The organism is Clostridium porci, assembly GCF_009696375.1.
In the GTDB taxonomy this organism is placed as follows: domain Bacteria; phylum Bacillota; class Clostridia; order Lachnospirales; family Lachnospiraceae; genus Enterocloster; species Enterocloster porci.
In genome coordinates this window covers 57,672-115,342 of record NZ_VUMD01000001.1, presented here as the reverse complement: position 1 = coordinate 115,342, position 57,671 = coordinate 57,672, and the positions used below count along the sequence as shown (strand labels likewise).

At 44.6% G+C, this 57,671-nt stretch carries 57 protein-coding genes and 1 pseudogene (2 of these 58 cut by a window edge); 19 read left to right on the top strand and 39 right to left on the bottom strand.

What is annotated here, in order from left to right:
* The 15 genes from FYJ39_RS00535 to FYJ39_RS00465 all read right to left on the bottom strand — a co-directional run.
* On the bottom strand, positions 1-633 hold the 5' portion of the coding sequence (locus FYJ39_RS00535) for a hypothetical protein (RefSeq protein WP_154470520.1). The gene continues 525 nt to the left of window position 1, outside the view; only the first 633 of its 1,158 coding nucleotides appear in the window; it begins with the start codon at positions 631-633; its stop codon lies off the left edge, out of view.
* A 22-nt stretch (positions 634-655) separates the two neighbouring features.
* The gene (locus FYJ39_RS00530; protein WP_154470519.1) at positions 656-3,076 is read right to left on the bottom strand and encodes a glycosyltransferase; all 2,421 of its coding nucleotides are present in this window, start codon (positions 3,074-3,076) and stop codon (positions 656-658) included.
* Positions 3,073-3,651: a class I SAM-dependent methyltransferase gene (locus tag FYJ39_RS00525; protein WP_154470518.1), complete on the bottom strand. Its 579-nt coding sequence runs from the start codon at positions 3,649-3,651 to the stop codon at positions 3,073-3,075. The genes FYJ39_RS00530 and FYJ39_RS00525 overlap by 4 nt, the downstream gene beginning before the upstream one ends.
* A gap of 1 nt (position 3,652) precedes the next feature.
* On the bottom strand, positions 3,653-4,870 hold the full coding sequence (locus tag FYJ39_RS00520) for a glycosyltransferase (protein WP_154470517.1): 1,218 nt from the start codon (positions 4,868-4,870) through the stop codon (positions 3,653-3,655).
* 11 nt (positions 4,871-4,881) lie between these two features.
* A complete protein-coding gene (locus FYJ39_RS00515) occupies positions 4,882-5,526 on the bottom strand; it encodes a PIG-L deacetylase family protein (protein WP_154470516.1) in 645 nt (214 codons plus the stop codon).
* 11 nt (positions 5,527-5,537) lie between these two features.
* Positions 5,538-6,764, bottom strand: coding sequence for a glycosyltransferase (locus FYJ39_RS00510; RefSeq protein WP_154470515.1), 1,227 nt, complete (start codon positions 6,762-6,764; stop codon positions 5,538-5,540).
* Complete coding sequence (locus tag FYJ39_RS00505) at positions 6,745-7,266, bottom strand: hypothetical protein (RefSeq protein WP_154470514.1); 522 nt, start codon at positions 7,264-7,266, stop codon at positions 6,745-6,747. Before FYJ39_RS00505 ends, FYJ39_RS00510 begins: the two co-directional genes overlap by 20 nt.
* A gap of 88 nt (positions 7,267-7,354) precedes the next feature.
* Positions 7,355-8,593, bottom strand: coding sequence for a glycosyltransferase (locus FYJ39_RS00500; RefSeq protein ID WP_154470513.1), 1,239 nt, complete (start codon positions 8,591-8,593; stop codon positions 7,355-7,357).
* Positions 8,578-9,780: a radical SAM protein gene (locus FYJ39_RS00495; protein ID WP_154470512.1), complete on the bottom strand. Its 1,203-nt coding sequence runs from the start codon at positions 9,778-9,780 to the stop codon at positions 8,578-8,580. Before FYJ39_RS00495 ends, FYJ39_RS00500 begins: the two co-directional genes overlap by 16 nt.
* A 42-nt stretch (positions 9,781-9,822) precedes the next feature.
* Positions 9,823-10,665, bottom strand: coding sequence for a LicD family protein (locus tag FYJ39_RS00490; RefSeq protein WP_154470511.1), 843 nt, complete (start codon positions 10,663-10,665; stop codon positions 9,823-9,825).
* A gap of 1 nt (position 10,666) precedes the next feature.
* Complete coding sequence (locus tag FYJ39_RS00485) at positions 10,667-11,830, bottom strand: radical SAM protein (RefSeq protein ID WP_195840347.1); 1,164 nt, start codon at positions 11,828-11,830, stop codon at positions 10,667-10,669.
* A 33-nt stretch (positions 11,831-11,863) separates the two neighbouring features.
* Positions 11,864-13,150 (bottom strand): glycosyltransferase, encoded by a 1,287-nt coding sequence (locus tag FYJ39_RS00480; RefSeq protein WP_154470509.1) that lies wholly within the window; start codon positions 13,148-13,150, stop codon positions 11,864-11,866.
* Positions 13,140-14,189, bottom strand: a complete 1,050-nt coding sequence (locus FYJ39_RS00475; RefSeq protein ID WP_195840346.1) for a pyridoxal phosphate-dependent aminotransferase — start codon at positions 14,187-14,189, stop codon at positions 13,140-13,142. Before FYJ39_RS00475 ends, FYJ39_RS00480 begins: the two co-directional genes overlap by 11 nt.
* A gap of 10 nt (positions 14,190-14,199) precedes the next feature.
* Positions 14,200-14,925 (bottom strand): phosphocholine cytidylyltransferase family protein, encoded by a 726-nt coding sequence (locus tag FYJ39_RS00470; protein ID WP_154470507.1) that lies wholly within the window; start codon positions 14,923-14,925, stop codon positions 14,200-14,202.
* Between the two features lie 58 nt (positions 14,926-14,983).
* Positions 14,984-16,096, bottom strand: a complete 1,113-nt coding sequence (locus FYJ39_RS00465) for an FkbM family methyltransferase (protein ID WP_154470506.1) — start codon at positions 16,094-16,096, stop codon at positions 14,984-14,986.
* Between the two features lie 258 nt (positions 16,097-16,354).
* On the opposite strand from FYJ39_RS00465, the pseudogene FYJ39_RS00460 reads away from it, so the two are divergent.
* Both FYJ39_RS00460 and FYJ39_RS21430 read left to right on the top strand, forming a co-directional pair.
* Positions 16,355-17,092: pseudogene (locus tag FYJ39_RS00460) on the top strand (NYN domain-containing protein); the annotation flags it as partial.
* A 39-nt stretch (positions 17,093-17,131) separates the two neighbouring features.
* Positions 17,132-17,338 carry an OST-HTH/LOTUS domain-containing protein gene (locus FYJ39_RS21430; protein WP_407923818.1) on the top strand — a complete coding sequence of 69 codons (207 nt, stop codon included), beginning with the start codon at positions 17,132-17,134 and terminating at the stop codon, positions 17,336-17,338.
* 66 nt (positions 17,339-17,404) lie between these two features.
* Here the strand turns inward: FYJ39_RS21430 and sigE are convergent, their stop codons facing one another.
* From sigE to FYJ39_RS00440, 4 genes are all read right to left on the bottom strand, one after another.
* The gene (gene sigE / locus FYJ39_RS00455) at positions 17,405-18,145 is read right to left on the bottom strand and encodes an RNA polymerase sporulation sigma factor SigE (protein WP_154470504.1); all 741 of its coding nucleotides are present in this window, start codon (positions 18,143-18,145) and stop codon (positions 17,405-17,407) included.
* Positions 18,146-18,197: 52 nt separating this feature from the next.
* Positions 18,198-19,076 (bottom strand): sigma-E processing peptidase SpoIIGA, encoded by an 879-nt coding sequence (locus FYJ39_RS00450; protein WP_287848526.1) that lies wholly within the window; start codon positions 19,074-19,076, stop codon positions 18,198-18,200.
* A gap of 257 nt (positions 19,077-19,333) precedes the next feature.
* Positions 19,334-20,611 carry a cell division protein FtsZ gene (gene ftsZ, locus FYJ39_RS00445; protein ID WP_154470503.1) on the bottom strand — a complete coding sequence of 426 codons (1,278 nt, stop codon included), beginning with the start codon at positions 20,609-20,611 and terminating at the stop codon, positions 19,334-19,336.
* Between the two features lie 224 nt (positions 20,612-20,835).
* Positions 20,836-21,150, bottom strand: coding sequence for a hypothetical protein (locus FYJ39_RS00440; RefSeq protein WP_154470502.1), 315 nt, complete (start codon positions 21,148-21,150; stop codon positions 20,836-20,838).
* Positions 21,151-21,274: 124 nt separating this feature from the next.
* Here FYJ39_RS00440 and FYJ39_RS00435 point away from each other — a divergent pair, with 124 nt between their 5' ends.
* Together FYJ39_RS00435 and FYJ39_RS00430 are read left to right on the top strand one after the other, a co-directional pair.
* The gene (locus FYJ39_RS00435; RefSeq protein WP_154470501.1) at positions 21,275-21,547 is read left to right on the top strand and encodes a GNAT family N-acetyltransferase; all 273 of its coding nucleotides are present in this window, start codon (positions 21,275-21,277) and stop codon (positions 21,545-21,547) included.
* 50 nt (positions 21,548-21,597) lie between these two features.
* Positions 21,598-22,251 carry a CAP domain-containing protein gene (locus FYJ39_RS00430; protein ID WP_154470500.1) on the top strand — a complete coding sequence of 218 codons (654 nt, stop codon included), beginning with the start codon at positions 21,598-21,600 and terminating at the stop codon, positions 22,249-22,251.
* A 164-nt stretch (positions 22,252-22,415) separates the two neighbouring features.
* Here the strand turns inward: FYJ39_RS00430 and FYJ39_RS00425 are convergent, their stop codons facing one another.
* The 11 genes from FYJ39_RS00425 to lgt form a co-directional block, all read right to left on the bottom strand.
* On the bottom strand, positions 22,416-23,147 hold the full coding sequence (locus FYJ39_RS00425; protein ID WP_154470499.1) for a cell division protein FtsQ/DivIB: 732 nt from the start codon (positions 23,145-23,147) through the stop codon (positions 22,416-22,418).
* Between the two features lie 24 nt (positions 23,148-23,171).
* Entirely contained in the window at positions 23,172-24,452 is a 1,281-nt protein-coding gene (gene murA / locus FYJ39_RS00420) for a UDP-N-acetylglucosamine 1-carboxyvinyltransferase (protein WP_154470498.1), read from the bottom strand.
* Positions 24,453-24,604: 152 nt separating this feature from the next.
* Positions 24,605-25,825, bottom strand: coding sequence for an FtsW/RodA/SpoVE family cell cycle protein (locus tag FYJ39_RS00415; RefSeq protein ID WP_154470497.1), 1,221 nt, complete (start codon positions 25,823-25,825; stop codon positions 24,605-24,607).
* Between the two features lie 17 nt (positions 25,826-25,842).
* Positions 25,843-27,201 carry a UDP-N-acetylmuramoyl-L-alanine--D-glutamate ligase gene (gene murD, locus FYJ39_RS00410; protein WP_154470496.1) on the bottom strand — a complete coding sequence of 453 codons (1,359 nt, stop codon included), beginning with the start codon at positions 27,199-27,201 and terminating at the stop codon, positions 25,843-25,845.
* A gap of 57 nt (positions 27,202-27,258) precedes the next feature.
* Positions 27,259-28,227: a phospho-N-acetylmuramoyl-pentapeptide-transferase gene (mraY, locus tag FYJ39_RS00405; protein ID WP_154470495.1), complete on the bottom strand. Its 969-nt coding sequence runs from the start codon at positions 28,225-28,227 to the stop codon at positions 27,259-27,261.
* Between the two features lie 70 nt (positions 28,228-28,297).
* Positions 28,298-30,088: a peptidoglycan D,D-transpeptidase FtsI family protein gene (locus tag FYJ39_RS00400; RefSeq protein ID WP_154470494.1), complete on the bottom strand. Its 1,791-nt coding sequence runs from the start codon at positions 30,086-30,088 to the stop codon at positions 28,298-28,300.
* 52 nt (positions 30,089-30,140) lie between these two features.
* The gene (locus FYJ39_RS00395) at positions 30,141-32,528 is read right to left on the bottom strand and encodes a peptidoglycan D,D-transpeptidase FtsI family protein (RefSeq protein ID WP_154470493.1); all 2,388 of its coding nucleotides are present in this window, start codon (positions 32,526-32,528) and stop codon (positions 30,141-30,143) included.
* On the bottom strand, positions 32,506-33,036 hold the full coding sequence (locus FYJ39_RS00390) for a septum formation initiator family protein (protein ID WP_154470492.1): 531 nt from the start codon (positions 33,034-33,036) through the stop codon (positions 32,506-32,508). Before FYJ39_RS00390 ends, FYJ39_RS00395 begins: the two co-directional genes overlap by 23 nt.
* A gap of 105 nt (positions 33,037-33,141) precedes the next feature.
* Positions 33,142-34,095: a 16S rRNA (cytosine(1402)-N(4))-methyltransferase RsmH gene (rsmH, locus tag FYJ39_RS00385; protein WP_154470491.1), complete on the bottom strand. Its 954-nt coding sequence runs from the start codon at positions 34,093-34,095 to the stop codon at positions 33,142-33,144.
* Positions 34,095-34,520: a division/cell wall cluster transcriptional repressor MraZ gene (gene mraZ / locus FYJ39_RS00380; protein ID WP_154470490.1), complete on the bottom strand. Its 426-nt coding sequence runs from the start codon at positions 34,518-34,520 to the stop codon at positions 34,095-34,097. Before mraZ ends, rsmH begins: the two co-directional genes overlap by 1 nt.
* 338 nt (positions 34,521-34,858) lie before the next feature.
* On the bottom strand, positions 34,859-35,716 hold the full coding sequence (lgt, locus tag FYJ39_RS00375) for a prolipoprotein diacylglyceryl transferase (RefSeq protein WP_154470489.1): 858 nt from the start codon (positions 35,714-35,716) through the stop codon (positions 34,859-34,861).
* Positions 35,717-36,099: 383 nt separating this feature from the next.
* On the opposite strand from lgt, the gene FYJ39_RS00370 reads away from it, so the two are divergent.
* Both FYJ39_RS00370 and FYJ39_RS00360 read left to right on the top strand, forming a co-directional pair.
* Positions 36,100-36,228 carry a helix-turn-helix transcriptional regulator gene (locus FYJ39_RS00370; protein ID WP_154470488.1) on the top strand — a complete coding sequence of 43 codons (129 nt, stop codon included), beginning with the start codon at positions 36,100-36,102 and terminating at the stop codon, positions 36,226-36,228.
* A 239-nt stretch (positions 36,229-36,467) separates the two neighbouring features.
* The gene (locus tag FYJ39_RS00360) at positions 36,468-36,878 is read left to right on the top strand and encodes a hypothetical protein (RefSeq protein ID WP_002334817.1); all 411 of its coding nucleotides are present in this window, start codon (positions 36,468-36,470) and stop codon (positions 36,876-36,878) included.
* On the opposite strand, the gene FYJ39_RS00355 is transcribed toward FYJ39_RS00360, so the two are convergent.
* The 3 genes from FYJ39_RS00355 to FYJ39_RS00345 all read right to left on the bottom strand — a co-directional run bounded on the left by FYJ39_RS00355 (position 36,827) and on the right by FYJ39_RS00345 (position 39,246).
* Positions 36,827-37,693, bottom strand: coding sequence for an aminoglycoside 6-adenylyltransferase AadE (locus FYJ39_RS00355; protein WP_001255868.1), 867 nt, complete (start codon positions 37,691-37,693; stop codon positions 36,827-36,829). The genes FYJ39_RS00360 and FYJ39_RS00355 overlap by 52 nt on opposite strands.
* A 175-nt stretch (positions 37,694-37,868) precedes the next feature.
* Positions 37,869-38,414 (bottom strand): AAA family ATPase, encoded by a 546-nt coding sequence (locus tag FYJ39_RS00350; protein ID WP_001071501.1) that lies wholly within the window; start codon positions 38,412-38,414, stop codon positions 37,869-37,871.
* 28 nt (positions 38,415-38,442) lie between these two features.
* The gene (locus FYJ39_RS00345) at positions 38,443-39,246 is read right to left on the bottom strand and encodes a helix-turn-helix domain-containing protein (protein ID WP_002334816.1); all 804 of its coding nucleotides are present in this window, start codon (positions 39,244-39,246) and stop codon (positions 38,443-38,445) included.
* A gap of 338 nt (positions 39,247-39,584) precedes the next feature.
* On the opposite strand from FYJ39_RS00345, the gene FYJ39_RS00340 reads away from it, so the two are divergent.
* The 6 genes from FYJ39_RS00340 (at position 39,585) to FYJ39_RS00310 (ending at position 45,023) form a co-directional block, all read left to right on the top strand.
* Positions 39,585-39,998 carry a cysteine-rich VLP domain-containing protein gene (locus FYJ39_RS00340; protein WP_002588751.1) on the top strand — a complete coding sequence of 138 codons (414 nt, stop codon included), beginning with the start codon at positions 39,585-39,587 and terminating at the stop codon, positions 39,996-39,998.
* 111 nt (positions 39,999-40,109) lie between these two features.
* Entirely contained in the window at positions 40,110-40,505 is a 396-nt protein-coding gene (locus FYJ39_RS00335; RefSeq protein ID WP_002588752.1) for a replication initiator protein A, read from the top strand.
* 183 nt (positions 40,506-40,688) lie between these two features.
* Positions 40,689-41,633: a MobV family relaxase gene (gene mobV / locus FYJ39_RS00325; protein WP_002334814.1), complete on the top strand. Its 945-nt coding sequence runs from the start codon at positions 40,689-40,691 to the stop codon at positions 41,631-41,633.
* Positions 41,634-41,705: 72 nt separating this feature from the next.
* Positions 41,706-41,900: a hypothetical protein gene (locus tag FYJ39_RS00320; protein ID WP_002334813.1), complete on the top strand. Its 195-nt coding sequence runs from the start codon at positions 41,706-41,708 to the stop codon at positions 41,898-41,900.
* Between the two features lie 99 nt (positions 41,901-41,999).
* Complete coding sequence (locus tag FYJ39_RS00315) at positions 42,000-43,622, top strand: recombinase family protein (protein ID WP_002334812.1); 1,623 nt, start codon at positions 42,000-42,002, stop codon at positions 43,620-43,622.
* A gap of 327 nt (positions 43,623-43,949) precedes the next feature.
* Positions 43,950-45,023, top strand: coding sequence for a hypothetical protein (locus FYJ39_RS00310; RefSeq protein WP_154470487.1), 1,074 nt, complete (start codon positions 43,950-43,952; stop codon positions 45,021-45,023).
* Positions 45,024-45,703: 680 nt separating this feature from the next.
* On the opposite strand, the gene FYJ39_RS21425 is transcribed toward FYJ39_RS00310, so the two are convergent.
* Both FYJ39_RS21425 and FYJ39_RS00300 read right to left on the bottom strand, forming a co-directional pair.
* Positions 45,704-45,844 (bottom strand): helix-turn-helix domain-containing protein, encoded by a 141-nt coding sequence (locus FYJ39_RS21425; RefSeq protein ID WP_353847326.1) that lies wholly within the window; start codon positions 45,842-45,844, stop codon positions 45,704-45,706.
* A 276-nt stretch (positions 45,845-46,120) separates the two neighbouring features.
* Complete coding sequence (locus FYJ39_RS00300) at positions 46,121-47,032, bottom strand: helix-turn-helix domain-containing protein (RefSeq protein WP_154470486.1); 912 nt, start codon at positions 47,030-47,032, stop codon at positions 46,121-46,123.
* A gap of 273 nt (positions 47,033-47,305) precedes the next feature.
* Here FYJ39_RS00300 and FYJ39_RS00295 point away from each other — a divergent pair, with 273 nt between their 5' ends.
* From FYJ39_RS00295 to ychF, 7 genes are all read left to right on the top strand, one after another.
* Complete coding sequence (locus tag FYJ39_RS00295; RefSeq protein WP_154470485.1) at positions 47,306-48,277, top strand: ABC transporter substrate-binding protein; 972 nt, start codon at positions 47,306-47,308, stop codon at positions 48,275-48,277.
* Between the two features lie 37 nt (positions 48,278-48,314).
* Positions 48,315-49,322, top strand: a complete 1,008-nt coding sequence (locus FYJ39_RS00290) for a FecCD family ABC transporter permease (RefSeq protein ID WP_154470484.1) — start codon at positions 48,315-48,317, stop codon at positions 49,320-49,322.
* Entirely contained in the window at positions 49,319-50,317 is a 999-nt protein-coding gene (locus FYJ39_RS00285; RefSeq protein WP_154470483.1) for a FecCD family ABC transporter permease, read from the top strand. Before FYJ39_RS00290 ends, FYJ39_RS00285 begins: the two co-directional genes overlap by 4 nt.
* Positions 50,318-50,330: 13 nt before the next feature.
* The gene (locus tag FYJ39_RS00280; protein ID WP_154470482.1) at positions 50,331-51,161 is read left to right on the top strand and encodes an ABC transporter ATP-binding protein; all 831 of its coding nucleotides are present in this window, start codon (positions 50,331-50,333) and stop codon (positions 51,159-51,161) included.
* 55 nt (positions 51,162-51,216) lie between these two features.
* Positions 51,217-51,408, top strand: coding sequence for an ABC transporter ATP-binding protein (locus FYJ39_RS20390; protein WP_195840345.1), 192 nt, complete (start codon positions 51,217-51,219; stop codon positions 51,406-51,408).
* 408 nt (positions 51,409-51,816) lie between these two features.
* A complete protein-coding gene (locus tag FYJ39_RS00270; protein ID WP_154470481.1) occupies positions 51,817-51,984 on the top strand; it encodes an excisionase in 168 nt (55 codons plus the stop codon).
* A gap of 700 nt (positions 51,985-52,684) precedes the next feature.
* Positions 52,685-53,782, top strand: coding sequence for a redox-regulated ATPase YchF (gene ychF, locus FYJ39_RS00265; RefSeq protein WP_154470480.1), 1,098 nt, complete (start codon positions 52,685-52,687; stop codon positions 53,780-53,782).
* A 224-nt stretch (positions 53,783-54,006) separates the two neighbouring features.
* On the opposite strand, the gene FYJ39_RS00260 is transcribed toward ychF, so the two are convergent.
* From FYJ39_RS00260 to FYJ39_RS00245, 4 genes are all read right to left on the bottom strand, one after another.
* Positions 54,007-55,362 (bottom strand): hemolysin family protein, encoded by a 1,356-nt coding sequence (locus tag FYJ39_RS00260; protein ID WP_154470479.1) that lies wholly within the window; start codon positions 55,360-55,362, stop codon positions 54,007-54,009.
* A gap of 175 nt (positions 55,363-55,537) precedes the next feature.
* A complete protein-coding gene (locus tag FYJ39_RS00255) occupies positions 55,538-55,876 on the bottom strand; it encodes a hypothetical protein (RefSeq protein WP_154470478.1) in 339 nt (112 codons plus the stop codon).
* Positions 55,877-56,002: 126 nt separating this feature from the next.
* Entirely contained in the window at positions 56,003-57,043 is a 1,041-nt protein-coding gene (locus FYJ39_RS00250; protein WP_154470477.1) for a sensor histidine kinase, read from the bottom strand.
* Positions 57,030-57,671: the 3' portion of a response regulator transcription factor gene (locus tag FYJ39_RS00245; RefSeq protein ID WP_154470476.1), read on the bottom strand. Its footprint extends 57 nt past the window's final position; 642 of the gene's 699 nt are visible here — the last part of the coding sequence; its start codon lies off the right edge, out of view — the gene reads right to left on this strand; it ends in the stop codon at positions 57,030-57,032. Before FYJ39_RS00245 ends, FYJ39_RS00250 begins: the two co-directional genes overlap by 14 nt.

The window sequence follows — 57,671 nt, the reverse complement described above, 5'->3', positions numbered from 1 at the left end:
ATCTGAATAATTTTCCATCACATAACTTATAAATTCCTCAGTATCCTCATAAAGAAGTATGTCTCCACAAACCATTCCAAATTCTTTAATGTAATCAATCTTTGAGAAGAGAATATCTATATCCCTTTTGACATTGTCAATCGCTGTATTTTCTTTATTGTTCATATATGGGAAGGCTCCCACGCAGTGTTTACATTTTAAAGAACATTTAAAGACTCCCATAACGGAACAATCCTGTATAATACACTTATTTAATCCATATGTTGCATAAATATAAATATAATAGTTCATAAAGCTATGGATATCGAAAACATTTTCCCCATATCTTAGCCCTTGTAATTCCAATCCTTTTAGCACAATTCCCGCATTCTCCCTTCCCAACGCCAGGATTATGATACATTTCTTTTTTTTCATCTCCTCTTCCAAATCCTTATGATAAATCACCTTCACTCCTTCACATGTTCCCTTACTTTTTTTAAAATCATCTAAATAAACAAAAGGAGCCTTTATTCCCTTTAACAGCTTCCCTAATTTCATTCCATACTCGCCAGCTCCATAAATGATTATCTCTTCTACATCATGGAATCGTTTACCTATTTCATCAAACTGATGGCCTCTATTGGTCCACTTCATATTGATTTCCTCCTTTTTTGTTTTACATATACAGATTATCTAAGATATACTTCCAAATCCTATCTCCAGCAAGCATATATCCATTTTTACACGCTGAATTTTTACTTTGTTTGACCCTTTGTAAATATTTCTTAAGGCTACAGATACTTTCACTTAAAGTACTACCTGAAATTTTTTTTAATAACTGTTGGCTTTCAATATAAATTTTTTCAAAATAAACCTCATTAGTTTCAATATCAATTTTTATAATTCCATTTGCATGGTAAGGAAATAAATATATATATTTTCCAAACATCCTTATATTTTCGCTAAATAACTGCTGTTCATTTCCATCAAACCTTAGTTCAAAAATATTACTAAAATCCAATATTTTTATATTTTTCGTCGTAGGATCTATCCGCACTACATTACACTCTCTTTTAAAAAACACCCATATACTATTCCCAAAAAAATATATATCTGAAAACAGCATTGTCTTTTGGAGTTGCTCCCATCTCTCAATAGCTATGGTACAAATTATTTTATTTTCGTTAGGATCCCATTTATATATCTTGTTTCCGTACAATCCAGCACCCCAAAAATATTTTCCATCAAACGCAATCCCCCTTAAAGGTTCCTTCAAGTTTTCAATTTCAATATATTGAATCTCATTGCTGTCAAAGCATATTCTTTGCAAAAAAGCACCTATGAAGCTTATACGCCACACACTGTGCCCCAGCACAGTATTACCATAAAACAATGATTTTTCCCCTAAGTTTTTTATATTCGGAAATTGTTCCCGATAGTGAGTACTAATATACTCTACCTGCTCTGTCTCAAGATCTATAGACGCAAAATAGTCCGAATAGTAAATTGGCAATAAATATAATTTTCCACCAAAGATTACAGGATCAAAAGCTTTACCTTCATTTCTAATACTAATCAGTTTTCTATTACCATCGGAAATATCATATTTAATCACATTAAGCGCTGCACTTGGAACAAAATAGATAATATTTCTATCTTCTATAGATTGCAAATACAAAAATTTCTCACATCCCAGCGCCGTATCATCTCCTCGTTCCACCCTTACCGTCTTTGTTATTTCATCATATACAAAAATACTATTGTATTCCCAACTGTACATATATATCTTTTTATCAATAACCTCTGCACACAAGCATCTGGCATATCGTTCTTCCAGCATAAAATCCGGATTGTAATTTTCAATATAATACATAGGTTTACCGGTTGCTTCGTATAACTGACTGACAGAACTTTGCAGTTCACCAATGTACGCATCTGAAATAGCAATGGTACGATCTAGCTCCCCTGTGTCATCGTATACTCCTATTCCGCTGTTTTTAAAATCCTGGATCAAGTTTAAATAATCATTTAGTAATTCAGGCGCTGTAGCCTGAATCGTTGCAATACTGAGAGGATGGGGCCGCCAGAGTAAAGCCATATCTTTATGTTCCTTAAACACAGAAATGACATACCGGATCTTTTTAAGAAACAGATCCCCTCTGTTCATTATATCCATTAAACTTGTATTATAAAAAAACACTTTCTTATTCTTTAGTGCAGACCATTCATCTGGTATGGGCTGTTTTTTCTTTGAGAAACTAACTACCATATCAAGCTTAGGCGACCCCAACGCAACTACTTTTTCAGAAGCAATCCCACTCTCAATGTACTGTTCCCGAATCGTTTCATTCTGCGCAAAAATTCTCCAGGCATTTCTCACTCCCGGTAGCTGCATAAAATGATCGAGCGTTTTTTCCTTAGAAATATAATATGGTATATATACTAATCTTGAAGTATATTTAATTAATTGAGAGCTATAAAATGCTTCTGGAATGCGGGTGACGCGATTGTATTGATCATATGGATTATGTATAAATATTATATCCGGCTGCTCTCTTTGAAAATCATAGTTTCTGTAATCTGTAATCTTAGCATACTCCGAAATTTCTTGTCCTTCATAATGTTCTGATAGAATCTGTCCCTCCGGTCCTAACGTATAATAAGGAATCGGAACTACTTTTACATCAAATCTTAAATCTTCTTTTGCAGAAAGATAGATACTGTGAAATGTATCCCACATAGAAGCAATGTATGGGAGAAAAACAGCTTTCATACTATCGCTTGGTATAACCTTTTCTATACCGCTTCTGATTTTCTCTACCTGCATTTCAAGCTTATCTACAAGCGCTCCCCATTCTGTTCCTTCACATATGTACAGCTGGTAAACCAGCTCACAGTAATTTTCTAAATATTCAATTACCTTTCCTGGCTGAGACTCATTTTTTTCTATTATATCCCCTATCTGTGCGGCCGTTTCCTGACAGGTTAAGAACAGCTCAACAGCAGAGGCTTTATCTGTAAGCTTTTTAAAATAATTATTTGCCTCTTCCATAGAGGAAATAATACTCAATATCTTTTCTTTTAATATAATCTTCATAGATTCTCTTCTCTTTTCTTTGCGATAAATCGCTTACCTTTGTATTTCTTAGTCCAGGCATCCTCCAAAATCCATCCATCAAACATCTCTTTCGTGTAAAGAAGATGCTTTTTATCATGAGATTCTAAGGGAAGTTCTCCAATCAGTATGCCTGATCGAGTTACTCTTACTATTTCCCTTAAAACCTGCTCTGCATATTCTAACGATTCAAAATACAAAAACACCCCCCAGCAGAAAGTTTTGTCAAACCACTTATCCTTAAAGGGTATATCATTCGCTTCTCCATACAACACACTATTTCCAAAAAATTCAATATGTTTTTTAAGGAGTGAGCGGGAAAAATCAATTCCTATGTACTCACACTCCAGATATTGTGCGAGAGCACCTGCACCGCATCCTATTTCTAAAACCCTGTCATCAGGCTTTATATCCAGCTCTTTTCTTATTTTATAAGCAGTTGTTTTAATATCTGCCTTAGATTTTTCCCAACCATCATATATATACAGATCGTCTATTCCGCCCTCCATCTCTCCCTTTTGTGTCCATATTTCTCTCCATGTGCCCGAATATTCCATCTCAAATATCTCCTTGAATAAGCTGTAAAACCCTTTCCTTTATTGGGCATACCCTCCATAGTATCTCTGCCGCTTCCCCATAATCCATAACCCGAGTAAGGCCCTGGGACAGAAGTTCTTTTCTTACTTGTTCTGGCTCATCAAACGTTATAATAATAGTAGCATCAATATCTGTAAGTTCAGCTTTGCTAATACATTTTACTCCCCAAATCTCACTGCCAGTATTTGAAGGGTTAGTATCGCAGAACGCTGAGGCCTCAATACCATAGGCCCATAGTTCCTTCAAAAGCCGTCTCCCGTTTTTTCCAGCTCCATATAACACAAGCTGCCTTCCATCCCCACATAATTCGTCAGAAAGCTGCTTCCTTCCCTTTATCGCAGATATTGGCGCTTCTGATTCAATGAATCTTTGCAGCACATATAATTTATGGTTTTCCCAGCCAACCTCATGATAATATTTCATTAGTGCATAGAAACACATATACTCAGAAGAAAATTCTTTTTTGATTTCATCTATAGTGATTCTCTGCAAAATTTTCCACGCCAAATTCTGGCAATTTTTCAGGAATTCTTTATCTGACTGCGTTCCCTGAATTTCATGTATCCTATAATCTACCAGCGGTTTATCAACATAAACCGTGTCATTCATGCCAAATGTTCTGAACCACATATCATAATCCTGAGAGGTTCGCAGTGTTTCATCAAAGGTTCCAACTAATTCAAAATACCTCTTATGGAGCAAAACTGTTACCGTATTTAAAATACCAAAAAATAGAGGATACCTTCTCTTTGTCCAGCAAGACCTAGGATACCACAGCGGAATTTGAAATTGGAGCTTCTTATGGCTGGATTCTACAAATCTATTCCATCCACTCCAAGCGATGCTCATCCTATTGCCGCTCTTTTGTATTGCTTCCATTTGAATTTTAATTTTATCTGGATGGAGCAAATCATCATGAGGCAGATACTGAAAATAATCTCCTGTCATATTAGCAATACCCATATTCAACGCCGAAGAAACTCCGCCATTTTCTTTGGAAAAATATCGTATTTTATTTCCGTAGGACAAAGCAATTTTCTCAGTATTGTCCACAGATCCATCATTCACCACTATTATTTCTGTATTTTCATAGCTCTGTGCCAGTGCGCTGTCAATAGCCTCCCTCATATAATTCGCCCCATTATATACTGGAATTACAATTGATACCTTGGCTTTCATAGCCTGTCCTCCTAAAATAGTAATTTAAACGGCAAAAATCCTTCCGCATATTTTACTCCATTGGAATAGCCCCACAATTTATTTCTGCCAATATTATTTTCGAATAAAGTATCATTCTCTGCTCCAAATCTCTGATGCTCAATTCCGTATTGTTTTAACGCAGATCGTTTCATTTCAATATAATCTGTAATATCAAAAAATACAGTTGGATAAAAAGGCTTTTCGCACACATATAGATTACTTTGATAAATTAAAATGTTATCGCAATGCCTTGCAGCAGTTTTAGATATTTTTCCTGCTTCACAATGATCCTGATTCGTATCAAATTCACTGTGGACAAAGACAGTATCAATTCTTTTCTCAAGAATTACCTGCTCCACTCTCTGCATAATCTCTGTACTGTATTTTAACTGGCATACCCGCTCCTGTTGGAAGTTGCTTATCTCCTTTATCCCTAGTGCCGCACAGGCTCTAGCGCTGTCACGGATACTGTCCTCTCTTCTGGTTACTCTGTTATATACACTTTCTTTCACTTCATTATCCGTTAGAGTAAGCTTATACACTTCCTTTCCCGCCGCCGCAAGCTTGGCCGCTGTCCCTCCTGCTCCTAGCTCAGCATCATCATAATGTGCCCCTATTATTAGTATCCTTTTCATTCACTTTCCTCTCATTTTTTATATGCTTCTTTTTGTATTTTTTCATACAGCTTAAGGTGTCTGCTTACATAGGTGGTATATGAGTACGTTCTTTCAACAAACCTCTTCCCCTGTTCTTTTTTAATAATCAGTTTATTTCGATCCGTTATTAATTGCCGAATTGCTTCTCCAATTTGACGTGAAGATTTATATTCTACAGCTATTCCGTACTCGGGTGCATGCGTTATTTTTTCTAAAGCAGTTGACTTAAAACATATAACTGCTGTTTCACAGGCCATAGCCTCAATTGCCATCATTCCAAAGGATTCTGCAAGAGACGGCATCACAAAAACATCTAAACAGCGATAAAAATCGATCATATCCTCTTCCTTAAACCACACAGGGCCAGTGTAAGAATATTGTCTTCTTATTCGCTCAGGCAGAATCTGATTACCCACGGCAAATAAATGAATGGGAAGAGAATCTGACAGATTTTCAAGTGCTTCCAGAAGATAACGGCAGCCTTTAATTTCTCCCTCCTGCATTCGAAAGCCTATAACAAAACTTTCCATTGAAATTCCAAAGCGTCTCCTGCATTCTTTCTGGCTGAACGTTTCAAAATATTTCTCTTTAACTCCGAACGGAATCTGAAATATACGATTCCAGTGTGAAGTCAAAGGACTTTCTTCTATATACTTTCTCATAAAATCCGAGGCTACCACAATATAAGGATTAATCCGGGAAAAAATTTTTTGTTTCAGTTTCCACATTTGACTGGTATTATCTACACTCATCTTTCGTCCTGGCAATTCTAATTTTTCGCAATTACAGCAACCAGTTCTCCATTTTCTGCATTCGAGAGGATGAATGCAATTTCCTGTAACAGCCCACGGATCATGAATTGTCCAGACTACATTATCTCTATCCATAATTTCCGGCAAATCAAGGAGAGAAATTACGTCATTATGCAGAATATGCAGATGAACCACATCTGCTTTACGGAAAGCCTCCTCCCTCAAAAGCTGTCTTCCATAGGGAGCTAACAGCTGACTTATGGAATTCTTTTGTTCCAAATACAGCAACTCTTGATGAATGATAGGATCCGAACAGAATACCCGCACACTTTCTGTTGTACTGTCTTTATTCAGAACATATTGCAGTGCGTTTACACCCTCTATCTCATTTAATGACAAATGCAAATCATATCCATTAAAAATTCTCCCGTCCAAATCTGTAAAATTAACTTCCAAAACATTCATTGTTTGTTTCTTTCCTCTTTTGAGCCCTCATTTTTGCATCAATTAAAACTCGTTCTATTTCAGAGTTAAAGCCTTCTTTTGATTCACCTTTTTTCAACTTTACATTGTGGCAGGTCACCTGGTAGAGTTTTTCACGAAATATATTTATTTTGTTAATTGTTTCATCTGAGCATTGAATCTTCCTATATCTGACTTTCAGCTCTTTTTCTAACATCTGGCAGGAATAAACATAAATGAACCCCTCTTCTCTTAGCATTCGCATAATCTTTTCAGGATACTTTATACATACAATAATTATAGTTTTTTCTCTATTTTTCTTTCTAAATTCCTCATAAGGAATACAATAAACGTCATCTAACACAAAACCTGTTTTTTTTTCATCTGCATCCCCAAAGCAACTCACATTTATTCCGTAATCCCTCAATCTAAAATATGTTCTTATTCCATATTCCCCTAAGCAATAAATACAAAGCTCCATTCCTTCTGTCAGCAATTTCTTCATTTTATTCCCTATCACCCGCATGCTAATCCGACAATCTTTTTAAACATATATAATGGGCATCTCTTCAAATACGAATCCAAGCCGGCCCTTAATTCTCCTTTAAGACAACTTCTGCCTCAGGAGGAAAATCCATCCCAGCCTCATCAATGACTTTCTTCGTTATAAATTCCAACGTTTCATATCTGGACAGCTCCCTCACGATTTCATCTGCAACTAACGCTGCTACAATAATTAATATTTGATGTTTATTAAATATAAGCTTCTTCAATGGAATACAAAAACTGCCATCTATACACGCTCCCCACATTTGGGAATTTCCATCTATGAACCCCTCCACTAAAAATCCCCGCAATTCCAGATCCCTTTTTAGCCGCCTTCCATAATTTCCGCATCCATATATATATATCCGCTTACCTTTCTCCAGGTACGATTCCATACATCTTCTCGCTTGGGTACTTCTTTGCTCTGCGCAACCTTTTTTAGCATATCCCTTCTCTTTGAAACTTTTCAGTTTTTTCCTGCACTGCTCCAAGCTTCTCACCAAATGAGTCTGAGGCAAAATATTCAAATACATACGGTAATAATAATTGTAAACACTGCCATATGCCATTTCTCTCTCTTTATCACTAATATCATTGAGAAACATCATAAACATCTCGTCTGCATCTTTCAGTACGCTTTTGATCGTACGACTTCCCTGCCCCTTATGATATCTAATCCCATATAAAGGCTCGTCCAAATAGCAGCTTTTTTCTCTTTTAAGAACTCGAAATAAAAACTCAAAATCCTGTGTGGTTCTTAATTCTTCATTAAAAACACCATAACGGTTAAATATCTCCTTGCTAAATAGAACCCCTCCAAATTGGATCAGTCCATTTAGCACCGGAAACACTCCCTGTTCCAATCTATTTTTACTAAAATGGTCTGAAAGTCTTACTAATGACCTCCTCCCTCCGTTTCCAAATAAGTGATAGGAACAAAATACCAAAGCAGCTCCCGTTCTTTCCAGTTCTGCAAATTCCTTTTCTACCTTTTCAGGATACAAAACATCATCATGGGACAGCCATGAAAAATAACTTCCTTTCATTTCCTTTATCCCATAGTTCAATGCTTGTGCTACTCCTCCGTTAGCTTTTGAAAAATATCGTATTCTGTCTCCGTAGGAAAAAGCGATTTCTTCTGTACGGCCGTTATCACAGGAACCGTCATTTATCACAATCACTTCACAATTCCTATACGTCTGTGCCAGCGCACTGTCAATTGCCTCTTTCAAATAATCGGAACCGTTATAAACAGGTATAATAATGGATATCAAAGGTTTTCCCATTGTTCTCCCACCTCTATAAAATTGGTATTAATTTCACAAGTTCCATTGCAGCATCTGCACAATTCCAAATACCCTTTACTATTAAAGCCCAAATCAAATTCTACAATTTTCCTTCTCTCATCAAGGCTTTCTCCAATACTGCCCAAAGCCAATCGATTATCCTCATCCACCTGTTTCTGCAATGCCTTTTCTGCAAATCCGGCATTGATACAATACCAGATTTCTCCCTTTACATATCCGCGGCATTTTGTACTGCAATAATCAAAAAAAGCGCTTAGACTGCTTTCGTCCAATCCTTTATCCTCTGACTCAAAACCAAAATCAACCCACTGAGCCGTTGATAGGAAATGAAAAATAATTCCATATCTTGTTAATGTTTCTTTTAGCTCATCCACCCTATGTTTGATCCCTGGTACAGCCCTGGTGTAATCACTGATTTCTACAGTTACATCATATTCTGCCATGACGTCTAACAATTCTTTGTTAGGAAGCAGAGTGCCATTTGTAATTATCTTCAGGCTGCCAATCCGTTTTCTATAGCGTTGTCCTATATACGCAAGAATTTTGTACAACTGACAATTAAGCAACGGTTCCCCGCCCGTAACAGTAAAGTCACCAATAAAATCTATTTTCTGAAAAGCCAAGTCAACATCTTGCTTCAATTCTTCCAGAGAATAGGAAGCTATATCACGAAAATACGGAAGCATAATAGAGCATTTCTTACACTTAAGAGTACATTGTTCCGTAATTATTAAAGACAATGAATGAACAAAAATTTTATTATAGTAATAACTTACTATAGCTGGAAATTCATTCCTCATAAACTCTTCGTATAAAATGCAATGTACCTGGGCTCCTCTTTCCCTCATAAAACGGTCAATATCTCTTTTTACAGCTAAGCCAGCTTCATCCGTCAAGCCAATCAAAATCTGACAGGATTCCAGATTTTCCTGTTTCAAAACTGTATCCAGAGAAAATATTTCTATACCATCCAGACAGGAGCCCTGCTTGCTATTATCTCTGTCTATCATTCCCACGATCTTCCAATCAGTCAAATGCAGAATACTCCTGACCACTCTTTTCCCAACTATTCCCGCACCATAGACGTACAGCCTATGCGCTCTGTATTTTTGTACAGCCTCTTTGGCTCTTCCCTCTAACTCATGTCCGGGATTTTTCCATTTCATATCTTCCCTTCTCCTGTTCTTGGTTTTCTCCTGCTCTGGGTATCAAACCTCCACCTCCATCAACCCCAGCCTCGACACATGCAAATGCGCCTTTCGCTCCTCTACAGGCGGAAGCTCCATATAATTTCCATAATGCATTCTCAAATACACATCATATTCCTTAAATCCCGAAAAGCTTCTTCCTTCAAATTCCATTTCAATCATTTCATCAAAGCACCTCCTGGGAAGACCATACCTGCAGCTTTTGGGATACTGTAACGTATAATGGCTGATTAGCTCCTTTCTTTTCCTGTTACAGCAGACAGCCAGCAAATCCCTAAGCCAAAAAGACGCATTCCTGGGAATTTTGTTCAGTAAGCTGTACCACCTGCGCAAAAGCCAGGATGAGGAATTTGCTTCCCCTAAGGGCGCATACAGCATTTTTCGTATACAGAAGCACAGAAAGTGATGAACTCTCCTTAACAAGTAGGAATCCGGTACCTGATCTGCTACAAAAATGTCAATGAAAACTCCTGTTTTCTGCTTCAGCATTTCCTGCCCTAATCTTACATGCTCCGTTCCTTTTCTCCTTAGCTTCGCGTATCCCCAGCGATAATTTGGATCGCTTCTGTAATCCTGCAGAAAGAAACGTGATTCATCCAAATCCTTTTTGCATGCCTTTCTGAATTTGCTGTATTCCCTCCTAAGCATAATTACATCCACATCATCGTCCCACGGAATAAACCCCTTATGCCTTACAGCTCCCAGAAGAGTCCCTCCATCCAGAGAGTAGGATATATTATTTTTTTTGCAGATTCGATCCAGCTCAATCAGCATCTCCAATTCAATTTTCTGAAGCATTTTTAAATCCTTACCCGATGGAAGGTACTCTCTTGCCTCAATCATTCTATCGTCTCCGTTCCCCCTGCTTGGCCGGCTGTACCTTGTTGGGGTTTAGGTCTACATAGCCGCTGCAGTTTTTACAAAATTCAACATAGCCTCTTTCATTGTAGCCCATTCTGAACTCCATCAGCTCCCTGGCCTGCTGCGGCCTGTAGCTTCGCAAATCATAGCTGTCTGCCGGATTTTCCTTGCTAAGTCCCGCTACGATCGCATAACTGGAATAATTGCAGCTATATAGCTTTCCCCCTCTTAGCTCCTGCCAGGGCACATGGCAGCCGTCAAATTTCTTTCCCAGCCGTTCCTCACTCCAACTTTCATGATGGGTCGTTAAGGGCGCCAGATCGATCCATTCATCCACTTTATTAATCTCATAGCTTACTCCCAATTTTTCCAGAGTCAGAATAAGCCTGTCAAAGGTATCTTTGCTGTCAGGAACGGCTTCCCGGTAATCATCCACTGTTAAAACCACATTGTGCTTTTTCAGAGTTTGTAAAAGCTTCTCCTTCGGAAGCACCGTTCCATTCGTTACTGTTTTCAGCACATGTATTTTCTGCCTGTACCGGCTGCCAATATATTCTACCAGCTCTATCATCCTGGGATAAAGCATAGGCTCTCCTCCGCTGATATGAAACAGCATGATATCATCCACTGCTTTAAAAAACAGATCTACATCCTCCTTAATCTGCTCCCAGGGCCTCTCATCAAATTTTTTCATATAAGGCGTAAAATTAAGACATGCCTCACAATTCAGATTGCAGCGAGTGCTTGGCAAAAAAGACACAGAGGGGAAATATACCTTCTGAAGCGCATAAGCGTAGTAAATGGAGATATAGCTTTCCATTGTAAACATATTTTCATTATATATAAAGCCGGCCTGCATAAGCTGGAAGATAACCTCTTTTCTCGTATTAGGAGAAATACATAAAACAATACATTTATCCCTGTCCTTTGGATTTACTTCGCCTGGAGCATACACAGGCAGACTGCAGTATACTCCTTTCTGCTTGCTTTGGTCATTATCCAGAAAGCCACAGATTCCCACTGTCTTGTTAAGAGTCCTCCATACCAGTTCCCCATATTCCCCAGCTCCAAACAGATATACCCTCTTCCTGCTCTCTATCTGCTTCCAGCTCTTATCAAATTCATGTCCTCTGTTACTCCACTTCATATCCAGTCTCCATTCCTGAGATTTATGCATACCTTAAGCATTTAACACGTTGTCAGATAGCCACTCCTGCATACGGCTCATGGCAGGCAGAACATGCAGCATCTCCGCCTCCAGACTTTGCTTGGTTATAAAATATGGGAAGCCACAATGAATAATCTGACTTAGAGCAGGCGTCAGAGTTCTTTGGGCAATTACCACAAGAAGCTCATCCTTCTTATGGCAGGCCTCCTCCATACTTACGCAGGGAAGTCCGTCAATGCTCTTTCCCCATTTCTCCTGGCTATTATCAATAAACACGTCCGGATTTACCAACCGGCTCTCCAGCTCAAACTTAATACGCTTTCCATATTGTCCTGCCCCAAATATCGCGATTTTTCTTCTTTTCCCTCCGGAATACATCTCCAGACGCCGGTGAAATCCTTCTATCGAGGCTTCCTCCTCCCCTTTTGAAAAAGCAGGAGCCCTCTCAAGAAGCCTTTTTACCTGCCAGGCCTCCTGTTTCCGGCCATAGCTTTTCAAAAACCCTTCCATTCTGCACAAAAAAGTGGGAGCATTTACAAATACCTCCCCCATTTCAAGGAAATCCAGCTCCTCAATGAGTCTCCAGTAAATCCGACCTGTTTCTTCATGATAACAGCTGATGGTATTTGATCCTGCCTCTGGATGCTCTCTGACCGAATGAAGAATTTGAGGGATAAACAGTGAACGCTGCTTTCGGAACAGCCTGAACCACATTTCTACATCCTGTACCGTCCGAATCGCTTCATCAAACCTCCCCACCCGTTCAAAATGGCTTCTGTGAATGAGAGCGCTGCAGGCATGGCTCTGGAGCCAAAGCACTGAAAAAAAGGAGCGGCATATTTGTTCTTCCTTATAGAGCTTATGAAAATCCGTCGGCGTTCTGGTACCTGTTGGCATATGATAAAATTCGTATTCTCCCTGTACCAGCCTGGTTCTGTCCCCAGAGGACAATACGGCCTTTACCTGCAGCTCAATTTTTTCCGGCCTGTAGATATCATCATGAGACAACCATGCAAAGTACTCCCCTCGCATTTGGTCAATCCCCATGTTCAGAGCAGAAGCCACTCCGCCGTTTTCCTTTTCGAAATAACGTATTCTGTCACCATAGGAAGCGGCAATCCTTGCAGTAGCGCCTTGATCATCGGAGCCATCATTCACCACCAGCACTTCGCAGTTTGTATAGGTCTGCCCCAAAGCGCTTTCCACTGCCTCTGACAGATAATTACCTCCGTTATACACCGGTATAATAATTGAAACCAAAGGCTTCTCCTTGCCTGTTATTCTGGTTTTAGCTATCACACTTAAGAAACTCCTTCCAGAATTGTTCCATCACCTTTCTGCTGCCAGTGGTAACTCTGATCCAATCCTTTAAAATTCCTGTACTATAATATTTAATGAGAATATGCCTTTCTCTGAGCCGGGCCGCAGTATCTTCAGGCGCCCTCTTGGTTTTCACAAGCACATAATTGCCTCCCTTGGCATACGCCTCATATCCGGTCTGCTCCAACCGTTCCAGAAGATAATTCCGTCCTTTCGCCTCTTCCTCAATCAGCCTTTTCGTAATATCAGGCCTTCTCAAAAGCTCCTCTGCAAACAGAATTCCTACTGAGTTCACATTGTAGGTAGACTGGGCATTATCCAGACATCGAATCAGTTCTGCGCTTCCCAACGCATAGCCTACTCTCAGACCCGCCATGGAATAAAGCTTTGAAAAAGTTCTAAGCACTATAAGATGTGCATGTTCTTTCAGCATTCCCACTGCGCTTGAAACTCCAAAGGGATAGTAAGCCTCATCTATCACCGTCAGCGTATCTGTTTTCCGGCAAAGCTCCAAAAGCTCCTGAAGCTCAGCCGGAGTATAGGCCTCGCCAATTGGGCTGTTCGGATTAAAAAGCGCCAGCAGGCTGATATCCTTAGTAATCCTGCCCTTTAGCTTTTCAAAGGGCAGAGAAAAAGACGCATCGTATGGTATCCGTTCCAATGCAACCCCAAATATTTCACTATAGATTCGGTACATCTCAAAACTGGGAGCGACCATCAGAGCCCGGCTCCCCGGCTTTGTAAATACCTCAAATATATACCGGATGGCCTCATCGGAACCGCATGTGAGAGAAATATTCTCCCTTCTGACCCCTTCTTGTTTCGCAAGCATCTCTATAAGCCGGGCTTTATTTGGATAGCTGGCTAGCAGCTGTCCGTCTATCCGTTCCCGAACCTCCTTAACAAATTCTTCCGGAAGTCCCTCTGGATTTTCATTCATGTCTAAACGCAAAAATGGGCTTCTGTCCTCACTGCATTTAACTCTTACAACCTGATTAATTCGTTCATTTATGTACATAATTAATCCCTTAAGCCTCTGACCCCTTTGACAGATACTCAAGAATCCTTTCGTAATCATCAAAATAGTCGATTTCCGACCAGAATAGCTTCTTCACATCAATCGTATGGATCGGAAATTCATCCTGCTCAGCAAAGGAGTACAGCACATTTTCCCACCACAGCATATACTGCTCCTGATTAATCAGTTCCTCCAAACGTTTAGCGAAGCGTTTCAGAAAGGGCTGTCTGACCTTTGCCAGACCTACATATTCGCAGCTTCTCTCATCAATCGGAAGATCCTTTCCATACTTTTTAATAATACCGCTTTCTGCCGTGGCAAAAAAATAATCCCCTGTCTTTCTTCGGGTAACGTCTATGGACATAACCGCCTCTCTCGGATCCTCCAGCACATCATTTAAAATCTCATCTGATACATAAACATCAGCGTTCATAATCAGAACATCATCCTCCAGCTCTTTTCTCGCAAACCACAGGCTGGCAATGCTATTTGTCACAGCATAAAAGGGATTATTGTAAAATATAACCGGCAGTCCCTCCAGAGCCTTAGTAATCTTATCCCTGTGGTAGCCTACTACAATCACAGGTTTTATCCCCAGCGACAAAAGCTTCTCCACAGTAATTCGTATCAGCGGTACTCCGTTAATCGGAAGAGTCGATTTTGGTATATCCTGAATCATTCTTGAAATACGGTTCCCCTTGCCTGCAGCCATTAGAATCGCTTTCCTGCATTCCATCTTTCTCCGCTCCTCCCCTGGCATTTAATATAATATGATATATAAACTTATAGCCGTTTCATAAAACCCCATAGCAAATCATGGCTTGTCTTCCTAAGCCATAATGTCTGTAATATATTTTATAATCAGGATTCAGCTTTTTGATATATGCAGGTATCTCCCAGAGAAGGGAACCGCTGGCATAGGTCGATATCTTAGGTCCATTGCTCAGGATTAAGCCCTCCGCTCCCTTAAGCACGCTTAAATCCAATCCGTTGGAGGAAACCTTTAACAAGGTAACATCCGAAGCCTCAGGCATATTGTCCAGCCTTCTTACTTCTATCTCCCCAGTTCCATACTCCCCAATACGACAGCTCTCAGACATTCCTGATTGAAACCACTGCCTTCCCTCCTCCTCACCTGCCGCCAACTGCTTTACTATAATTCGATCCAGCTGATTACTGGTCACATACCGGCATAATGCTGAAAAATTTTCCTTATCCGGCTCAAGCGCTAAAATACCTTTATATTCTCTGTCTGAAATGTTTAAAAAAGAATCAATCGTATCTCCGGTAAAGGCTCCTACGTCAACAAAATATTCCTTTTGTGTCGGCCTTAAAACAGAAGCATCCATCAGCTTCTCACGGCTGTTTCCATTGACAGCTTCCAGATATCTGTCATCCAGTGTCCTTATATAATTAAGGAATCCGATCAATGTCGCTTTGGATCGTTCATCTGCCAGAAGCCAAAATGTCTCCTCCAATTCAGCGAAACAGGCCTCATAAGGAGTCCAGATATCCCCCTCTTCATAGAGTGTTGTAGCATTCAGACAGCTTACCTTCCCTTTGTAGCCAAAGCTCCGAATCTGATCAACTACCTGATCCGCCACATACACCGCCACCACCAGATGAGCCGGACCGTCCTTCAGGCTGAAAAATTCCTCTGGCCCGATTATATTATCCTTCCCCCATAGAGAGGGATTATTATCAACCACATATGCAGGCCGGAGCTTACCATTCGTCCGCCTCTCTAAAAAACGACGGGTATGGTTCCCCGTATTGCCAGCCCCCCATAGGGCAAAGCTGCCCTTTTCTTTTAAAAGCTGCTCTATAAGAGCCTCCGCTTCCTTTAAAACCCGATTCTCTCTCTTTCTTACAAGCTGTTCTCTAAATCCCGTTCCGTTTACATACAAGGCCCAAGTCCTCCTGTCTTTCAACGTCACGCTGCTGTTCTATCAGCGGCAGTAGCTGACAATGTTTCATTACATTACACTTATCGACATATTTCGCCAATTACATAATAGCTTTTTCGCTTTAAATACAGTTTGCATTTCTTCTTATTTCTTCCTTTTTGTCGGCGACTTACCTCTTTACAGCTTCTTCCCCAGTATGTTACACTTGTCATAGTTAGAAATATATGAAAAATAACCGATAAGAGAAAGTGAAAAGCTATGGAACAAAATGAACGCAGATTTGCAGTGCTGATTGACGCAGACAACGTCTCCCCCAAGTACATCAAATATATATTGGACGAGGTGTCTGATATTGGAATTGCTACCTACAAGCGTATCTATGGAGACTGGACAGATAATGAAAAAAAGAGCTGGAAAAATGTGCTTCTGGACTGGTCTGTCAATCCTATACAGCAGTATAACTATACAACGGGAAAAAATGCAACGGATTCGGCTATGATTATTGATGCTATGGATATTCTCTATTCTGGAAATGTAGACGGCTTCTGCCTGGTTTCCAGCGACTCCGACTTTACAAAGCTGGCGCAGAGGCTGAGAGAGGCCGGTATGTTCGTCATGGGAATCGGGGAGAAGAAAACACCCAAGCCCTTCCGGTCGGCATGTGATACCTTTAAACTGCTGGAAATTATTTCTTCGGAGGATGGGGCTGAGACACCGGTGGCTGCAAAGGGCCGCAATGGGAATACGGCTGTGGCAAAAGCAGAGGTAGCTGCCATTGATGAGATTCAAAAGACCATTACCGGCATCGACGAAATTCAAAAGGCTATTACCAAGCTTCTGATTGAAAACAACAGCCAGAATCAGCCCATTATTCTGGCCAGAGTTGGCAATTTTCTTACCAAGCGTTTTTCAGATTTTGACGTCCGTAATTATGGCTATTCCAAATTATCCACATTTCTGGAAAGCCTGAATAACAATGACTTCCAGGTCGTAAAGCTCCATGGCGGATATTTTGTTCAGGAAAAAAGCGCAAGCATTTCCAAATCTGAGATTGAGAGAGAAATTACCCGGATTATCCACGACAACAACGGTGTGGTGGATAACTTAAGCATCATCCATGATGAGCTGAGAAAGTCTCATCCCTCCTTTGATGTTAAGCAGTATGGTTTCAGCCGTATCTCCAGCTTTATAAGAAGCTTTGGAACCTTTAAAATCAAGGATAACGTGGTACAGCTAAAATAATATCTGCAACAAAAAAGCCGCTGTCCCCTCAGTCATCCAACTGGCAGGGACAGCGTTTTTTTCTATCTATTCAAATCTCACGATCTCCTTTTTCAGCCTCTTCATTATCTTTTTCTCCAGCCTTGATATGTATGACTGAGAAATACCTAAAAGGTCGGCTACCTCCTTCTGTGTCATCTCCACACCATCCTCACTGGTAAGGCCATAACGCAACTCTACTATTTTGCGCTCCCTGGGGTTTAAGCGGCTGATCGCATTGTTTAAAAGGTTCTTCTCCACCTCCTCCTCAATATCATGATAGATTACATCTTCATCGGTTCCCAGAATATCCGATAACAGCAGTTCATTCCCATCCCAATCCACATTTAAGGGCTCGTCGATCGACACCTCCAGGCGCGTTTTATTATTCCGCCTCAAATACATCAATATCTCATTTTCAATACAGCGTGAAGCATAGGTTGCCAGCTTAATATTTTTATCAGGATTAAAGGTGTTGATGGCCTTGATCAGTCCGATGGTGCCGATGGAGATTAAGTCCTCCACTCCTACACTGGTATTATCAAACTTCTTAGCTATGTATACAACCAGTCTTAGATTATGTTCGATCAGCATGGATCTGGCGTCCTTGTCGTCTTCGCTGCCAAGAAGTCCAATCATCCGGCTTTCTTCCTCTGCCTCCAAAGGCGGCGGCAGTATATCTGCTCCACCTATATAGTGAACCTCGCCCTTCTTAGGCATAAGAACCGTTCGAAAGCTGGGGACGGTTTTTAACTGAAAACGATTGGGTATGGAAACTTTAACTATCATGGGAATGTCCTCCTGTATGTTGTGTATTATCTAGGTGCGTTATTCCATCACATCACCCTGCAATATATCCTTTCTTAGGTTCTGTACTGGTTCCTTCATCAGCTTTTTGTATTAAAATCTGATACTCTCCTGAGGGGGAAAGAGGCTGCTTTGAAATTGCCAGCAGAGGCCGGGCAATACAATAGCTTTTTCCCTCCTGCTCTACCTCCATTCTGTCTATAAACACAGCCGGTAGGATTCCGTTAGCCGTCCCTACTGACTGGTAGGGTACATATACCACTCCTCTTACCACAGGACACAACCGCTTGCAAAGCTCTTCCGTTACAACATGTACCGGCCGGCCGCTTACCGGCTCTCTAAGACGGTTGCCTGTGTCAATAAGACCTGTAATCCGTTCTTCCCTGTCTCCGTATTTCAGTGTGACTGTACACAAATCCTTCCTGTGGGCCATGGATGATATAAGCTCTTTTACTCCTTCTGAAAAGCCGTAGCAGCCTGCCGCCGCTCCTGCAATCATGAAAAAGCAAGCCTTAGCAGACAGACCTCCTATAGTTCCTCCATTCATAAGCAAGGCCGCATAATATCCGGCTCTGGTGTGCTCGTAGATAACCAGCATGATTCCTCCTATTACTACGGACACCAGATAAATACCTGCCACTGATTTCACAATCTCCCTGACGCTTTTCAGGCCATAGGCAGCCACAGCCATCAGGCTGCTCACTGCCACATAGGTTACGAATCCCGTCATTGCAGCCGGGAGGCCAGGATATATGCTTACCACACAGGACCACACCCCGCCAATCATTGCGCCTGCTAAAAGCCGCCCTTTGGTTGTCCTGTATGCTAACACCCTGTTCAAGATTACCAGCACTGCCATGTCCATCATGGTGTTGACTGCAAATACTACATCTATGTACACTGTATAAACCACTCAGTCCGGCCTCACCTCCCTATCAACTTATCTGTAGGCAATTATAGTAATTATGACATGCAAAATCTGTCGAAAGAGCAGAGAAAAAATACTATATTTATCGACATAATTTCCATATGCAACAAATATTGTATCTTTCAGGATTATTTTATTGCAGAAGCTTAGAAAAAAATGCATAAAAAAACCTGCGGATCACAGCAATTTTACTGTAATCTACAGGTTCTGTAGAGTTTCGCATATCCCTAGGCAAATATGAACTATCTCTTATTTTTCAGAAAATCAGGAATATTGATCTGCATTTCCTTATTGGCTGTAGGACGGAAGGAGGGAGGCGCCGTGGGCGCAGATGCCCCCGTACTCCCACCGGCATTGTAGCCCTGGTTTGGATTATACTTAGGAGGATTGTAGCCCTGGGTGCCGGAACCAGTGAGATGATAGCCGCCAGCAGGTCTCCCATAGGGAGAAGGAGCTGTAGCCGCCGCCTCAGGGGGCGCCTGATGAGCGGCAGCTGTTCCTCCTGCCGGTACTTTGGTCTTGAAGTTCGCAAAACCGTTCATAGCCTTGGAAATGGATGGACTGGCCCCACGCTCGTCCAGTCCAGTAGCTATAACGGTGATGGTAGCCTCATCCTGAGCGCTCTCATCATACATAGCGCCAAAAATAATATTAGCATCATCTCCTGCCAGCTCCTGAACATAACTGGCAGCTTCGTTTGCCTCAATCAGGCTGATATCGCCGGAGATATTGATAATAACATGGCTTGCGCCTTCGATGGTGGTCTCTAACAGAGGGCTGGACACTGCCTGCTTAACAGCCTCAATAGCCTTGTCATCACCCTTGGCTTTACCAATACCGATGTGAGCGATACCCTTGTCAATCATAACCGTCTGAACATCTGCAAAGTCCAGGTTGATCAGACCCGGAACATTGATCAGATCGGTAATTCCCTGAACTGCCTGCTGAAGCACCTCATCTGCTTTCTTGAGGGCGTCAGGCATCGTAGTACGCCTGTCCACAATCTCCAGAAGCCTGTCATTTGGAATCACAATTAAGGTATCGACACTGTCCTTTAAGTTATCGATACCGGCTAAAGCATTACTCATACGTGTTTTCGCTTCAAAACGGAAGGGCTTCGTCACAACACCTACCGTAAGAATACCCATGTCCTTTGCAATTTTGGCAACCACAGGAGCCGCGCCTGTACCGGTACCACCGCCCATGCCGCAGGTTACGAATACCATGTCAGCGCCTTTCAGAGCCTGCGAAATCTCCTCGGAGCTTTCCTCTGCCGCCTTCTCGCCTACATCAGGCCTTGCGCCTGCACCCAGACCCTTTGTCAGCTTCTCACCAATCTGCATAGCTGTAGGGGCTTTACAAAATTGAAGGGCCTGTTTATCAGTGTTAACTCCAATAAACTCCACCCCGGCAATGTTTTCATCAATCATGCGGTTAACCGCGTTATTCCCTGCGCCACCCACACCTACAACAATAATCCTGGCGGTATTTTCCGACTCATTTATCTTAATCTCTAACAAGATTCATATCCTCCTTTTATTCCCTCATGCCCCATGGCATATCTCTTCTTATTATATATGTCAATCTCTCGTCAAAGTCTGATCTAACTAATACTATATTTGATTTTGCAAAAAATATCAATAGGTTTTTCAAGAAAATATTGGATTTTAAGAAATCCTTTTATTGGAGTTTTTGTTTTTATTCACCTTTTATGTATAATTCAGTTAACGACAGCTATACCGCCTTATTTTGCCATTAACTCAGACCTCTCATTGGCTCTGGCTCGTACCTCCTGCAAATCCTCAAAAATCTGGCTGTAGATCTCGGATTTTGTGCCATTCTCCTTTGCCAGCATCGCTGTCAGGGCAGCCAAGAGCAGGAATACTGCTGCTGCAAGGACGGCTGTCCCCATGAATCGAAGAAGAAATAGTATATATACTATTATAAATGCAAAAAAACATATCATAAGGGAGGCTGCTCCAAGGCTTTTTGCCTTCTTATTATAGTAATCCCGTTTCTCTGCTAAAAACTGCGACGCTACGTCTAAGAACAATTTCATAATAATCTCCATATTATAGTAAAATGTTATATTTATTTTTTTGACATTTCTCTCATTTTTCGCTATATTAAATATAGTAACAGTGGTTTATGCCTTGAGAGAAAAGAAAGGAATGATACATTATATGAATTTTATCTATAATCAGAATCAGATTTCTTGCTATGATCCCAATGGAAAGCTACTGGCCGAAGTTACCTTTCCTGATACAGACGCCCATACGGTCGCTATCAACCATACATTCGTGGATGAATCACTGCGGGGCCAGGGAGTGGCCGGTCAGCTTATGGAGGCAGCAGCGAATCACCTTCGTTCTCAGAATAAGAAAGCAGTTTTAACCTGCTCCTATGCAGTTAAATGGTTTGAGAAGCATCCTGAATATGATGATGTAGTAAAGTAAACTCCTGTATCCCTGATAATAAGCCAAATATGATCCCGGAGGTAGCCCATATGAAAAAGCTGTACACAATTCTCACTCTTGTTGCGTCCCTTTCTCTGTCATCCCTTACCACTGCTTTCGGCGGACAGTGGATTGGAGATGCCTCAGGTTGGAAATACCAAAAGGACGATGCCTCCTTCCACACAAACGGCTGGCAATGGATTGACGGCAAATACTACTATTTTACGCCTGAGGGATATTGTCTTATGAATACTACCACTCCCGATGGATACACAGTGGACGCAAGCGGCGCCTGGACGGTAAATGGTGTTGTACAGGTTAATAAGGATACCGGCAGCTTTGCCTACAATGTATTCCAGATTGTCAATCAGGAAAGAGCGGAAAAGAATATAAGCGCTCTGGCATGGGATGATGGGCTGGCTGCCTGCGCACAGGCACGGGCCTATGAAATCCAGGAAACATTCAGCCATACCCGTCCTGATGGTTCTAGCTTCTTCACTATTCTTGCAGAGTCAGGCGTCTCCTATACCTCCTGCGGCGAAAACATTGCCAGCGGGCAGAAAACACCTGAGGCTGTTATGACTGCCTGGATGAATTCCCCTGGCCACAGGGAAAACATTTTACAATCTGACTTTGGACGCATGGGAGTAGGCTGCGCTTATATCGACGGCATCTACTATTGGGTTCAGCTTTTTGCAAACTAATGCTTTTAACCCGCCATAAGAACCGGTTGCTGTGGTATGCTTTCTGGAAGCATTTCTTAGGAAGCCGGTTCTTCTCTGTCTATAGCTGAGCCAGGCCCAACCTACCGGCTTGGGCCTGGCTCAGCTGCGGCTCGTAAAACCACCAAGTACTGTTTCTGGGCCTGCTACTTTCTTTTAAATGTAATCCCCTTCCCACTGCTGGCCTCCGTATAATTCTCCAGCTTCAGCACACCCCTCTCCTTAACCAGCTGGGGCTGAGCATTTAAAATGTCCTTAAGAGTGGAAATCTTCCCGTCTAAATCCGTATGATTCCCCAGTGATACCTCCATCTTATCAATCAAAAGGGAGGCCTGTCCATTGGGGTCATATTGAATCCTGTCCACCTTCAAATCATATACAGACAACTGCTGGGTCAGATTCAATATTTCCTCGAAAATACTGCTCTCCTTCACAGGAAGAGGACGATAAAGTACAATCTGCCCGAAATCCAGCCCCGTAACAAGAGGAACCCCCTCCAACTGGTGTCCGGAGCTTTCTACCACGATTCCATCCTTATCAAAATACATATAGCTGCTCATGTAGGACACGTACCCTACAATGCTCTTTTCATATATAATTACCTCTGCCTCCAGAGGGCTATGGAACACTATCTTATAATCCTCTACAAAAGGAATCTGACGGTGTGCTCTGAACCGGTCGGAAAAATAAGCGTAGGCCGAATTTTTTCCCCATCTTCCTGAAAAAAGCAGTTCCTCTATCTGCTTATCGCTATAGCGTTCGCTGCCAGTTACCTGGACGCTCCTTATCTGAAGAGACAAAAGGAGGATTGCCGTAAGCAGAACAGCCGCCACAGCAATTCCCAGTCCCAGATGATGTTTTTTGACTGAATTTCTCATGGAGTAACCTCTCGCTGTAATAGATTAGAGTGTACATGCTTCGTTTACCCATCGGATGTCGGCTCCAAGCTCTGCCAAATCCCGGCATATGTCCTCATACCCCCGCTCAATATGATGACAATCCCTGATGGTTGTGGTTCCCTCTGCTGCCAAGGCCGCCACAGTCAGAGCCGCTCCGCCCCGCAGATCCGAAGCATGAACCGTGGCCCCTTTTAAGGGATAAACGCCCTCAATCACTGCGCACTGCCCCTGGGCACAGATGGAAGCGCCCATCTGTTTAAGAGAATCCACAGTTCCAAACCGTTCCTCAAAAACCTTCTCCTCTATGACGCTGCGGCCTGCTCCTGCAGCCAGAAATGCCATAAAGGGCGACTGCAAATCTGTAGGAAACCCAGGATAAGGCCCTGTTTCAATACCAAGTCCCAAAGGACGGCGTTCCATAGTCACTTCTATCTCTCTGGACGCTTCCCTGCTTCTCACATAAGCCCCAGCTCTGACAAGCATTTCCATAGGAGATTTAAGGTCCAAAGGACACACCCCCTTAAGGGTTACAGTTCCCTGAGCTGCCAATACAGCCGCCCCATAGGTTCCAGCCACAATCCGGTCTCCCTCCACACAAAAATTGCTATCATGAAGCTCCTCCACCCCCTGCACCACAATATGATCCGTTCCCATTCCGCAGACAACTGCTCCCATATTGTTCAGGAACCGGCATAACTGTCCTATCTCCGGTTCCCTTGCGGCTCCATGGATATCTGTCACTCCCTTTGCAAGAACAGAGCCTAAAATTGCCTGCTCTGTAGCTCCCACGCTGGGATAAGGAAGGAATATCTCCGTACCCTTAAGTCCTTCTCCGTCCTTTAAGGCTGCCTCTATCAGTCCGTCCTTCTCCTTCAGCCTGGCTCCCAGCTTACTCAACACCATCAAATGCAGATCGATTGGCCTTGCACCGATCAGGCAGCCGCCCGGATAACAGCTGCTCCCCTCTCCCATACGTCCTAAGAGGACGCTCAGCACTACGATGGAAGATCGCATGGCAGTCACATACTCACTTGGTATATGGGTGTCTGTAAGTTGCCGCGCGTCTATAATCAGGCAGTTTCCCTCCCGGCAGCACCCACACCCCAGATGCTCCAGTATGTCCTCCATACAGGCTACATCTCGAATCACAGGAACATTTGTAAGCACTGTAATTCCTTTATGAAGCAAAGCCGCAGCCATCATGGGCAAAACAGCGTTTTTAGAACCTTGTATGAATATCTCTCCTTTAAGAGGAGTAAGACCACGAACCTGAATAACAGACAATGGGGCACCTCCTGGTATTTGAGTCTTCCCGGAGCATCCATTATGCTCCCTTAAAAACACGATCTACTAGAAGCATATGCCAATCTGTCTTGGCCTGTGCAGTTCATCATTGTCCTTTTTACATAAACCTATTTACCCCTGTCCCTTAAACGCTACATCTCAAGCTTTATCTGGTTGGATACGCTCAGCACCATTCCCATCTCCATCAGAAGGAAGAGAACCGACGTACCTCCATAGCTTATAAAGGGAAGGGTGATGCCCGTGTTGGGAATGGTATTAGTAACCACCGCGATGTTCAGTATAACCTGAATGGCAATATGCCCCATAACACCCACCACCAAAAGAGCGCCGAACAAATCAGGAGCATTGTTGGCGATAATCATAAATCTGTAGATCATAAACAGAAAGATCAGAATAATGGAGATAGCTCCAAACAATCCCAGCTCCTCGCATATAATCGAAAAAATCATATCATTCTGAGCCTCGGGCACAAAGCCCAGCTTCTGTATACTCTCCCCTAGCCCCTGTCCTACCAAACCGCCTGAGCCTATGGCGTAAAGGCCCTGAAGAACCTGAAAGCCTTTGTCTGTAGGATCCAGCTCCGGATTCAGCCATGCCTCAATTCTTCGATACTGATAACCCTGCAAAAGCCCTATCTGATTCAGCGCCTTACCAATAGGCCCGGCAAAGGCCAGCATTCCCATTCCCGCCGCTATTATGGAAAAAAAGGGCCATTTTATTTTACATGCCACAAAAAGCATTACAAAGGCAATACCGCAGACGATAATACCAGAGCTTAAGTTATTCATTGTAACAAGGCCTGCTATGGGAAGTGTCAGAAGAACAATATAGCCCATATTCCGCCACTTGTTAATCCTGGTTCCCATGGTAGTGATCACTGCCGCCAGGAGCACAATCAAAGCAATCTTTACAAATTCCGTAGGCTGGAAGCTGAAAGGCCCAAGAGGCAGCCAGCGTTTCTTACCGTTGACCTCACGTCCCACAAGGCTTACCGCAATCATCAATATGTAGGAAACGATGTACGCTGCTACGGAAAACCTTGCAAATACATGATAATCCAGCTTGGATATAAACAGCATCAGCACAAATCCTCCGGCCGCTATCTTCGCCTGGCGCATCATAAAATAGGCGCTGTCCTTGTAATTGAGCTGAGCCATATAGGAGCTGGAGCTGTATATCATAACTAATCCAAAGGCCGTAAGGAAAATGATGCAGAATAAAAGACTGTAATCGTAAAAATGCCTCGGCTTCTTTTTTTTCTTTGGTGTCTTCTGTACTCCCTGATCTGGGTATCCCGCCTGCCGCCTGTTCTGGCTTCCAGACCCGGCTGCTGTCTGCACCCTTCCCGACATACGCAATTACCTCCTGCTTAAAGCTCCATGACGCACTCCTTAAACACGCGTCCCCTCTCCTCGTAATCCTTAAACATACCCCAGCTTGCACAGGCAGGGCTTAACAGTACCGAATCTCCAATCTCTGCGTAAACGGCGCAAACCTGCACTGCCTCCTTCATATCTTCCGCATACATAATTTCTGTAAAGCCATGCCGCTTCGCAGATTCGGCAATCTTATCTCTGGTCTGTCCAATCAGCACAAGATGCTTAACCTTACCTGGGAACTCAGATATCCATTTATCATACTCGCTGTTCTTGTCATACCCCCCTGCAATCAGCAGCGTAGGCCCTGGCATAGCCCGCAGGGCCTGAATCGCCGCATCCGGATTGGTGCCCTTAGAGTCATTATAGTATCTGACTCCAGTTCTCTCCCTCACAAACTCAATCCTGTGCTCTACCGGCTGAAAGGCCTCAATCACCCGGGTAATCTCAGCCATAGGCACGCCAAACTCCCGTCCTATGGCCGCAGCCGCCATGACATTCTCATAATTATGGCGGCCCAGAAGCTTCATACGGCGGACATCGGCAACTGCCTCAGCTCTGCCGTTTTCCCTGTATACAATGTTGTCTCCGTCCATACAGAAGCCATCCTTAAGACTCTCACGGCTGGAGAACCAAACTACCTTTGGAGCAAGCTCAGGACTCTGACCAAACTCCCTTAAGAATGGGTCATCGTAATTCAGCACCACGGTGTCTCCCGGCCTCTGATTCATCGTGATACACTCTTTGATGCGGATATAGTTTTCCATAGTTTTGTGCCTGTTTAAATGATCCGGGGTTATATTCAGGATGGCGCTGACATTCGGCCGGAAATCCATAATGGTTTCCAGCTGGAAGCTTGACACCTCTGCTACCGTCACGGAATTGTCCGTCATCTCCAGAACCCTGGCGGTGTAGGGTTCACCTATATTGCCCACTACAAAGGTTTCTTCGTATTTCGCTTTTAAAATTTCACCTGCCAGGGCTGTGGTGGTAGTCTTGCCGTTGGTGCCTGTTATCGCCGCTAATCTTCCGCAGCCGCACTGATAAGCCAACTCTATCTCTCCCAATATAGGAATCTTGGCGTCATCCACCACTGCCACAAAGGGGCTGTCTAATGAGATTCCGGGGCTGATAATGCACAGTTCCACTCCCAGCAAGTCTGTGCGCTTAATATCTCCCAGCACTACATTCACCCTGGCTCCCTCTTCAAAGTTTGCCTTCAATGTCTCATCTTTAAGAGCGGCATTTCCGTCATACAGCACAACCTCTCCGCCCCGTTCCAATACAAGCCTGGCCGCCGCGATACCACTGACGCCGGTTCCTGCAATTAATACCTTCTGGCTTTTGTTCATTTGTCAAATAACCTCCTTATTTCAAACCACACTTTGGCTTCCAAATAGACTAGACCCTTACAATCCCAGATAAGCGACCATGCAGAGTACAGCGGTGACAATGGCAAACACCGCCACCACCCTCGTCTCCGACCAGCCGCAAAGCTCGAAATGATGGTGTATTGGAGCCATTTTGAAAAATCGCTTTCCTCCGGTTCTTTTAAAATAGGTAACCTGGATAATGACGGAAAGTACCTCCACCAGATAAATAAGACCGATAATAGGAAGAAACAGGGGCATGCGCATCATATAGGCAGAGGCCGCCACAAAGCCGCCCAAAGCCAGTGAACCAGTATCGCCCATGAACACCTTGGCAGGATACACATTAAAGAGCAGAAATCCCAGAAGGCTTCCCACCACTGCCCCTGTCATGGGACTGATGCCCATCTTTTCACCGACGGCCACAATGGTTAAGAAGGTCGCTACCAGAATGGTAACGCTTGTGCAAAGTCCGTCCAGCCCATCGGTAAAATTCACTCCGTTATCGGTTCCCAGAACAATAAAAAACAGGGCTGGAACAAAAAAAATTCCAAGAGAGAGAAATTTACCTCCCTCAAATCCTCCGGTAAAGGGAATCAGCATATCCGTTCCAACCTCCTGGCTGTTTAATACATACCAGGCAAAAATTCCTGTAATAGCAAATTGTCCAACTAGCTTCTGCACCGGCTTTAATCCTTCGGACCGCTTCATTACTATCTTAATATAGTCATCCAGAAAGCCAATAATGCCAAATCCTACCGTTACAAAGAGCACGGGTATGATTTTGGGATAGGTGGGGATATAAAAAACAGATGTAATAATGATGCTGCTGAGTATAATCAAGCCTCCCATGGTGGGCGTACCCTGCTTTTTTAAATGAGCCTGGGGTCCGTCATCCCTTACCTGCTGGCCGAATTTCAGCTTATGGAGAAAAGGAATAATAACAGGGCAAAGCAATGCGCTTATGGCAAATGCAATGATAATAGCTAGGATGGTTTCATGAATCATAAGGGCACCTCAATCTCATATGTAAGTCTTATTTGGTATTTAGTATACGTCTTTTTCCGGGAATAATCAACTATGGATTGGATTCATGAACAGCAGTTTCTTCCTCTGCTGCCTGAATTCCCAGATAAGGAAGTATATTCTTAAATAAATCTCCTACTACCGGAGCAGCAATGGTTCCGCCGTAATAAATTCCCTCCGGCTCATCTATAGTAACCAAAGCCATGACCTGTGGATTATCCGCAGGCGCAAAGCCAATAAAAGAAGAAATATATTTTTTAAGACTTCTTGGAAGCTTTTCGGAGGTAGCTGTTTTCCCTCCAATCCGAAAGCCTTCTACCTTCGCTTTTTTGCCGCTCCCCTCTGCCACCACCTGCTCCAGCACATAGCGCATGGTAGCGCTGGTTTCCTCTGATAGGATGCGCTTTTGAGAGGAATACTTAAATTCGTGGACTCTGCTTTTATCAGCGCTTACAGCAGAGATTCCAAAGTGAGGCGTCACTCTGGTTCCTCCGTTCACAATGGACGCTGCTGTGGTTATCAGTTGAATGGGTGTAATCTGAAAGGACTGGCCAAAGGATACGGTAGCAAGCTCCACAAGGCCCATATTCTCCTTTTTATGCATGATAGTAGCTGCCTCGCCAGGCAGATCAATGCCTGTCTTCCCCCCCAGTCCGAACTGTGAAAAATATTTATAATACCCGTCTACCCCAAGCCTCTGACCTACGTCAATAAATACCGGGTTGCAGGAGTTCATGGCTCCCTGTAAAAACGTCTCCGCTCCATGCCCCCCTACCTTATGGCAGCGGATCTTTCTATCCTCCACGATCCTGAATCCAGGACAGGAGAACTGATCCGTCAGCTTTACCGCACCTGATTCCAGTCCTGCTGCCGCAGTAATGATTTTGAAGGTAGAGCCCGGCTCATAGGTATCGTTAATACAGGTGTTTCTCCACATCTGGTTTAACTGCTCCTGTTTCTTGGCCCCTGTAAGGCCTTCCTTCTGGGCTGCCAGCTCCTGAAGGCTTTGACTTCTCAGATTCTGGTTCAGGGTAAAGGGATCGTTTAAGTTAAACTCCGGTACATTGACCATTGCTAATAGCTCCCCGTTCTGAGGATTCATAACGATAATCGATACCCTTTTCGCATTTTTCTTCTCCAGCACCTGATAGGCCAGCTGCTCCGCATACTTTTGGATGTTTACGTCCAGGCTGATGTGAAGATCATTGCCAGCTACAGGCTCAATCCGATCCTCAGCCGCATTTTCAATCTCCACTCCCTTGGCATCGGACATGGTGAGAATCTTTCCGTTAAGACCCTTTAAATAGGTTTCATATTTAACCTCCAGACCGATAATCCCCTGGTTGTCACCTCCTGTAAATCCCAGAACCTTAGAAGCCAGATCGTCATATGGATAGTAACGCTTGTAATCTTCGTCCACCTTTACCCCAGCAAGACGGTAGGAACGGATCGTATCTCCCACTTCCTTATCCACGTTGGTTTTGATAATCTCTCTGGAGCTTCGCTTCTCTACCCGCTTTCTCACTGTCTCCTGATCCATGCCCAGTTCTCTGCATAGAATGTTTATCACCTTCTCCCTATCCTCCACCTGATTATAAATAACAGAAATGGTACATACCGTCCGGTTATCCGCGATCACAACCCCATTGGCATCAATAATCCGGCCTCTGGCAGCTTTAATCGTCCGTTCCCTTTGGTGAAGCTCCTCTGCCATATCTCCGTAATGCTCCGAGCGGAAAATCATAAGAAAGCCAAGCCGTCCTGACAGACCCACCATCACAATCGCAATGAGCAGTCCCAGGACGGCTATATTCTTTCTATGCTTTGTAAGGTTTGAATACATGAGCATCTCCGGCGTCCATCATTGTTAATAATATATTGGAACCCAGCTCATTTTATGTCACATTCTCATCCAGCGCCGCAGCCGCAGCCGTCCCTCCCTGAGTATCCTGAGAGGCTCCTTCCCTCCCTTCGGGGGCCGTTCCCGCTGTCTCCTCTTCCCCGGAGGGAGAACCTTCGCCTCTCGTTAGCGGCCCTTCTGGTTCCTGAGACTGTCCTGAGGCTGAGGGCACGGCGTCCGGCACTCCGCTGCCTGCGTCACCCTCCGGGGCCGCAATGATATACTCGTCTGTCTGCCGCTGTACCTTAGCGTCCCCCGTCTCACTCTCTCCTGCTTCCTCCCCTTCTCCCTCAAAACCTGTTTCAGGTTCGTTAATCCCTTCCGGGGATTGCTGGCTCTTTCCAATCTCTTCCGATTCCGGCAGCTCCTCTTCTGGAAATACATTCAGATATGGAAGAGCCTCCGCCATAATCTTAGAGAAAATGGCGCTGGCATAGGAGCTGTGGGCCTGCTCAGGACCAGGTGGGTAATTGGGGATATCAATTACCACATAGACGAATATCTGAGGCTCCTCCACCGGGGCATAGCCTGCAAAGGATACCAGATAATTCTTTTCCAAGCGTGGCTGGCGTTCCGCCGTTCCAGTCTTTCCCCCAACCTCGTAGCCCGCAACCTGGGCTACCTTTCCTGTTCCTTCCTCTACGGTTCGGAACATAGCCTCATTGAGGAAATCCGCTGTAGACTGGGATATGGTTTCCCGCACCAGCACAGGCTCCTTTTTTTCCACAACAGCTCCCTGTTCATTGAGTATCTGCTTTACAACATGAGGTTCATAGTAGGAGCCCCCATTGATCACAGAACAGAAGGCAGCCGCCATTTGAACCATTGTGCAGTTGTAATTCTGTCCAAAGGAATTGGTCGCAAGATCCGTAGGTCCCATTTTGTCAGCCTTATATACAAGACCGCTGGTATCGGCCTCTCCAGGCAAATCAATCCCCGTCTTATCTCCAAACCCAAAAAGCTCCATGTATTTGCAAAACTTATCACGTCCCAGCCTCTGGGCAATCCGCATCATAGAGACATTACAGGAGTACATCAAAGATTCCTCCACCGTCAACGTGCCATGACCCAATCGGTTTGCACAGTAAATATCCCTGTCCGCCACATGGAGGAAGCCCCCGCAATCAAAGGTTTCGTCCTTGCCCAGCACACCTTCCTCCAGAGCCGCCGCCACTGTAAACACCTTAGACGGAGAGCCCGGCTCATAGGTATCACTGACACAGAAATTCCTCCATATCTGGTTCCAGGCAACCTGCTGTCCATAAGAGAGGACATCCTCCCGGCTGAAATAATCCAAAACCTGATCCTCTGTAATCACAGCGCCGTCATTTTTCCTCTTATATACAGCTGCCGCCTCCTTTTTTCCAAGCTCCATAAGCTGATCCTCTGTGAATCCGCTTACGTCTCTGGGATTGTTGAGATCAAAGACATTGCTGCTGCCCATAGCCAGTATTTCGCCATTTCTGGGATCCATGGCAATGGCGGCAGTTATCCTGCTTCCTACCGTAGTCTGCCATTCATTTATATATTTCTGAAGAATATTCTGTACGTTTACATCAATGGTGGAAACGACGGTCTTTCCATTAATGGCAGGCTTAACCACCCCTTCCAGGTTGGACTCTGAATCCAGGTAGCCGTATTCACGGCCGTTCACGCCGATAAGACTGCTGTTGTAATACTGCTCGATTCCTCCTGTACCTTCGGAACCGTCTGCGCTTGTAAATCCAATCACATTGCAGGCCGTAGAATTGTAAGGATAAATCCGCTTGTACTCATCCTCAAACCAGATGCCCTTAACTCGTTTTTTTGCCTCTGCGTCGTTTTCGCTCTTACTGTAAGCCTCATTGGTGTCCTTGGCCAGCTGCTCAAAGGCGATCCGCTGATCATAGGAGAGCTGGCGGCCTTTACTGTATCTCACATAGGCGCTGGATTTACGCTCCTCAATCAGGCTTCTTAGCTCCCCTCCATCAAAGCCGAAGGCTTCCACCAGGGCCTGGATGGTGGGCTCCAGAAAATTTTCCGGAGCCGACATAATCTGCCTGGGGTCAATAATCAGGTTATACACCTTCTCGCTGGTGGCCAGATAAGTTCCATTCCGATCCACAATATCTCCCCGCCTGTAAGGCAGAGTACGGCTGTCATACTCCTGCTGTCTCTGAGTCAGAACAATCTTATTATACTGTTCGTTGTTATCCCGGATAATCCGGTAAAGAACCATAATTAAAGCAAACAAAGCCAGCGTAATCACCAAAACGGTGATTGCCAGCTTTTCCTGCAAGTACTTTGGGTAAAAATATTTTCCTCTTACGGTTTGTTTATCCCGAGAGCCGCCTCCAAAGGAATCGCGGCGGCCCTTAGGTTTAATATTCCGGGATGTCTTCATACTGTCTTACATACTCACTTTCTGTCTTGTCATACAATAATACCTGATTTTTCCGGGCATAGACCATTCCCAGTTCCTTTGTAGCAATCTCATATATCTTATTTAAATCCACGCTGGTATTGATACTGGTTTCCAGTGCGTCATTCTCCGCCTTAAGCTGCTCCAATTCTGTTTCCAGCCGCTCAATATTGTGCATCCTGGCTGTGATGGAGGACTGGACATGGAGATAATTAATACAGAGGTATAAGGTAAAAACCGACGCTATAGTCAGCATAATCACATATGGAAGATCCATATACATGGCCCGTTCCTGATTACGCCTGATCCGATGGCTGGCGCGTACTGACCGTCTGTCAGCCGGCTTTTTTCCCGGTCTTTCCGGTGACGGAGCCGTCTTTGGTTCAAGCTTTGGCGCTGCCGTGCCGTGTACATAGGCGCTGCCATATACAGGCCTGCCCGTCTTTTGTCTGTTCGTACGTCCTGCCGACGCCCTTGCTTTTGCGGCCATAACACCCTATCCTCCCATCCCTCATAATAAAATTTCTGTTATCCTTTGTTCCTCAGAGAGCTGAAACCGCTCTTTATCTCTTTCAGCTCTTTCTTTATTCAGCTTTTAATCATCCTCTCCCCGTTCAAACACTCTCAGCTTTGCGCTCTTGGAACGGCTGTTTACAGCTATCTCCTCCTTTGAAGGAAGAATCGGCTTTCTGGTAATAACCTTCCCCTTGCTCTTTTTGCCGCACACGCAAACCGGAAATTCCCTGGGACAGCAGCAGGGGGATTCGCTGTTCTTAAACCGGTTTTTTACAATTCTGTCCTCCAGTGAATGAAAGGTGATGATGCTTAAGCGCCCTCCTGGATTCAGCAGATCAATCATAAGATCGATCGAATGATCCAGAGCCTCCAGTTCCTGATTCAGCTCAATCCGTATAGCCTGAAAGGTACGCTTTGCCGGGTGTCCGCCCGCAGCTCTTACCCTGGCCGGGATAGCGGCTTTTATAATCTCTGTCAGCTCTCCTGCCGTCCGTATCGGATGTTCAGCCCTCGCTTTCACGATATGCTTTGCTATATTCTTAGCAAAGTTATCCTCTCCGTAATCCCTGATGATCCGATACAGCTCCATCTCATCATAGGTGTTAACAATATCGGCAGCTGTCCTCTCATTTCTCTGATCCATTCTCATATCGAGCGGCGCGTTCGCTTCCCTGTAGGTAAAGCCTCTGGAGGCTGTGTCCAGCTGATAGGAGGACACACCCAAATCCAGATAAATACCGTCCACCTTAGGAATATCCAGCTCCATCAGTACCTTCTGGATGTTTTTAAAATTGCTTCTTACAATAGTCGCCTTATCACAGAAGGGCTTCAGCCTCTCGCCGGCTGCCGCGATAGCGTCCTCGTCCTGATCGATTCCGATCAGATGTCCTCCGCCCAGGCGCTTGCACACTTCATAGGCATGGCCTCCACCTCCAAGTGTTCCGTCTACATAAAAGCCGTTTGGCTTGATATTTAAGCTTCCTACTGTTTCATATAAAAGTACGGATTTGTGTCCGAATGTGTTCTCGTCCATTAAATTCCCAAGCCTTCCATATGTTCTGCAATTTCTTCCATATCATCAAAGGTATTGGCAGCAAGCCACTTATCCTTGCTCCAGATTTCAATCCGGCTGCCTACACCTACCAGTACAGCGTCTTTCTCGATTCCGGCAAACTCTCTTAAAACAGCCGGAAGGAGAATTCTTCCCTGCTTGTCTACTTCACAGGTGGTAGCTCCCGCCAGAAGAAAACGTGAAAATTTACGTCCGGCAGTATTTGTAAGAGGCAGCGTTCGCAGCTTTTCTTCCAGAGCGGTCCATTCTGAATTCTCATACACAAAAAGGCAGTTATCAAGGCCCTTCGTAACAACGAACTCTTCACCTAACTGCTCTCTGAATTTTGAAGGGACGATAAGCCGTCCCTTCGCGTCTACTGTATGATTGTACTCGCCCATGAACATAACTTATCACCTGCCCTGTCCTATGGTGTACCTGAAGATTCAATTCTGCGGATGACTGAGGGGGGAATCCTAACCCCCACCTCATCCACTTAACAACCATCCTCTACCACTTTACGCCACTTTCTACCACTTGTATGTCCATAATAGTATAGATTCTGGGAAATGGCAAGGTTTTTTTACGTATTTCTCTAAAAAAATAAATAAAAAAAAGAGGCTGCTGCTATGTCTTTCGCAGCTGCCTCTACATATGGGAGGGAACCTTCGTTCTGTACAAAATATAGGCTTTCAACCTTTATGATCTCTTACTGGCGAGGTTTTTTCCCTCCACTTTCTTTCCCCTATTTCAAATGTCTGCGCCTGTAGCAAATCACTCCTGCTGATACTACCACCAAAATGGCAGACAGAAGCTGGGATACAGCCAATCCGGTTCCCGGAAGCTTCAGCTGATCGGTACGCAGTCCCTCGATCCAGACACGTCCCAAGCCGTAGCCCAAAAAGTAAATCCAGAGCATCTCTCCTTCAAACCGCTTATGCTTCCTGTACCAGAGCATGAAAGCCAAAACACACAGGTTCCACACAGATTCATAGAAAAACGTTGGATGAACCTGTATATAGGCAACGCCGTTCTCCACAATCTCATGAGCCTTCAGCTGCTGAGAGATCATAGCCGGAGCTACCAAGCTCTTCTTAATCCGCATGGCGAAAAGGTTCTCCGTATAGCCTCCAAACGCCTCACAGTTAAAGAAATTCCCCCACCGCCCAATGATTTGGCCTGTTATCAACCCCAAAACACCGCTGTCTGCCATGGAAAAAAAGGACTGCTTTCTCACCTTTGTAAAAACGATCAGCGTCAAAACCGCTCCGATTACGCCTCCATAAATAGCAAGTCCCCCTGCCCGCAGATTCAGTATCTCCAGAAGGTTGTCCTTATAATCCTTCCAGGAAAAAATTACATAATAAAGACGGGCTCCCAGGATGGAAAAGAAAATAGCATAGATAGCGAAATCCAGATAAACTTCCGGATCCTGCCCTCTGCGCCTGGCATCTGAAAATGCCACCGCCATACCGGCCAGCATCCCCAGACCGATGATGATTCCATAAAACGCAATGGGAAAGCCAAACACGGTTATATGATTCGGCAGATTTTGTATGGTAATTCCCAGGTTCACAAAGCTTAAATCTGCTCCTGATTCCATAAATAAACTCCTTCCACACGTAAGATTCTTACCCATTTTACTCCTAACCAGCCTAAAATGCAATTCTATTTTTTTCTTTTATTTCCAATGGTTTTATGATATGATAAAAAGGCTGTATTAAAATAGGAAGGCAGGAGCTGCAGCTTTCAGCTATAAAATTACATCCTTTTTTATAAATCTATATACCTCAGCGAAAGTCCGTAAAACCGAGGGTTGACTGGTTGTGCTTTTTATAAACAAGAGAATGACTTTTCAATCCAATAATGCCATTATGATAGCTATATAGACTAAAAGTAGAAGTTGCAACCATTGGTTGACTAAATTTCAGCTCTAGTTGGTGGTTCGCAACCATAGCGAAATGATAGCATATAGGAGGAAAGATAATGACTTTATCAGATAGATTGCAGGCGTTAAGAAAATCACATAACTTATCTCAAGAACAATTAGCAGAAAAATTAGATGTTTCAAGACAGGCTATTTCCAAATGGGAAGGTGGAGTTTCCCAAAGTTAAAGATACCACATCAATCCCACGCGGACTTTTGCTCAACCGATACAGCCGGAGGGCTGGATAACAAGAAAAGGCGGTATGCGCCCCGTGGAGGGGTAGCGTACCGCCTTTTCTTGTGGGGGTTTCCAAAGGGGGCAACGCCCCCATTTGGCACACGACTTTGCGAAGCAAAGTGTAGTGTGTTATACGCTCTGCCGGCGTTGCCGTGAAAATGCCGTTGCCGCCGGGGAGGGCAAGGGCATTTGAAGCGGCAGGAAAACAGGGCTGTGCTTGCGTGGCGTGGAGCCGCAAGCGCAGGTCTGGACTCATCAGCAGACAGGGCGTATATGAAAGCCCCAGTTCCTCGTCCTACGCTCCAACTTGTGGACAAAGTGTCCCGAAGTTGTGGCCACACTCCCGGAAAAGTAGCAGGACAACGGGCAACCGTCAAGGCTGAAATGAACGGGTTTACACCCGGCCTTGACCTCCGCCCGCTGTCCCGCTGGATGGGTGGACAAGGCGGCCAATCCCTCAAAGTGCTTGGCCGCTCTCTTTCTGATTTTGAGGTATTCAGTTTTTCAAAATTGAATAATCAAAATAAATTTTTTCGATTGAAAAAATTTTATTTGTTATCATCTTCAATGCCATATTTTTTCTTTTGCCGAATCACATAATTACTGATTTTTTCATCATATAGTGGATACTGGTAATCCAACTGGCATGCCACTTCTGACGAAACCTCCCGGAACAATGCCATACATTGTTCAAAGGATTCCCACATATGGGGATAGGAATCCATATTATAAGTGGACATAAGTCGTTCCCACAATTCCTCTGGGACATATTGCTTCATAAATTTATAGTTTTTTCCCAAACTGAAATGAAATCCCTGTTTGATACCAATCAGCCAGGAAATCATGCGAAGCAATTCTTTTCGTACTATATCATTCATATGGTCAATAGCAAAAAGAATTTCTTTGCGGCATAAGCCCTTTACTACATATGTTGTAGTATTCCAAAATTCATTACAGCAATCGTCAAACATTCTTTGAGTAGGCTTCTGCAAGTGGTAGTCTATATCCGTTGGTATTGGCGGCTTTACGATACGGTTGTCTTTATCCAACAGTAACTTTACCAGTTTATCCCATGTAAAATACTCGTCTATCAGTTCCAGCGGCAGCAAAGTTAAATCTATCTTAACATCATCAGTAAACAGCATTAAATATGAAAATCCCTTTTCTACAGCTGGAAATAATTCCATATCTTCCGGCTTTTGCAGAATCAACCTTTCACCAAATATATCTAGCCATTTATCATCACTTGTGAAGCTGTCCATATCCGTAACAAAAAAAGTAATATCAAAATCCTGAAAATCATCAGGCGGAATATTTGTATTTGTTCTAGATCCTTCCAAAGTAACCATGCGAATGCGTTTGTCTGTTTTTGCAAAATTCAAAACAATATCATAAACTTCCTTTTCTGATCTCATTTTTATCTCCTCCAATTATTGAAATAGGTGTGAAGCCATTTTAGGGCTTTCCCGCCTTGATTACCCTTTAGCAAAGACGGGCGGGACTGTCAACGGCGGCGCATGAAATGCGCCGTTCATCTTGACCGTTGACTGGCTCGGCTGGCTTTGCTATCTTCCTGACAAATGGGAATGTCTAAGATAGTAAAGACGTCCCACATGCAACTCTTTCTTTTATTGCGGAAACCGTATCTTTAATTGTGAATGTAGTTGTGTCTATGACATTTGATTCATATACTCCCAAACCGGAAAATTGCTCCCACATTGTTTCCACTAATTCAATATTTGTTTTTCTATCTAATTTTGAGCGTTCCACAGCTCGCTTCATAGTTTCTTTTTTACTCGCTCTTAATACAATATAGTGTACCTCGTAATCTTCTTGGGCAAGAGCTTTCCATGGCTCCAAAAACCATGGCCCGACAATCCCATCTACAATTACATCATATCCGCCACGAGCATATCGCTTTGCAGCTTCTAAAAAGGCTTCAATGACAACCAGATTTTGCTCGTTGGATTCTGGCAAATGTGGTGGTATTGCGCCTTTGCTTAAGTAATGAAAAAAGTCATCGGTGTGCATATGCACTGATTTATCCATATCTGATTCCTTTGCGACAATTGACGCAGTTGTTGTTTTTCCTGTCCCCGGTGAGCCTGTAATCACAATAATTCTTCCTTGATTCATCTGTATTTTCCCTCACAATTCAAATTTATCACTTTGTTCCTGCCTGCTCAATCATCTTCTTCGCAAACTGCTGGAACATTTCAACAGTTTCTTTATCCATCGGTGTAAGCTGTCCGATCTGTCCAGCTATCATCGCCGTTACATCGTCAATGGAAAGTGGTTTTTGTTTCTGTTCCGCCAGTGCGTCCCGCATGGCTTGGAACATAGCGGCGGTCACAGCTTCTCCCGGCTGTTCCCCGTTGTCAATGTCTTTCTTAATGTCCCGCAGGATAGCCAGGAACACATTTTTGATTTTTTCAATCTCCGCTTCATGTTCCCCTATCTTTTGGGCGTTCAAAAGCTGTAAATCCTGCTTCGCTTCTGCCCGGTGTTCCGGGTGTTCTTTCATCAGGTCGGACAGGGAAGCCGTTGCCATCTCGATAAGCTGGTTTCTTGCTGTTATGCCCTTTGCCGCCGTATCCTGAAAATAAATCCGTATCAAATCTATCAGCTTAGGAAAATTCCTGTGTTCCAACAGGCGGTTGAGGATTTGCACATCAACAGCACCCGTCACAAGCCCCCTCACGGCTCCCTCGGACAAGCCTAATTCAGAAATATCGTAGCTTTTACGAACGCTCACGGTAGACAAGCCCAGTATGTAGTCTGTCGATACCTTAAATTCCTTTGCCACACCTATGAGAATATCACTGCTGACCGTTCTTGTTTCGCCGCTGACAATGCGGCTCAACTGGGAAGCGGAAACGCCTATCTTCTCCGCAAGTTCCTTTTGTGTGATGTGGTTCCCGTTGCATAAATCGGAAATCCGCTGTCCGGGCGTTCCGGGTAAAGCCATAGATACGCACCTCCTCCGCATACTTCCATTATACAGAATGATTGCAAAAATGCAATTTCCAAAGTGTAAACTTCATCAAAATGCAATTCTCGCAATATTCCGGGAATTGCATTTTTTTCGTGTAGACTTAGGGTAGTTCATCGATGGACGGCACCTTGAAAACAGAATGACCGTCCGAAAAGGAATACCCCGGCTGGGGAAGCACCGCAAGGAGTCGGACTTCGGGACAAAATGTCCCGAAGTTGCGAGGAGCGTGCCAACGCCGGAACACGCCGCAGGAATGGGGCAGGAAACCTTTTCGGGGAGAACGGCAACGGAAAGCAAAATGGAGGGAACGCATGAGAGATAACCCCTATAAAGACTTGCCGCCGCTGGAACGCAGGCCGGACGGTTCCCTTTACCGCATGACCCCGGCGCAGAGAAAACAGGCGGCCAGCCTGATACGCCGGGAGTGCTGTTGCTGTGAGGACGGCAACTGCATTGTCCTTGACGATGGGGACACCTGCACCTGTCCGCAGACGATTTCTTTCTCGGTCTGCTGTAAGTGGTTCCGCTGGGCGGTCTTGCCGCTGGACGGGACGCTGGAAGCGGAGATTTTCCGGGATAAGGACTTGAAACGCTGTGAGGTCTGCGGCGGTGTGTTCGTCCCCAAATCCAACCGGGCAAAATACTGCCCCGGCTGTGCCGCCAGAGTTCACAGGCGGCAGAAAACAGAAAGTGAACGGAAAAGGAGGTCTGCTGTGGACAGTTAGGAGCGAAAAAAGCCTTGATTTATCAGGCTTCGCAAGCCCCAAACCGGGGCTGGTGGTATAAAGTATCGCCCGCCCCGGAAAACGGGCTTCTAACCGTCCACAAAACGCACTATGACAAATACCATCTATATCCATCAGCCGGAAAAGGCGTTCAGCTTCACCCGGCTCCCGAATTTCCTCTTTGAAGCCCCCACATTCAAGCCCTTGTCCAACGAGGCAAAGGTTCTGTACGCCTTTATCCTGCGCCGGACAGAGTTATCCCGCAAGAATGGGTGGGCGGATGATTGCGGACGGATTTATCTGTACTATCCCATCTGCGAGGTGGTTGACCTGCTCCACTGTGGGCGGCAGAAAGCGGTAAACACCCTGCGGGAACTGCAATACGCCGGGCTGGTGGAGATCCAGAAGCAGGGCTGTGGAAAACCCAACCGCATTTTCCCAAAATCCTATGAAGCGGTTCCAAACACCGACTTCAAGAAATCCGGTTCTGGTACGCCGGAGGGCTGAAAACCGTACTTATGAAGTGAGGAAATCACTCCCCGGAAGTACGAAAACCGGACGGTATATAGAAATACAAAGATTAAAAAGATTTATTTATATTCTATCCATTCCAATCCTATCCGAGCTAATTTCTGCGGGATTTTCCCTGTGGAAAACCCCGGATAGGAAAGGAATGGGGAAAGGAGCAGAATGGCACAACACGCAATTTTGCGGTTTGAGAAGCACAAGGGCAACCCGGCAAGGCCGCTGGAAGCCCATCACGAAAGACAGAAAGAACAATACGCCAGCAACCCCGACATTGACACAAGCCGGAGCAAGTACAACTTTCATATCGTCAAGCCAGAGGGCAGGTACTATCATTTCATTCAAAACCGCATTGAACAGGCCGGGTGCCGAACCCGCAAGGACAGCACACGGTTTGTCGATACGCTGGTAACTGCCAGCCCGGAGTTTTTCAAGGGGAAATCCCCAAAGGAGATACAGGCGTTTTTCCAGAGGGCGGCGGACTTCCTCATTGGCCGGGTAGGACGGGAAAATATCGTGTCGGCGGTGGTACACATGGACGAGAAAACGCCCCACCTGCATTTGACCTTTGTTCCGCTGACAAAGGACAACCGCCTGTGTGCAAAGGAGATTATCGGCAACCGGGCAAACCTGACGAAGTGGCAGGACGATTTTCACGCCTATATGGTGGAGAAATATCCTGACTTGGAGCGTGGGGAGAGCGCCAGCAGGACAGGCCGGAAGCATATCCCCACCCGGCTTTTCAAACAGGCGGTTTCCCTCTCCCGGCAGGCAAGAGCCATTGAAGCCACACTGGACGGCATTAACCCGCTGAACGCCGGAAAGAAAAAAGAGGAAGCCCTCTCCATGCTGAAAAAGTGGTTCCCGCAGATGGAGAATTTCTCCGGGCAGTTGAAAAAGTACAAGGTCACAATCAATGACCTGCTGGCGGAGAATGAGAAGTTGGAAGCAAGGGCAAAGGCCAGCGAAAAAGGAAAGATGAAAGATACGATGGAACGGGCAAAGCTGAAAAGCGAACTGGACAATTTACAGCGGCTGGTTGACCGTATCCCGCCGGATATACTGGCGGAACTGAAACGTCAGCAGCGGCACACGGTAAAGGAAAGGTGATAGATATAAGCAGAAATTTTCGCCGCCTCTGTGCGGCATTGTACCTTGAAAACTGAATATGGAGGACACTGGATGGCAAAAAGTGAAAGCGATATTTTTACACCCCGAACAGGGCAGGTTATACAAGCAGAGAACGGCACGCAGTATTTTGTATGTGGGAACAACCGTATAAAAATCTCCGAACACTTCGCCGCAGGCGGGAAGCCCCTCGGTGATCTGATTGTAGATGTGGTGCGGCATACCGCAGAAAAAGCCGCTTCAACCTGATAGCCCATCATTGATAACACGCCCACGCTTATGATATAATTGCCATAGAGCAAAAGTATTGTAAGCGTGGGTTGTTTCTTTAGAAGGAGGATTTTTACGGTGAAACAACCTTACAATACTACGATTTACAACACGGCGCTTTATATGAGATTGAGCCGGGACGATGAACTGCAAGGAGAAAGCGGGAGTATTCAGACACAACGCATGATGCTCCGGCAATATGCCGCCGAGCATGGCCTGAATGTCATAGATGAATATATCGACGATGGATGGTCTGGAACGAACTTTGACAGGCCGGATTTTCAGAGAATGATTGATGACATTGAGGACGGGAAAATCAACTGCGTTGTTACGAAGGATTTATCCCGCTTAGGCAGAAACTACATTCTGACCGGCCAGTACACGGAAATCTACTTTCCCAGCAAAGGCGTCCGCTATATCGCTGTCAATGACAATGTGGACACCATCAACGGAGAGAATGAGCTTGCCCCATTCCTCAACATTCTGAATGAAATGCACGCCCGCCAGACCAGCAAAAAGGTAAAGGCGGCCATGCGGACACGGTTCGCAAATGGCGCACACTATGGAGCCTATGCTCCGCTTGGCTATGTCAAAGACCCAGATAAGAAAGGCCATCTTCTGATTGACCCGGAAACAAGGTGGATTATCGAAAAGATTTTTGACCTTGCCGTTCATGGCCGGGGAGCCGCCAGCATTACACGGATTTTGGTCGAAGAAAAAGTACCTACTCCCGGCTGGCTGAATTTCCAGAGATACGGCACTTTCGCAAATATCTATGCCGGAGCGCCGGAGGAAAAAGCCTATGCGTGGACGATAGCGCAGGTGAAAAGTATTCTGAAAGAGGAAACCTATATCGGACACAGCGTCCACAATAAGCAGACCAACATTTCATTCAAAAACAAGAAGAAAGTACGCAAGCCAAAAGAGGAATGGTATCGTGTGGAGAACACCCACGAAGCGATTATTTCCGAAGATGTGTTCCGTCAAGTACAGGAGCAGATTTGCAACAGGCGCAGACGGCAGAAGAACGGCACAACACAGATATTTTCCGGGCTGGTAAAATGTGCGGACTGCGGCTGGTCGCTGGCCTATGGTATGAACAGCCAGAACAAAAATCCCTATGCCCACTACCATTGTAGCAAGTACGGGCAAGGATTGCACCAGTGTTCCATGCACTATATCCGCTATGATGTGCTTTACGCCTATGTCCTTTCCCGTCTGCAATACTGGTCTGTGCTGGCACAGCAGGATGGGGACAAACTTCTGAAACGGCTACTTAACGCCAGCGACAAGGAACGCAATACTGCAAGGAAGCGGCAGACAGCCGAACTGAAAAAGGCGGAAAAGCGCAAAGCAGAAGTAGACACCCTGTTTGCAAAAATGTATGAGGACTGGTCTGCCGGACGCATTACAGAATACAATTTCAATATGCTGTCCGAAAAGTATCAGGGCGAACAGCGAGAATTGGACGTAAAAATTGAACGGCTTCACGAAGCGATGGAGACCGCCGCCCAGACAGCGGTTGACGCTGAAAAGTGGATAGGTCTGATGAAACAGTATGTCAATCCCACAGAATTGACGGCTGAACTTCTGAATACGCTGATTGAAAAAATCCTTGTCCATGAAGCGGTCAAAAGTGAGGACGGAAGCCGGGAACAGGAAGTGGAAATCTTCTACCGCTTTATCGGCAAAATCGAATGACACATCTTGAGATACCCAACAATATCTTTAACTAAGGGAAACGGGCCAAGCAAATCCAGACATCAATAATATTTTGAAGTTGAGTGATATTTATAAAGTTAGCACCGATTATATATTAACAGGCAAGGAACTCGATAATCAAATAGTATACAAGGATCATATTGTATATAAGGAAAAAAAGGGATTTAATAAATTACATGATTTGCCTGCGTCTATAAGAGTAGCACTCACGATATTTATAATTGCCTTTGGTGTATTTGTAGTAGTACCTGTACTTTTTGTTATATCAATGGAGCTATTAGGTTCCATATTTTAAGGAGGATTAAAATGTTTTTAGGGCGTATTATTTTGAGTAGTTTACTTATTCTTTGTTTATGTGCTTGTGGAAATGGGCATGACGGTATTTCTCAAAATAATTTGACCTTGACAAGCTCTACCTTTTCAAATGAAAAAAATGAAGATTTGAAAAATACGATAAACGATACTATGATGGCATTAAAAAATCTTGATATGGATAAATTTAATGCTTATACAAATAATAGGCAGATAATGGTTACTCCGTGGGGAACTGAAAATGTTGAGTATACTTTATTTGGGGAATTAAGTGAAGAAAAGGAAGTTGATTCCGACAAGGATTTAGTGTATCAACTTGACAATGAGATAATTAAAAACCTCTCATGGGAAATTTTAGATATTGTGCAGGATAATGATACTGCAAAACTGAAACTACGGATTACTAATTTGAATATGAAAGGTATTGTTCAAAGAGTTGAAACTGATTCTGAAATGATAGATGAAATTAAAAAAATACCACCGGATGACACAAAAGCTGTTGTTCTACAATTAGAAGCTGAAAGGCAAAATGAAAAGTGGATTTTATTAGTTGATGTAGATTTCGCAAACGCTGTTTCTGCAAATATCTGGGTTGTTGATACCGAAGATTACCTGAACAAAAATTTATCATATGATAATACAGGGAATACTGATTTTTTGCCTCAATTTGTTAGTAACTCTATTACATACGAGGGCGTTGCCAGTGTTTCAAAAGAACAAAAAATAGAAATCATTTCTGCTGCTGATAATGCAATTACTCAAATTATTGATTTGCATGAAATCACTGATTTTCTAAATCAAGAAGAAATGTATAATTGGATAATCGTTGAAAGTATACCGGAGAACTCCAAACCTATTCTTTCTATTGTAAGATATGCGTTAGAAAGAAAAACTATAAATCCTCAATTAAAAGAACAGTCAAGAGATATATTGTATCAAGCAGAAGATATTTATTATATTGAAGATGGGACAGCGTATTCATATACTGATATGCCAAATTTTGAGCTTCCGCGTTACTATGAAATACCATCTAATGTTGGAGAACATTTGAAACAATTTTTACAGTAAATATCTGTCAACTAAAAATAGACGTAGTATAGCTTATGGCTTCGGGCCAACTTGAGGCTGTTGACAAAGTGCCTGTTCATTCACTTCGAGCGGAAAAATGGCAGAACAACGTGCTTTCGGCACTCTCAACTCCCCTTCCCCTCACTCATGAGGGATTTGGGGGATTTTCCTTTGCAACTTTTTATTGTAAAACGTTCTTATGCATGATTACAACATTCTCCAAACTATTTTTTCTGGCCACTTTGAATACATCCAATATGTCCTCCGCCCTGGCAAACATGGTATGGATAACATCAACAGGATGATCCACCAAAAACAAAAAACTACATAGGCGGCGTCATGGCGAAGTCACACCTTCGCTCTTTTGCTATGCCATTTTTTATTTCTAGTCTATTATACACCATCTTTGTCGATTTGCGAAGTTTCCTAAAAAGTGAAAAATAAGAGGCATCTTCCTCACATACAGGAAGCGGCTCTTACTTGTCTAACTTCATAAGCTCATCTATGGCGCTCCCGATAGCAGGCAGGTATGTTTCCGAGCATAGTTACACCTTCTATTTCACTCGCTGTCATTGCTCTGTTTCTTCCTGCCGCAGCGCCGAGTTGAAATACTTTTCTGCCGGGAGGCTGCACAGGTGGAATAGCTGTACCACCAGCGGCATACATGGGATTGTTGCCTTTCATTCGATGTTCGCCAGATACCGGGGATCGACTCCGATCTTTTCCGCAAACTCTCTTCGGGGCATTTCCAACTTTTCACGGGCCGCTTTCACGTCAGAGCCAAAGATTTCAAAGCCGGGCATTGCTCTACCTTTTGCCATATTTTTATCACCTGCCACCATTGTATAGTTCATCAATAGGTTTGGGAATGATGTAGCAAAATACATGCCGCTATTTTATAGTTCCATTCCCTTGACTAAAAGATCCTAGAGAGCCGCATTTCTGAACGAATTTCTTATGTATGCGCTGAGAGGTTGAGAGAGGAACATCTGGATATTGGCGCATTTGAATTTGAAAAAGAGTAAATCAGAAAAAGCTGCTCGCATGACAGAAGATTATCGTGAGTGTATAAACATTCGCCCCGTTTGCCAAGTACTTTACGCCAAAGTATGGCGCTCCCTTTTAACTACGCGTGGCAACACACCGTATTTCTTTTGAAATGCCTCAGAAAAGTGGCTGATGTTTGTATATCCTACAGCAAAGGCAGCTTCACTTACATTACATATACCACTATCTAACAGATGATACGCTTTCTCAAGGCGCTGTTCCCTGACATATTCATAGACCGTTTTCCCGAAAAGGAGCTTGAAAGCCCTTTTTAGCTTGCAGTCATTCAAATTAACCAGGCTGGAGAGCTCAAGCAATGTGGGAGGCGATTCCAGTCGATTTAACAGAATCTCGCGGGCATATTTCAGGCTGTCCACTTCTGTTCTGGACAGGCCGCTCGCGCCCTTCCCACCACCATCATAAAGCAAGCGTTCTAGATTGATAGACAGGAGCTCCAAGACGCAGCTTTCGACCAACAGGCGGTTTATTGCATCGCGTTCACCTAAAAAACAACCGTCCAGTTTCCCCAAAATGCTTTCCTCTCGCATATCCATTCTACAATGATAGAATGCGTAATTCCTGTTCTGGAAATCCTGAAAAGAGATGTTGGATTTTCCACTAACGGCTTCACAAAATTCATTAAACGCACGGGGACTTGCCCAAATCGAATACAACCGTACATTTTCGCCTCTGTCATATTCAGCGTGTGCGCAAACGGAACCCATGAATCCAACCAATGCATGGCCGGGTTGCACTTCTACAAGAGTGTTATCCACCTCTCCGGAAATAGAACCCTTCCGAGTATAACTTAACTCAAACATAGGGGATGTGGTGGCAGTATCTCTTTTTGTTTTATCTGTGAATGTGCCAGCGGACATGATGATATGCAACTCTGGTCGTATGGGAAGTATCCGGCGCGGAAAAATATCCGAAGCTTCATATCGAAAAGGTGTGTACAACATTTATGTCATCCTTTCATAAGAGGTGTTTTCAGAAGATGTATAAGCTTAATTCTTCAAAAGATACAATTTTATTATAGTTATATAACGCTAACCAGTCAAGCCATTCTTTTATGGCAGGCATTCGCACAATCCGGCAAGGGGCAAAAAAGCTCCCTCTGCGGGCAGAAAAGAAGAATTGGATAGCCTATACTTATTTCGTCAGTTTGAACTGATAATTTTGCCCGCACGTTAGCTCAACCTAACGTGCGGTGCTATCGTATGGAGGAAATCAAAATGAAGAAGACTATAATTCTTGTCTTATGCCTTGTTCTCGTGCTTTCTCTTGCCGCTTGCTCCACAACGGGAACTGATACGCAGGGGTCGAAGGATACCGTTGTCGTTAAGGACATGAAAGGAGAAGTAACTATTCCCGCTGACCCTCAACGTATTGTTGATGTAGCAGGTTTGACGGAGGAGCTTTTGATTCTAAATATGAACGTGATCGCTTCGGCAAATACCAGCATGTTTGACGGCGTATCCGTTCCGGATCATCTGAAACAGGTATTTAGCGACAAAAATATTGAGGTCGTGGGAAATTACTCAGGAGCTTCCTCGACTGGCGACTTGAATCTTGAGAAAATCGCAGAATTGAAACCAGACCTCATTATTATGAACATCCGGCATGATAAGATCTATGAACAGTTACAAAACATAGCTCCTACGGTTATGATCGACGATAACATAAGCTATGTGAATTGGCGAGGCCGCTTTCAGCAGTTGGGCCAGTGGTTTCACAAGGAAGCTGATGTAGAAAAATGGCTTGCAGACTATGACGCCAACGCTGTCGAGCTTGCGGCAAAAATCAAGGAAGTCGTTAGCAATGAGACCTTTGCTGTCCTTGAGGCCAATTCTGTTCATTTTGGATCTTACTATGTCTATCGCACCGGGGGCCCCGGAGAATTGATCTATGACGAGCTGAAACTTGTTCCTTCGGCGGGCGTTCCAGAGGATGTCTGGGGAGAGGTCGTTGACGCCGAATACTTCTCTCTGATTGACGCAGATCATATCTTCTTTTTCAGCGATGACGGCACGGCTGGGGATACAGGAAACCTCGCTGCCTGGCAGAACCTAAAAGCTGTGCAAGCCGGAAATGTGTATTACGGGAACAATGAAGCACAGTACAACATGGCGTATACGGCCATGGGCAAGGCTCTCTATTTGGAAAAGCTCGCAAACGCTGTTTTGAATCACGGAAATGTTGAGTAATGGGGCAGATGCAACCGCAAAGAAGATTCAGACAAGAATGAGGTATCGACAGTCTGCCGCGTCATTTGTTCTTGTAATCATTGGATTGTGTCTGCTGCTCCTCCTTTCGTTTGCTTTTTCTGTTTGTACTGGAATAGCGGGCGGAAACATCAAAATCTTTGCAGACACCATGATGAGCCCTGCCAACGCTTCGGATATTGGCAAGATCATGATTGATATGCGCATGCCAAGAGCATTGGCCGCCTGTCTTACAGGGGCGGCCTTTTCTCTCTCCGGCGCTGTAATGCAGGGGCTTTCCCGCAATCCATTGGCCGACGCCGGGCTTTTGGGGATCAATGCGGGAGCCGGATTCTTTGTTGCGCTATCCGTTGTATTCCTGCCTGCTGCTCCGAGCATCGTTACCATACTTTCGGCCTTTGCCGGAGCCACTTTTGCGGTGATCCTGGTCTATGGATTTGGCGTAGGAAAGCGAAAAACGGAATCGTTCCGGCTGATTCTTGCGGGTGCTGCGATTTCAGCTTTACTTACCGCAATGAGCCAGGCTGTCTCCCTTGCCTTTGGGATTGCAAAAGCTCTCTCCTTTTGGAGCGCAGGCAGCTTGTCTGGAATCACATGGCAAGGCTTGAGGCTGATTGTTCCGTTTATTGTTGTGGCCGGGATTATTGGGTTTACACTCTCCGGGCACTTATCGGTACTGGCTCTCGGAGAAGACAGCGCTATCGGACTTGGTATCAACGTCCGAAGCGTCAGGTTGATCGGTATCCTTGTGGTGCTGCTTTTGGCGGGGGCAAGCGTTTCGCTTGTGGGGGGTATATCTTTTCTTGGATTGATTGTTCCGCACATTTCCCGCTTTCTTGTCGGTGGAGATTACCGGAGGATACTGCCCGTATCTGCTCTGCTGGGCGGCATTGTGCTTGTCTTGGCGGATGTGGCAGCTCGGACAATAAACGCCCCTTTCGATACACCTGTTGGGGCGCTGGTATCCATGATCGGCGTTCCTGTCTTTTTTGCACTCACCTATCGAAAGGAGGCAAGAACCCTATGAAAAGAGCGCATAAGCACTGTCTGATACCTCTTGTTCTTCTGCTGATGATAGCAGTGGGGGTGCTTTTGTCTGTGAACAGCGGCTACGCAAAAATACCGTACCCGACAGTTTTTCAGAGCTTATTGCAGCCAGGCTCAGGTGAGGTGTCTGTGGTGGTCGTACAGTTTCGTCTCCCTCGCATCACGCTTTCGCTTTTGTGCGGGATGGGACTGGCTCTCTCCGGATGTGTTATGCAGACAGTGACGGGAAACCCACTTGCCGATCCGGGGATATTGGGCATCAATGCCGGGGCGGGCTTTGCCGTCATGTTGTTTCTGGCATTCTTTCCGGCACTGCATATTCGCACAATGGTATTTCAGCCGATCTTTGCCATAACGGGTGGGCTTTGCACAATCGGAATACTTTATCTCTTTGCGAAACGGAAAGGGAAACTTCACCCGGCATATTTCTTGCTGGGAGGAGTCGGTCTTGCGGCGCTCTTTTCATCTTTCATGTTGATGATGGCTGCCAATATGGATAACAGCAGCTATCAGATTGTCGCAAGGTGGCTTGCAGGGAATATGTGGGGAACAAGCTGGTATCAGGTCAAGGCTTTGCTGCCTTATTTGCTCCTTCTGCTCCCGATTCTTTTTACAAGAATGAATGTCCTGGACATCCTCACCTTGGGGGAGAATCCTGCTCTGTCCTTGGGTGTCCGCGTGGAGACGGAACGAAGGCTTCTCCTGTTTGCCTCAGTTGCCCTCACGTCTGTATGTGTTTCCGTCAGCGGCGGCATCAGCTTTGTTGGCCTTGTCTCCCCGCATATAGCACGGCGATTGATTGGTGGCAGGCATCGAATTTTAATGCCTGTATCTATGCTTTTCGGTGCATTGATGCTGCTTTTGGCAGACACGCTTGGCCGTTCAGCATTTCAACCCCGCGAAATCCCTGTTGGGATCGTAAGCTCCGTGCTCACAGCCCCGTATTTTCTGTTTTTACTTCGTAAGCGGTTTTGAAGGAGGAATATCTATGCAATCTCGAATGCAGGCAAAAGGATTATCTGCCGGTTACAATGGCAAAAAAGTATTCAGAGAGCTTAATTTAGATGTCCCTGAAGGCAAAATCACAACGCTGATCGGGTCAAACGGCTCCGGAAAATCCACCATTTTGAAAACCCTGTGCCGCATCCTTTCTCCCGATTCCGGATATGTGTATCTGGATGGGGAAGCAATTCATAAAATGCCGGCAAAAACCGTTGCACAAAAACTTGCACTCCTACCACAAGGGGCTCACCCCCCCTCCGGCATCACGGTAAATGATCTCGTTGAATATGGACGATTCCCTTATCGCTCATCCTTAGGAGGACTGAGTATGCAAGACAGGGAGATCGTTGAATGGGCGCTTGCCAGCACAAACATGACCGAGCTTTCCTATCGTGAAATGGATCAGCTCTCAGGAGGACAGCAGCAGCGAGCATGGATCGCTATGGCGCTTGCACAAAAAACGGAGCTGTTATTTTTGGACGAGCCAACCACATACCTGGATATTTCTCATCAACTGGATATTCTGTATCTCTTACGCAAGCTCAACCAGGAGAGCGGTGTCACTGTTGTAATGATCCTTCACGATCTGAACCACGCCATAATGTTTTCCGATTATCTTGTAGCGATAAAAAACGGAATGTTATATGCTTCCGGCACGCCGGCGGAGATCATCACCCCGCAGACCTTGCGTGAAGTGTTTGATGTTGAGTCGGAGGTTATCAACCATCCGATATTAAATGTCCCTGTGTGTCTCCCATACAGGACAACAGAACATACAGAGACTGCGCCCCCATTATTATGTTCGCCTATATGCTGACGGTCAATCCGATTATGTCGCTTTGCCTCTTGGCCCCGCTTGTCAGGGGATTGCCATGGCGGTTACAGGGAAACAAATGGCAGAATACCACCGTTTGCAGGGAAAGCTCAATTCCGCGGTTATGCAGTTTATCGACGGCATGCCGGTTATGAAAACCTACAGTCTGACCGCAGAAAGCTATAAGGACTTTGCTGGCGCGATGCCCTTGACAAAGAAAGCCTGTCGGAAGGCCGCCGGCGCAGTATAAGGCAAATCAGATACGTTCCTTTTGCGTCGAGCCAGAAGGCGGGTGCGCCATGACGCTTTTTCTATGGAGAAAGCCGAGCGATCAACACCGCGCTGCAAAGCAAGCGTAGCGGCTTTGTGGGCGACGACAGCGCAAAACACCTAATGATACTCCCCATTGAACGCCCACACAGCATTGCGCGGCGCACTCACAAGCATGGGCCGAGGTGAAACCCCTGTGAGGCTGTTGCTAACAGCCGTCCGATTAAAGCTCATTTTCTCTATTTCTATTAACCTTTTTCGCATTTTAGAAAGGAGATAACTCTATGGATAGAAGAAACGAGTATCCGCTGCCCCGGCGCTGCACAACAGCAAGGGACTATACCCAGCGGACAGAGATGGAGAGGAAAAAGTACCTATCCACCTCAAAATGACTTTGACTATACGGGAAGTGGCTGAATACAGCAATATCGGTATCAACAAGATTGATACCATGTTGGAGCAGCCTAATTGTCCGTTTGTGCTGTATATCGGTACGCGGAAGCTGGTTAAACGAAGAGAATTTAAGGAATATATCCAGAGGGAACTTTCTATATAGAGAAACTTACAATTACAATGCGGTATTATTTGCCGAATTAGATTGAAAAATCGGAGTCTTTATGCTATACTTTATAGTCGCGTTGGACTCTTTTTTGTAGAGAAAGGAGTCCGGTATGGGAAAAAATTTAAAAGGCAAAGGTGGTTCAATTATTGGGTTGACAATATTATTTGTGACCTTGCTCTGAACACAAAGCGGAATTATTGAGAACGTTATAAATGGAATATTCAGCCAGTGAGCGGGTCTATGTGCATAGCTGATGTAAAACCCATACACTGCAAAGCGGTTCTAAATCGAATGGAAACCCCTTATGCAGGGTCAACCATTCGACAAGCGTATATCACAATTGAAAAATGTTGAAAGCAGCGGCACGTTCGCACAAGTACAGACAGTATGCGTTACTTTTGGAAACGGGATTGAGGACGGCTGAATTGATAGGCCTGACATGGATCGCCGTTGATTGGAATAAGCAACTCTGACAGTCAACAAAAGCCTTGAATATCGACATGACCGGGGCTATTGGCGTTCTGGCCCACCGAAAACAAAGTCATGTTACGGACGAGTCCCTTGTAAATGCTGTTCATCAATTTGAAACAGTTACACCCACAGTTGAAAAAAGGTGTAAAAAGGGTGTAATAAAAATATAGAGAAAGGCGAAAACTCCGTAAAATCAAGGGTTTTCAGACAGGTAAAGATAAAAATGAAATTAGGTATCGTAGGACTCCCAAATGTAGGTAAAAGTACGCTTTTTAACTCTCTGACAAAGGCAGGAGCAGAATCTGCCAACTATCCCTTCTGTACCATTGACCCCAATGTAGGCGTAGTGCCTGTTCCTGACGAGCGTCTGGATAAGCTGACCGCCATGTACCATTCCGCAAAAACTACTCCCGCTGTCATTGAATTTGTAGATATCGCGGGCCTGGTAAAAGGCGCCTCCAAAGGCGAAGGTCTTGGCAATCAGTTTCTGTCCAATATTCGGGAGGTAGATGCTATCATTCACGTAGTCCGCTGCTTCGATAACCCCAACGTCATTCATGTAGACGGAAGTGTAAATCCTCTGAGGGACATCGAGACCATTAATCTGGAACTTATTTTCTCCGATATTGAGATGCTGGAACGGCGGATTGCCAAGCAGTCCAAAGGAGCCTTCAACAACAAAGAGCTGGCAAAGGAGGTGGAGCTTTTAAAAGCCTTAAAGGCCCACCTGGAGGAGGGCAAGCTGGCCCGCAGCTTTAAAACTGAAGATGAAGATACTGCCGAATTTATCAATACCCTTACCCTTCTTACCTGGAAGCCTGTTATTTTCGCAGCCAACGTAGCTGAGGATGACCTTGCAAATGACGGCGCAGATAATTCCTATGTACAGACAGTCCGTAGCTTTGCAGCTGAAAGCGGCAGCGAAGTATTCGTAATCTGCGCTGAGATCGAGCAGGAGCTGGCCGAACTGGAGGATGAAGAAAGGGCTATGTTCTTAGATGACTTAGGTCTTACAGAATCCGGCCTTGAAAAGCTCATCGCAGCCAGCTACCGCATCCTTGGCCTGATGAGTTATCTCACAGCCGGCCCACAGGAAAGCCGCGCATGGACCATCAAGGAAGGCACAAGGGCTCCTCAGGCGGCAGGAAAAATTCATAGTGATTTTGAACGCGGCTTCATCCGCGCCGAAGTCGTAAGCTATGATGACCTGATGAATTGCGGCAGCATGGCCGCAGCCAAGGAAAAAGGACTCGTGCGCTCAGAGGGTAAGGATTATGTGATGAAGGACGGAGATGTAGTGCTCTTCCGCTTCAATGTATAAAAGCATGAAATTACATTTATTGGAAATGAAACGAAGGCCTGATATGTCAACAAAGTCATGAGGATGTCCCAAACGTCGATTTAGCATTAAAGTCTTCCCGGATATAGCATTTGAACAGGCACTCTCATGGCCTCAGAAGAAAGATAAGCTGCTTTCCAGTAAACTAAAAACAACCGGTACTCCATAAGCCAGGACTGGAGTATACCGGTTGTTTTTATATATCCTTACGGCCCTTTCAGCTCCTGGGCCTCATTGCGCTGCTTCTGTTCCTTTAGAACCAGCCTTACACAGCTGATCACCTTATCCTCCATGACTTCAATCTCATAATCCGCTTCCGAGGTGGACAGCGTCAGCGGAAGCTGCTGCGGGTTTGGAATATACCCAAGCTGCTCCATGAGATAACCAGACAGCGTATCGCAGATACTGTTTATGTTTAAAGGAAGGGCTTCATTCAAATCAAATATGGAAATTCCCCCGGATACCTGGTAGGTACTGTGAGGTATCAGCTCAACAAACTGCGGCTCCACCTCCTCATACTCATCGTGAATCTCCCCTACGATTTCCTCAATTAAATCCTCCAGAGTTACCAGTCCCGATACACCTCCGTATTCGTCAATCAGAATGGCCAGCTTCGTCTTGCTCCTCTGCATTTCTTTAAAAAGCACGTCGGTTCTTCGGTTTTCCGGCACAAAGTAGGGTTGCTTTAAAAAAGGCCGTATATCTATGTCCTGAATAGGCTGCTTTCTAGCCTGAATCATCAGATCGCTCACTGACAAAATACCGATTATGTTATCGATCTCTCCTTCATACACCGGGATTCTTCCATGCCTGGACTGAAGGATCTTATCAATATACGATTCCAGCGACTCCCCCCCGTTAATTACAACCATATCCTGCCTGGGCACCATGACCTCCTTAGCCCGCTTGTCATCGAAGGAAAAAATAGACGTAATCATTTCCTTCTCAATATCGTTGAACACTCCATTTTCACTGCCAGTTTTCAGCATGGATTTAATCTCCTCCTCTGACACCTCCGTCTCCAGAGCCTCCTTGTGCATACCGATCAGCTTTAAAAAGCCGCTGGTAGACAGAGACAGCAATCTGATAAAGGGATTCATAATCCGGGAAATACGGTAAATGGGACGGACGCAAAACAGACTGAAAGCCTCCGCCTTCTGAAGGGCCACACGCTTTGGTACCAACTCTCCAAATACCAGATTAAAATAGGCGAGGATAAGCGTCACCACAAAGCCTGCGGCTGCCTGGCTGTAGGGTATATTCAGCCGGGCCATACGCACTGCCAGTACCTGGGCAATGCCTGTGGCCGCCGATGCGCTGGAGAAGAATCCAGCCAGGGTAATCGCTACCTGGATGGTGGACAAAAATACCGTAGAGTCCTCCATCAGCCGCTGGATCAGGGCCGCGTTTTTATTGCCCTGCTCTGCCAGACGGTGAATTTTGTTCTTGTTCACAGATACAACCGCCATCTCGGAGCCTGAAAAAAAGGCATTGATAAGGGTCAGTATGACAAGAATGGTGATTTGTAACAGAATATTGGCCGCTTGAGGGTCAGATTCCATTGTCTGCTATTCCTCCTTTACATGTTTCAATTCAGACTACATCCGTTATTATACCTGAACTCATGCTGATTGTCTGCTAAAATTTTATAAACATGGGGAGGATCGGTTCAACAAGCAATTTTATGAGACTCATAAGTAGCCTTAGAGACTGCTCCTGTACACCTTAAAAAGCCTCTCAAAGAAAAAGATTTACGATACCGGCCAGAACAGATACCGTTACCAGTATTTTAGCAGCCATAAAGCTTTTTTGTGTTTTCCCTATTATCTGCACAAGGATCGCAACAGCGCTGAGCCCTCCCAGCCCCCATCCTGTCACTACCTCCCCCATAAAGCCCGGAGGGGTACTGGCGCTGTTCATATATGCAGTTGCCATACCTAGCCCTGCAAGAAAATAAAAAATAACCTTTGTTATTTTCTCACTTTTCAGCAAAAAAAGGAGCAATATTCCCAGCACACTTACAACACTCATGGATAAAAATACAATCACCAGCATATCTAACGAAGTTAAAATCATTTCCTCATTTCCTCTCTTTCTTTTGGCTTTGTTTGCCTTTGATGAGAGTATCGTAGCAGGAATTTATAAAAAAAGTTAAGAGATATTTCTAAAGAATTCTAAAGATACCTCCATTTACCCCTCAGTTCAGAGTATCCCAGAAAGCAGAATCCGAATTTCAAACATACTCTCATCTGATTCGGTATCTACATCCCCGCCATGGTTGCGCGCAATCTGGCGAATGCTTTCTAATCCAAGCTTGTGGCTCTCCACCTTCGCTTTCTCCGCCTTTCTCCTGTTCCTCTGCCGTATTACCAGGCCCTCCCCCTGCTCAGACACCCACAGCTCTACCTTACCTTCGGGGTCGGCATATTTTTCCACATTTGAAGCTAGATTATCAAAAATCCGTCTCAGTTCCTGTACATCAAAGGTTCCCGAAAATGCGGGGCAGTGTTCCAAATGAACTGTACAGTCAAACTCTTCCTCCAATCCATCCTCCCATTCCGCAGCCAGCTGCTCCATCAGCAGCTTTCCATTATCGATTCGCTCCGAGCTTCTTCGTCCCGTATCTAAAAGGCGGTCCGTCAGCTCCTTTATCTGCTGCGCCTTACGTCCCATCAGTCCAACATATTCATACACTTCCTCCGGTTCCGGCTGACCTTTCTGCTTCATATACTCCGTATAGGATAAAATCGCTGTCAAAGGCGTCCTGATATCATGTGACAGTGTACGTATCAATCCCTCTCGTTCCTTTTGCATCTCACTTTCCCTGGCTTTCATCATTCGTTCCGTTTCAGCGAGAAAATTAATGCTTTGGGCCAGCTCCGCCAACTCGTTGTTCCCCTCCACCGGTATAACAAAATCCATTCTGTGTGTTCTAAGAGCCTCCACCCCATGGATGATCTCCCGCAGATACATTAATTTCTGAGCCATCAAAAATAAAAACAGGGCCACAAAGAAAATAACTGCCGCACAAAGGCTTAGGCTGCGTATCCACCCATTCATGGTCAGTATCTGCATTTCTGTCAGGTAAATATCCTTTTCTTCATAATATGTGGTTGCCACAGACATTGCTGTATAATATAAAAAACCAAAAAAGAATATGGCTATGGCTGCCGTCGCGCCCAATATTCCCAGCACTTCCCAGGAAAGCCGTTCTCTTCTTTCTTTTTTTCTACTCCTCCACATAATACCCTCTTCCCCATGCCGTTTTTATGTATTTCGGATTTCTGGAATCATCCCCTAATTTTTTTCTTATATTTTTAATATGCACCATAATGGTACTGTCACCTACAGCATTCTCCTCCCAAATGCTCTGATAAATATTTTCAAGGGTATAGATTTTCCGCTTGTGAGTCACCAGAAGCTCCAGGATCTTAAATTCCGTATGAGTCAGCGGAATCACCTCATCCTGCCGCAGAACCGACTGATTCTCCAGGTTTAATGCCAGATCCTGAAACAGAAGCTTACTTTTCTTACCCGCCAGCCCCTTTGCGCATCCTCGTTCACTTCTGCGTAAAACCGCCTTTATACGCATCAAAAGCTCCATATTGGAAAAGGGCTTGACAATATAATCATCCGCCCCAACCGAAAAGCCCATCACCTTATCAGACTCACCGGAATATGCCGTCAAAAAAATCATGGGCGCCTCATAGCGCTTCCTTATTTCTGCTCCCGCCATAAAGCCGGACAGCTCCGGCATATTTACGTCCAGAATATACAGATCGATTTCATCCGAAGCAAGGTCTATGGCTTCCCTCCCATTTTCCGCAATGCTAAGCTCGTATCCCTCCCCTTCCAGAAGCAGCCGCAAAAT

Bases quoted from the DNA above. Each gene is read 5' to 3' on its own strand.
- FYJ39_RS00530 (WP_154470519.1), bottom strand. From the start codon at position 3,076: ATGAAGATTATATTAAAAGAAAAGATATTGAGTATTATTTCCTCTATG.
- FYJ39_RS00525 (WP_154470518.1), bottom strand. From the start codon at position 3,651: ATGGAATATTCGGGCACATGGAGAGAAATATGGACACAAAAGGGAGAG.
- FYJ39_RS00520 (WP_154470517.1), bottom strand. From the start codon at position 4,870: ATGAAAGCCAAGGTATCAATTGTAATTCCAGTATATAATGGGGCGAAT.
- FYJ39_RS00515 (WP_154470516.1), bottom strand. From the start codon at position 5,526: ATGAAAAGGATACTAATAATAGGGGCACATTATGATGATGCTGAGCTA.
- FYJ39_RS00510 (WP_154470515.1), bottom strand. From the start codon at position 6,764: ATGAATGTTTTGGAAGTTAATTTTACAGATTTGGACGGGAGAATTTTT.
- FYJ39_RS00505 (WP_154470514.1), bottom strand. From the start codon at position 7,266: ATGAAGAAATTGCTGACAGAAGGAATGGAGCTTTGTATTTATTGCTTA.
- FYJ39_RS00500 (WP_154470513.1), bottom strand. From the start codon at position 8,593: ATGGGAAAACCTTTGATATCCATTATTATACCTGTTTATAACGGTTCC.
- FYJ39_RS00495 (WP_154470512.1), bottom strand. From the start codon at position 9,780: ATGAAATGGAAAAATCCCGGACATGAGTTAGAGGGAAGAGCCAAAGAG.
- FYJ39_RS00490 (WP_154470511.1), bottom strand. From the start codon at position 10,665: ATGATTGAGGCAAGAGAGTACCTTCCATCGGGTAAGGATTTAAAAATG.
- FYJ39_RS00485 (WP_195840347.1), bottom strand. From the start codon at position 11,830: ATGAAGTGGAGTAACAGAGGACATGAATTTGATAAGAGCTGGAAGCAG.
- FYJ39_RS00475 (WP_195840346.1), bottom strand. From the start codon at position 14,189: ATGTACATAAATGAACGAATTAATCAGGTTGTAAGAGTTAAATGCAGT.
- FYJ39_RS00470 (WP_154470507.1), bottom strand. From the start codon at position 14,925: ATGGAATGCAGGAAAGCGATTCTAATGGCTGCAGGCAAGGGGAACCGT.
- sigE (WP_154470504.1), bottom strand. From the start codon at position 18,145: ATGATAGTTAAAGTTTCCATACCCAATCGTTTTCAGTTAAAAACCGTC.
- FYJ39_RS00440 (WP_154470502.1), bottom strand. From the start codon at position 21,150: ATGAAATTGTTCTTAGACGTAGCGTCGCAGTTTTTAGCAGAGAAACGG.
- FYJ39_RS00435 (WP_154470501.1), top strand. From the start codon at position 21,275: ATGAATTTTATCTATAATCAGAATCAGATTTCTTGCTATGATCCCAAT.
- FYJ39_RS00430 (WP_154470500.1), top strand. From the start codon at position 21,598: ATGAAAAAGCTGTACACAATTCTCACTCTTGTTGCGTCCCTTTCTCTG.
- FYJ39_RS00425 (WP_154470499.1), bottom strand. From the start codon at position 23,147: ATGAGAAATTCAGTCAAAAAACATCATCTGGGACTGGGAATTGCTGTG.
- FYJ39_RS00415 (WP_154470497.1), bottom strand. From the start codon at position 25,825: ATGTCGGGAAGGGTGCAGACAGCAGCCGGGTCTGGAAGCCAGAACAGG.
- murD (WP_154470496.1), bottom strand. From the start codon at position 27,201: ATGAACAAAAGCCAGAAGGTATTAATTGCAGGAACCGGCGTCAGTGGT.
- mraY (WP_154470495.1), bottom strand. From the start codon at position 28,227: ATGATTCATGAAACCATCCTAGCTATTATCATTGCATTTGCCATAAGC.
- FYJ39_RS00400 (WP_154470494.1), bottom strand. From the start codon at position 30,088: ATGTATTCAAACCTTACAAAGCATAGAAAGAATATAGCCGTCCTGGGA.
- FYJ39_RS00395 (WP_154470493.1), bottom strand. From the start codon at position 32,528: ATGAAGACATCCCGGAATATTAAACCTAAGGGCCGCCGCGATTCCTTT.
- FYJ39_RS00390 (WP_154470492.1), bottom strand. From the start codon at position 33,036: ATGGCCGCAAAAGCAAGGGCGTCGGCAGGACGTACGAACAGACAAAAG.
- rsmH (WP_154470491.1), bottom strand. From the start codon at position 34,095: ATGGACGAGAACACATTCGGACACAAATCCGTACTTTTATATGAAACA.
- mraZ (WP_154470490.1), bottom strand. From the start codon at position 34,520: ATGTTCATGGGCGAGTACAATCATACAGTAGACGCGAAGGGACGGCTT.
- lgt (WP_154470489.1), bottom strand. From the start codon at position 35,716: ATGGAATCAGGAGCAGATTTAAGCTTTGTGAACCTGGGAATTACCATA.
- FYJ39_RS00370 (WP_154470488.1), top strand. From the start codon at position 36,100: ATGACTTTATCAGATAGATTGCAGGCGTTAAGAAAATCACATAACTTA.
- FYJ39_RS00355 (WP_001255868.1), bottom strand. From the start codon at position 37,693: ATGAGATCAGAAAAGGAAGTTTATGATATTGTTTTGAATTTTGCAAAA.
- FYJ39_RS00350 (WP_001071501.1), bottom strand. From the start codon at position 38,414: ATGAATCAAGGAAGAATTATTGTGATTACAGGCTCACCGGGGACAGGA.
- FYJ39_RS00345 (WP_002334816.1), bottom strand. From the start codon at position 39,246: ATGGCTTTACCCGGAACGCCCGGACAGCGGATTTCCGATTTATGCAAC.
- FYJ39_RS00340 (WP_002588751.1), top strand. From the start codon at position 39,585: ATGAGAGATAACCCCTATAAAGACTTGCCGCCGCTGGAACGCAGGCCG.
- FYJ39_RS00335 (WP_002588752.1), top strand. From the start codon at position 40,110: ATGACAAATACCATCTATATCCATCAGCCGGAAAAGGCGTTCAGCTTC.
- mobV (WP_002334814.1), top strand. From the start codon at position 40,689: ATGGCACAACACGCAATTTTGCGGTTTGAGAAGCACAAGGGCAACCCG.
- FYJ39_RS00320 (WP_002334813.1), top strand. From the start codon at position 41,706: ATGGCAAAAAGTGAAAGCGATATTTTTACACCCCGAACAGGGCAGGTT.
- FYJ39_RS00310 (WP_154470487.1), top strand. From the start codon at position 43,950: ATGTTTTTAGGGCGTATTATTTTGAGTAGTTTACTTATTCTTTGTTTA.
- FYJ39_RS21425 (WP_353847326.1), bottom strand. From the start codon at position 45,844: ATGGCAAAAGGTAGAGCAATGCCCGGCTTTGAAATCTTTGGCTCTGAC.
- FYJ39_RS00300 (WP_154470486.1), bottom strand. From the start codon at position 47,032: ATGTTGTACACACCTTTTCGATATGAAGCTTCGGATATTTTTCCGCGC.
- FYJ39_RS00295 (WP_154470485.1), top strand. From the start codon at position 47,306: ATGAAGAAGACTATAATTCTTGTCTTATGCCTTGTTCTCGTGCTTTCT.
- FYJ39_RS00290 (WP_154470484.1), top strand. From the start codon at position 48,315: ATGAGGTATCGACAGTCTGCCGCGTCATTTGTTCTTGTAATCATTGGA.
- FYJ39_RS00285 (WP_154470483.1), top strand. From the start codon at position 49,319: ATGAAAAGAGCGCATAAGCACTGTCTGATACCTCTTGTTCTTCTGCTG.
- FYJ39_RS00280 (WP_154470482.1), top strand. From the start codon at position 50,331: ATGCAATCTCGAATGCAGGCAAAAGGATTATCTGCCGGTTACAATGGC.
- FYJ39_RS20390 (WP_195840345.1), top strand. From the start codon at position 51,217: ATGGCGGTTACAGGGAAACAAATGGCAGAATACCACCGTTTGCAGGGA.
- FYJ39_RS00270 (WP_154470481.1), top strand. From the start codon at position 51,817: ATGACTTTGACTATACGGGAAGTGGCTGAATACAGCAATATCGGTATC.
- ychF (WP_154470480.1), top strand. From the start codon at position 52,685: ATGAAATTAGGTATCGTAGGACTCCCAAATGTAGGTAAAAGTACGCTT.
- FYJ39_RS00260 (WP_154470479.1), bottom strand. From the start codon at position 55,362: ATGGAATCTGACCCTCAAGCGGCCAATATTCTGTTACAAATCACCATT.
- FYJ39_RS00255 (WP_154470478.1), bottom strand. From the start codon at position 55,876: ATGATTTTAACTTCGTTAGATATGCTGGTGATTGTATTTTTATCCATG.
- FYJ39_RS00250 (WP_154470477.1), bottom strand. From the start codon at position 57,043: ATGTGGAGGAGTAGAAAAAAAGAAAGAAGAGAACGGCTTTCCTGGGAA.